The sequence below is a fragment of the Endozoicomonas sp. NE40 genome (assembly GCF_040549045.1).
GTDB lineage: Bacteria > Pseudomonadota > Gammaproteobacteria > Pseudomonadales > Endozoicomonadaceae > Endozoicomonas_A > Endozoicomonas_A lisbonensis.
Window position 1 is genome coordinate 4267641 of record NZ_JBEWTB010000002.1, and the last position, 57209, is coordinate 4324849.

Below are 57209 nucleotides of genomic sequence, written 5' to 3' on the forward strand. Positions count from 1 at the left end.
TAATCCTGCAATGGCTTATCGTGCTCTGTTCAGTGCTGGAGGTTCCTGGCTGAGCCGGGAGGTAACTGCATCCGTTATTCTTAATGGTTGTACAACGCTCTGGATGGTGTCTTATTATGCCGATGGTAAAAAGGGTGTGCAGCAGTTGCTGGGTGGATTCACCAGTGTGCTGGGCCTGATTGCTATTCTGGTTTCAGCCCAGGTTTATTTTCAGGCGGAGTTGCATCCGGAATGGAATACCCTGCTGACGCATCTGACGTTTCTGAGCACCGCGCTGACCCTGGGAATGGCGACAGTTATCGTTTTTATAAGGGCTTATGGTCATGAGGTTCCTTTGACAATACGTTATCTGCAGGGTTTTAGCGTTATCGTAACGCTTGTTGTCATGACACTTTTTGTCCGTCATCTGGACTACTCGGCTACCCATAATCTTCTGACGGCTTATCAGCTGCTTGGCAGTGTGTTGGCGGGGGGGCTGCTGTTTGTGATGGTTCGGAATTCAGGCCGCTACAGACCTGAGTGGATGCTGGTTACTGCACTGGTGATGGTCAGTGGTGAAATTGCCGGGCGCTTGTCGTTTTATAGCTCAATGACAGCCGGGGCTCCGTGGTAGATGCAAGAACAAGGCGAGCCCCGGGCTTGCCTCTTATACCAATTCATGTTTAGAAGGTGGAATTGGTATTATTGCAGGGGTGGTGTTACGGGCCACAACTCATCAAATTCAGGCTCAGCTTTCATAGCGCTTGCCTGAAGGGCGATTGCCATCTCTCCGGGCTGGAACATACCGCTTTGCCAGGTGGCCATATACTTGAGTCCATCAGCGATTGAATGATCTCTGGCAAAGTTCATCATTTCTTTGCTGCCAGAAACGGCCAGTGGGGAATTGCTGGCAATTTGTCGTGCAATCTCCATAACCTGTTGGATCATGCAGGCTTTGTCTTTATAAACAGCATTTATCAGGCCGCTGCGTAATGCCTCTGCTGCCCCGAGCTTACGCCCTGTATAAGCCATTTCTCTTGCCAGCCCTTCGGGCATGACTTTAGGCAGGCGTTGCAGAACCCCAAGGTCTGCTGTCATACCCAGTCGTGTTTCTTTAACTGAGAACCAGGCGTCTTCTGTTGCATAGCGACAGTCTGCTGCGCTGATCAGGTTAATGCCGCCACCAATACAGCCGCCATGCACTGCGGTCAGGACAGGTATCCGGATGGTTTCCAGAATGGTAAAGCAGTCCTGTAGTTGCATCACCATGCGTCTGAAATTTTCTTTGCGTCGACCTTCTTCGCCTGAAACCAGTGAGGCGGGAGGATTCATAAAAACTTCCAGGTCCATGCCTGCGCAGAACATGGGGCCTGTGCCTGAGATCACAATCACCCGGGCACAGGCCTCAGAGTCGATGTTGCGTAACACGTCCGGAAATTCGCGCCAGAAATCAATATTCATCGCATTGCGCCTGTCCGGGCGGTTCAGCTCTATCGATGCGATACCGGCTTCAATGGTGACGAGTAGGCTTTTGTGGGGCATTTCATTTTCCCGCTTCTTCTTGTTTTTCTGCCACCAACAATAAGAAGTCGTGGATACGCTGTCAACGATCTGCGGTTGATAACAGGCTGTTATCAAAATCATTACAACAATTAATTTTAAATTGTCCCTGCTAATCCTTACACTTCGCTTTTTTCTTTATCGGAGATGATGATGGATCTGGAATTAGCAGGTAAGAAGGTGCTGGTAACCGGTTCAACAAGCGGAATTGGCAAGGCCATTGCCGGTGCTTACCTGAAGGAAGGTGCTGTCGTATATATCAATGGTCGTGATGCATCACGCTGTCAGAAAGTTGCAGAGGAACTGGCGGCAGAGTGCGGTGCTGAAGATCGTGTCAGGGTGGCTGCTGCCGATCTGTCGGATGGAGGGCAGACGATGGCACTGATTGAGCGCCTGAAGTCCGATGGCGGCGTTGATATCTTGATCAACAATACCGGGATCTTCGAAGTAAAGGCCTTTGAGGCGATCAGTGATGAAGAGTGGATGCACTACTTCAATGTTAATATTATGAGTGCTGTACGCCTGTCTCGTGCCATTCTGCCAGATATGCTGGAACGCGGTTTTGGTCGTATTGTTAATGTGTCGTCTGAGTGTGCGATCAAACCTCTGGGTCAGATGGTGCATTACTCTGTGACCAAAACAGCGATGCTGTCCCTTTCAAGGGCGTTGTCTGAACTGACAAAAGGCAAGGATGTGACAGTGAATTCTGTTCTGCCGGGACCAACCTGGACTGAAGGAGTTGAAAATTACTTTGACACGCTTGCAGAAAAGGAAGGTAAGTCCACAGAAGAGCTGATCAGCAACTACTTTGCTGACCATGAACCGACCTCTTTGTTGCAACGTTTTGTGTCTGTAGATGAGGTATCTGAAGCGACCGTTTATCTGACCAGTAATCGTGCCATGAACGGTCAGTCGCTCCGTGTAGAAGGCGGTATTGTACGGTCGATTTAATCTCTGTCTGACTTTTTTGCTGTTCAGGGCGTCAAAGGGAGGGGGCTGTGTTTTGATAGCCCGGGGTGTATTCTTCTACAGGTGTTCCATATTCGTGACGGCAGAATATGCAGTGAACCATGGGATAGATTCGACCCGTCCGGGCCAGTACATCAAGCACTTCTTTCAGGGAGGTCTCGGCAGGGGCACACGGTCCTGTCGTATATGCCAGCCCTCCTGCTACATGCCCAAGATCGTAATTGACCACGGTTTCTCCGGGCATAATAGCCTCCAGAGGCGGATATCTCCACTTCATATAAGGTGCAAGCTCTGTGCTGGTAGCTGTTCCATGTGGTGCATAAAAATACAGGGTGGCCCAGGGGGGCATTTTAAAGTGGTGCATCTTCATGACAGACCGGGTGATGCCCATAAAGCTATGCATGCTCCATACCCCACCGTGAGCCGCAATTAAAAGGTTTTGTGCTTTGCCGTCAAAAAGTTCCGAGCTGTATAATTTAAGCTTCCCTTCCAGTACAGCTATGTTCATCATGACCGGCCACTCTTTTTCTGGTGCTGATCATCGTTATAGTAGAACGGATTGGGTTTGGGAAATTGATGGGGTTTACGTATGCAATTGCCAGATGTAGCTTCAGGGCTGTTGACCAGATACGGTAAAGCCAGCTTTAAGTGGGTGTCATGGGTTTGATTTTGAGGTGAAAACGCAGAAGAGGATGTTGCAGGCGCACAAAAAAAAGCCTGAGGCTTTGTCGGCTCTTCAGGCTTTTATGTATGGTACCAGTGGTCGGACTCGAACCGACACGCCCGTAAAGGCAACGGATTTTGAATCCGTCATGTCTACCAATTCCATCACACTGGCAGAACGTTGTGGAGAGCTGTTGGCTGTCCCGTTCAGATGCTGCGTAGTATACAGAAATCCTTTAGGTTATCAAGAGGTTGCCTGTCTGGCTTTTAAGATGAACCCTGGCAGGGCTGATGGATTCAAGTGCGTCGCTATATGATCAGCCCTTATTTTTTTGGCCAGAGAGAAAGGAGTGTTACCGAACTGATCTTTAGCATTAACATCTGCGCCATTTTTACACAGATATTTAACCAGGTCACAGTTTTCCCCGTAGGGCAATAAGAGGAGTGTTATTTTCGTCTTTGCCGTTGATATCGGCTCCCTGTTCAATCAGATATTGAACCACGTCTAAATGCCCCCATCTGGCAGCTAACGATGTAATCAGGGAAAGGTCATGAAGGGATTTAATCTTACCAGTGTCTTTAAGGGCTGGATTCGCAGCCTCCCTTTCAACGAAGTCGCCCCATTGGAGTCTTCTTTCTTCGACCCGGATGTTCATATCCAATGAGTGGCATACTGGTTTTCCTTTTCATAAATATAAAACTGTGCGATGGGCTTGGCTGCGAAATGGGTCAATAGTTCCGAATGTCCAGTCCGGCGAGTTCAGGCTTTATTGACTGTAATCTGGTTATCCCGTCTTTAGTCTAGAATCATGTTCCTTATTCTCAGCTCTCATTTTATCCGGGAGGATCATGAAGAGTACACATCGTTGGTTTTATTGCATTTTCGTACTATTGATATTAATCAATGCCCCGGTACAGGCTGCAAACTGTACGATTTGTAGAGAGCCCATGAGACAGATTAATAACGATCTGGTCTGCATTGTGTGTAATCCGGAAGCTTTTGGTGCAGCAGCCAGTAGTGGCACGCCGCCTGGCTCCAGGGGGCCTTCTGAAAATTATGATGAAACTCAGGGTTGTTGCACAGTCGCAGGGTCTGGTAATCCCGCCATTCCAGCGCTCGGTAATATGGCGTTTGGGCAGTTAATTGGATTGTTTGGTCAGGAGCAGCAGATCTACTTCGCTGAACAGCTGTCCCTTGGAGTATCCGAAGAGGATATCCTGAAAGAAATGTTAATGGAGTTGAATGATGATGGCAGAGCATCTGCAGAGGCTTCGGTTAGTGGAAATCCTTCGGACAGTCCACCAGGGCTTGTCAGAAGTGAAGACAATTTTCCTGGTTTTGACGACTCTATTGATAATGAGCTGTTGGGCGATTTGATCAATCGAATCCAGACTGAATTTTCCGCATCAATAGTGGACCGTGCTGGAGCTGTTTGCAGATATAAAGGGTGGGATCTCATCCAGTCAGTACTTTCTAACAAAGTTGCAAAAGAGAAAGTCTCTAAAAGAGCGGTTAAAAGAGCAGGACAAAAAGCGGGTCGAAATGGCTCAGCCAGACTTTTTCATATGCATTCCCTGGTCGTCGGCGGAGGGGCTATGGATGCTGATATGGAAAATCATTTGTTGAGCACTGTTCGCTATGTAAATCGCGCATTTATTATTAGAGATGAAAAAGGTAACGTGATGATGTTTGGGTCATTGATTTCTGATCCTGAGAGAGAAAGAGTGCTGTTTTCGTTGGGTAACCTTCCCATAGAGATACAAGCCGGGAATGAGATGTCATTCTTGTTAAAAATAATCGCTGATTTAAACCAAAGTCCTTATATTTCAGCTCAGCTTGAGAAAATAGATTTCTACTACCTTTGTAATTCCGCAGATGGTCAGTCATCGTCTTCAAACCGATAAAACAGTGATAGAGGGGCAGAGTTTCGTGATCGAAAGGTATTTATCACGCCTGACACACCGCCTGCTTTGCAGTATCCTTCACGACCTTCCCAGTAACTTGTAGATAGAACACACGTTCATGCGCGTCAGTGATTTTGATTTTGATCTGCCTGATGAGCAGATCGCCCGTTTTCCCGCCGAGGAAAGAACCGGAAGCCGCCTGTTATGCCTCGACGGCAACTCGGGCGAGATTGCTCATCGTCAGTTTGCAGACATAGAAAGTTTTTTGAATCCCGGCGACCTGCTGGTGATGAACAATACCCGGGTAATTCCTGCCCGGCTGTTTGGCCGCAAGGAAACCGGTGGCAAGCTGGAAGTATTGATTGAGCGAGTACTGGAAGAGAAAAAGGTACTGGCCCATGTGCGTTCCAGCAAATCGCCCAAACCCGGCAGTCGCATCTGGCTGGCAGATGACAACATAACGGCAGAGGTGTCGGGACGTCAGGGTACACTCTTCCTGATCGACTTCGATCAGCCGGTTCTGCCGCAGTTGCAGGAGTTCGGGCATATGCCGCTGCCACCTTATATTGACCGTGAAGACGGTAGTGCTGACCGGCTGCGTTATCAGACCGTTTTTGCAGAAAAAGACGGTGCGGTAGCCGCGCCAACGGCAGGTTTGCACTTTGATGAAGCCCTGCTGGAACACCTTGAGCAGAAAGGCGTGAATAAGGCGTTTGTTACCCTGCATGTTGGCTCGGGTACCTTCCAGCCTGTTCGGGTGGATAATATTGCCGATCATGAGATGCACTCGGAGTATATCGAAGTACCTGAAGAGGTCTGTCAGGCCGTTCGTGAAACCCGCGCCCGGGGTAACAAAGTCGTGGCCGTGGGAACAACGTCTGTTCGCAGCCTGGAATCAGCTTCTGTATCCGGTGAAATACAGCCATTTACCGGCGATACCGACATCTTTATCTATCCGGGTTACCAGTTCCGCTCGGTGGATGCCATGATCACCAACTTTCATCTGCCGCAGTCCACACTGCTGATGCTGGTCAGTGCTTTCTCCGGGCAGGAAGCCATTCTTAACGCTTACAACGTAGCCGTAAAGGAAGGGTATCGCTTCTTTAGTTATGGTGATGCTATGTGGTTAACCAGAAAAGGTGGTTAACAAGAAAAGAAGGTTAACTCGTATGACCAGCCCTTGAAGTTCACAGGGTTTGTACCCATTAATCCCCCTATTGCCTGAATACAGCCGCTGCCTGAAGTGCTGCGGCTGAAACGAGAGAATCATGAAAAGAGAAGAATGTTTCATGCAGTTCGAGCGCCTTGCTACTGACGGCAAGGCTCGACGCGGTCGCCTGACGTTCCCGCGCGGAACCGTTGAAACCCCATGCTTTATGCCAGTGGGTACCTACGGCACAGTAAAAGGCATGATGCCGGATGACATCAAAAAGACGGGTGCCGAGATCATTCTGGGTAATACCTTCCACCTGATGTTGCGTCCTGGCACAGAGGTTATAAAAGAACACGGAGACCTGCATGACTTTAACCAGTGGGATGGCCCGATCCTGACCGATTCCGGTGGTTTTCAGGTATTCAGTCTGGGCAAGATGCGCAAAATTACCGAAGAGGGCGTGTCATTCCGTTCTCCGGTGGATGGTTCAAAAGTATTCCTGAGCCCTGAAATTTCCATGCAGGTACAAAAAGACCTGGGTTCTGACATCGTCATGATCTTTGACGAATGCACCGACGGTGAAGCGACCGAGAAGGAAGCGGAAGAATCCATGGAGCTGTCCCTGCGCTGGGCGGCTCGCTCCAGGGCAGCGCATGGTGACAGCCCTTCAGCACTGTTCGGTATTATTCAGGGCGGTATGTTTGAGCATCTGCGTGATCGTTCCATGAACGCGCTGGTGGATATTGGCTTTGACGGCTATGCCATTGGCGGCCTGTCCGTAGGTGAGAGCAAAGAAGACATGATGCGCATTCTGTCTCACACGGCTCACCAGATTCCGGAAGACTATCCACGTTACCTGATGGGCGTGGGTAAACCGGAGGATATTGTGGAAGCCGTACGCCGGGGCGTCGACATGTTTGACTGCGTGATGCCAACCCGTAATGCCCGTAATGGTCACCTGTTCACCGATACCGGTGTGATCAAAATTCGCAATGCCGTCCACAAGCGTGATACCTCTGTGCTGGAAGAAAACTGTGACTGCTACACTTGCCAGAATTTCAGTCGTGCTTACCTGCACCATCTCGATAAATGCGGAGAAATTCTGGGGTCAATGCTGAACACTATTCATAACCTGCGTTATTACCAGCGTGTAATGGCTGGATTGCGGGAGGCGATTGAACAAGGTAAATTGGACGCCTTTGTAAACGAATTTTACCAGAAGCGCGGCCAGCCGGTTCCTCCGCTGGATTGTTCCGCTGGATGAATAGCGCCTGTTGGTAGCTGTTTTTTTACCAAAGTGCTGTTGTTCTTATTGTGGGTTTGTTCCTGTAGAGGAGACAGCACGATTTATAACTTCCAAAAGCAAGGAGTAGTCAATGTTTCAATTTATCAGCCCGGCGTACGCTGACGGCGCGGTACCAGCAGGTCCAGGCATGATGGGGCAACTGATCATGCTGGGTGGCTTTGTGCTGATTTTCTGGTTGCTGATCTGGCGCCCACAGTCCAAGCGTGCCAAAGAACACAAGAACCTGATTGCCGGACTGAACAAGGGTGATGAAGTCGTTACCACCGGCGGTATTCTGGGTAAGGTGACCAACACTACTGAAGAGTTTGTCACTCTGCAGGTGGCAGACAATATGGAACTGAACTTTCAGAAAGCGTCTGTAGCGGCTACCCTGCCTAAGGGTACGATCAAGGCGATCAAATAATAGGCAGGCAGGCTGAAAGTCTGTGTGTTTATTATTACTGTGCCGGGAATGATGAATTCCCGGTTTTTTTGGAGAAATGGATAACGTCAGTAAACGCTGACAATTCATACTTAAAATATCAGGAACCGGTGAGCCATGCTCAATCGTTATCCCCTGTGGAAATACCTGCTCATAGCATTTGTTGTGGCGCTGGGGTTTGTATACTCCCTGCCCAACCTTTACCCCGATGATCCGGCGATTCAGATTTCCGGTGCCAGCTCTTCAACCGTGCTGGAACCTGCTGTGCTGGAGCAGGCTGAAAAGACCCTCAAAGATGCGGGTATTGCTGTTAAAGCCGCCGAAGGCGACGAGCGCACTCAAATGATCCGTCTGCAACAGGCAGACCAGCAGCAGCTGGCGAGAAGTCTGGTCAAGGATGCGCTGGGTGATGACTATGTTGTCGCTCTGAACCTCGCACCCACCACCCCGGACTGGCTGACAGCCATTGGTGCCTACCCGATGAAGCTGGGTCTGGACCTGTCTGGTGGTGTTCACTTCCTGCTGGAGGTCGACACTGACCGTGCAGTGAAGCAGCGACTGGATATTGCCAATAGCGAAATTCGTACCCAGCTGCGTCAGGAGCGTCTGCGTTATCGCACTATGCCTGAGCGTGCCGACGGAGCCCGTCAGCTGGCCTTTCTGGATGCGGATACCCGTAATACCGCCCAGCGTGTGATTGCCCGTGAAAACCCTGACCTTCAGGTCGAGACTGAAGATCAGGGCGAGCGTTATGTGGTGTCCTTTGGTTTCAGTGAACAGCGTGTCCGTGAACTGGAAGACGACGCTGTGCGTCAAAACCTGACTTCTATCCGTAACCGTGTAGACGAACTGGGTGTGTCTGAACCTCTGGTTCAGCGACAGGGTCGAAACAACATCGTGGTACAGCTGCCGGGTGTTCAGGATACGGCTGAAGCCAAGCGTATTCTGGGTCAGACCGCAAACCTGGAGTTCCGTCTGGAAGCCCTGCCCAATGCCGCGCGTACCAGTACGGAAGCGTTTCCGTTCCGCGATGAGCGTCGTCCTGATGCCCTGCTGGAGCGTGACATTATTATCACGGGTGACCGGGTTGCCAGCGCCCAGTCCAATTTCGATTCTGAAAGCGGTCAGCCACAGGTAAATATCAGCCTCGACAGCACTGGCGGCAAACGCATGAACGATGCGACCCGTAGCAATATTGGTCGTTCCATGGCGGTGCTGTTTATTGAGCAGAAGCCGGTTACCCGTATGGAAACCCGTGTGGTAGACGGCGAAACCGTACGTGTTGAAGTGCCTGGTTTCCGTGAAGAAAAGCACATTATCAGCCTGGCGACCATCCAGTCTGCACTGGGTAACCAGTTCCGTATTACCGGCCTGAACTCTGCGGGTGAAGCGTCTGAGCTGGCACTGCTGCTGCGAGCAGGCTCCCTGGCGGCACCTATGTACTTCGTTGAAGAGCGTACCGTAGGTCCTAGCCTGGGTGCAGAAAACATCAAGATGGGTGTTGACTCTACCCTGATGGGTCTGGGTCTGATCGTGATGTTCATGATCGTGGTGTATCGGGTGTTTGGCCTGCTGGCGAATATTGCCCTGACCATCAACCTGATGCTGTTGCTGGCGGTGATGAGCCTGTTTGGTGCCACCCTGACCATGCCGGGTATTGCCGGTATCGTGCTGACCCTGGGTATGGCGGTAGACGCCAACGTGCTGGTGTTCTCCCGTATTCGTGAAGAGATCAAGCTGGGTCGTCCGGTACAGCGAGCGATTCACGACGGTTACGATCGTGCCTTTATCTCAATTTTCGACGGTAACATCACCACGCTGCTGGTGGGTGTGATCCTGTTTGCGGTAGGTACCGGTCCGATTAAAGGTTTTGCCGTGACCCTGTCCATCGGTATCTTAACGTCCATGTTCACTGCGATTATGGTGACCCGTTCCCTGGTTAACCTGGTGTACGGTGGTCGTCGTGACCTGAAGAAACTGAACATCTGAGGTGACAGCGATGACTGATAAGACAGATGAAAAAATCATAAACTTTATGCGCCTGCGCTTTATCGCCACCTTACTCTCGGTGGTGCTGGTAGCAGGTTCTATTGTGTCGCTGGCGACCAAAGGCGTAAGCTGGGGCCTCGACTTTACCGGCGGTACCCTGATTGAGCTGGTGTATGACAAGCCGGTATCAACGGAAGAGATTCGTGAACAGCTGGTCTCTGCCAGTTATACAGATGCTGTCGTGCAGGAGTTTGGTTCCGCACAGGATATTCTGGTGCGTATGCCGGGTGAAGACCCGGGTTTGGCAAGAGTACTGTCTGACCTGCTGAACGAACAATATGAAGGCGACGTTGAGGTCAAACGCGTTGAATTCGTTGGTCCGCAGGTGGGTGAGCAGCTGCGTGAACAGGGTGGTCTGGGTATGTTGATGGCGTTGGGCATGGTGATGCTCTACATCGCCTTCCGCTTCCAGTTCAAGTTCTCTGTGGGCGCGGTTCTGGCACTGGCGCACGACTCCATTATTGCGATGGGTCTGTTCTCTGTGCTGGGTTTGCAGTTCGACCTGACAGTACTGGCGGCTATTCTGGCGCTGGTGGGTTATTCCCTGAACGATACCATCATCGTATACGACCGTGTACGTGAAAATTTCCGCAAGCGCCGTAAAGGCACACCTGAGGAAATTATCAACGTGTCCCTGACTCAGACTCTGGGTCGTACATTGGCGACCTCTGGTACCACCTTGATGGTACTGATGGCTCTGTTCCTGTTTGGTGGTGAAATGATTAATGGTTTTGCCACCATGCTGATTGCCGGTGTTCTGGTGGGTACTTATTCCTCCATCTACATTGCGTCTAACCTTTTGCTGTACATGAACATCAGTCGTGAAGATCTGGTGGTGCCAGTGAAGGAAGACGAGGTTGACGATCGTCCGTAATCAATACTGACTGATTGTTGGAAGCCGGGTTTTTGCCCGGCTTTTTTTCGTCCAGCTTTTTTGCTCAGCGAGGCGGGTAAGCCCGTCATGACAGGGCAGGGACTGTAGATCAGATCAGTGGTTTTGAGGCTTTACCAGGCCTTGTCCACAGGTGTACCGTATCAGGCGTTTCTGGACTTGAATTTCTTTTCAGGGAGGCGCTTAATCAACGTCTGCAGGGCGGGTGGAGTGCAGCGATACCCGACATAGCGAGAATAATAATTACTTGTTGGGTATCGCCACACTCCCCCAACCGATCACAGGAGTCTGCTGTGGACTTTTCATCTGTGCCTGAGTTTCCTTCCTGGCTTGTTCAGGTTGTGCTGGTCGTTTTGATAACAGCGATACTTGCTTCTGTATCCCGAAGAATGCTGAAAAAGCTGGCAGGTAAAGCCCGGTCAGTCCACTCGGTCTGGCCCGGTATATTGCTGGAGGCCGGGCGTAAACCTCTGGTCGCGCTGATCTGGCTCGTCGGGGCAGGCTGGACAGTGGATGTTATCTGGCAGAGTACCGGTATTGCCATGCTGGCAAAGTTTGATGGTATTCGGGATATGCTGGTTATCGGGCTGTTTGGCTGGGTACTGGTGAGGCTGGTTCGCGAAGTGGAGAAACAGTATCTGGCCGGAGTTCTGGGTGGTCACGATAATGATCCGACCTCGGTCATTGCCGTTGGCCGCCTGTTGCGGGTGACAGCCGTTATTATCAGCGGCCTGATGCTGATGCAAACCCTGGGTTACAGTATTTCCGGCATTCTTGCTTTTGGCGGTGTAGGTGGTATAGCCATTGGTTTTGCGGCCAGGGATATGCTGGCCAACCTGTTTGGCGGCATGATGATTTATCTGGATAAACCCTTTGGAGTTGGCGACTGGGTTCGTTCACCGGATAAGAATATAGAAGGTACTGTGCAGTATATTGGCTGGCGTCAAACCCGGATTCTGACCTTTGATAAGCGACCTCTCTATGTGCCAAATGCCACTTTTATGAATATTTCTGTGGAAAACCCTTCCCGAATGGAAAACCGGCGCATAAAGGAAACCATAGGTTTAAGATATCAGGATGCCCGCCTGCTTGCTCCGCTGCTTGCAGAGATTCGCAGCTATCTAAAGGAACATAGCGAGATCGACCAGAGCAAAATTATCATGGTGAATTTCAATCAGTTTGGTGCATCCAGTCTGGATTGTTTCATCTATTGTTTTACCCGCACCACTGACTGGGCTGAGTTCCATATGATTAAGGAGCGGGTATTGCTGGATATTATGGCAATTATCCATCATCAAGGGGGCGATATAGCCTTTCCGACACGTACACTGGATTTACCGGAATCGTTATCTCCTGAGCTAATTGCCCGGACTGAACAGGCGAAAGATGCAAATCCTGCCTGAATAGAATTTTCAGGTTAAAGATCAACAGTAATTCAGTGGGGCAGGAGTGAATCAGTTGTTTTTTATCGTTCACTCCATGCAACCTGTTGGCTTAAATCTATCGGGAAAACTTGTTCAACAAACGTAAAGTTAGGAAACCAAAAAATAATGGCTACTTTATTATGATGTAAATTAATCGGAACAGTACAGTGAACTACAAAGTTAGCACTTTATTACTAATTTTTTCTCTACTGTTCCCTGACTGTTTGTTTGCAACGATAGATGTTACATGGTTGTTCAGCAGAAACGGCAAAACAGAGAAAATAATTATTACTCAATATAGTGGAATCGATAAAACATTCAGGTACTACCTGCCGGGATCCTCCCGGAGCAGGTCAGATCATGTTGCGCCGGAAACACTTGCAGGCTCTGAGAAGGAACCAGACCTGTTAAGGTATATGATGCAGTACTTGCCAAGGGAGAGCTTGTTTATGGCAGGTTCAAACCGCTTTAGTACACCGGTTTTTGATTATGGCTCTGTCAGCTTTCGTCTGCCGTTATTCCCTATAGGTTTGCTGCCCGGATTTTCTTTCAGCTACAGGCCACTAAGGGTTGAGGGAGTTGGAAGTTTGCATAATACAGTGTTGGTTCATTTGAGAGCGGTTAGAGAGCCAACAGTCAAACTTTCAGATAGTGAAAGAAAAGAAATCAGGCTGAAATCCAGTGCATCCGGAGCCACTGAATTGAGATCAGTCGCATCGGATTCAAATGAGCTGGAGTTAATGTCATCAGTGACTGCTCCAAGGGTGGTAAGGGATCAAACTGTACCTGAATCAGATATACCAGAATCAGTCTGTACCGTTGTTATCAGTTATCTGCATGGTAGATATCAGATATTTCTTATCAAGGGTTTTATTAATTCTGCGCAGATACAGGATATTATTCATTTGGCTGTGCGTGGCCGGGCTTCTTTAGAACACACTTACTATCATACGACGCTTGATGAGGATCATTTCCACACATTGTTAGGGCTTGATATTAGCGATTTGTGGGTGGATGAGCCTGATGGAGATATTGAATCAGGGGGCTGTGGGTGTTCGTGCTCTGGTTCTGAAGAGGCTAAGGAGTAGCGTTCTTTTGTTAATCTGCTGATAGTGATCACTGGCTGCAGAGCAGTTCTGCAACCAGTGACAGGCAATTGGATTAGCGTCCCATGCCTTCCGCTACAAACGGACGAATCCGCTTCAGCATCTCTTTGAACAACTTCGGGTTGCCGCAGACAATCTGGTTTTTCTCCAGGAAGTCGTGACCGCCCATGAAATCACTGCACAGGCCGCCTGCTTCCTGAATGATCAGGGAACCTGCTGCCATATCGTAGTTCTTCAGACCAAATTCCCAGAAAGCGTCCAGTTTGCCGGAAGCAACGTAGGCCAGATCCAGAGAGGCGGCACCGCAGCGACGGATGCCGGCAGTGTCACCCAGCATGGCACGCATCATGTTCAGGTAGCCGTCCAGGTAGTTCAGGTTGTTGCCGGAGAATGGAATGCCGGTACCGATCAGGGCGCCTTCCATGGAGCGACGATCACTGACACGGATACGCTTGCTATTCAGCATGGCACCCTGGCCACGACTGGCGCAGTAGGTTTCATCCTTGATCGGATCGATAATAACGGCGTGTTCAATACGACCACGGTACTGACAGGCAATAGAGATGGCGAACTGGGGAATGCCACGGATAAAGTTGGTGGTGCCGTCCAGAGGATCAATAATCCAGAGGTAATCCTTGCCTTCGCCCTTGCCTTCCGTATGACCGGATTCTTCACCGAAGAAACCATGGTCAGGGTAAGCTTTACGCAGGGAGGAGATGATCATCTCTTCAGAGGCGCGATCCACCTGGGTCACAAAGTCATTGCGATCCTTGGCTTCTACCTTGAGGTTCTCAAGATCGCGGTAAGCGTGAACAATAATTTCGGCAGCAGCGCGAGCGGCGCGCAGAGCCATATTTACCATGGGTTGCATAGGCTGGATTACATCTGAAATTTGAAAGATCGAATATGAATATCGGAAGAAGTTGCCATGGGTTAACCCTCGGTGCCTTCGAACCAGTGGTTGACTGACCCTGATTTCATATCACTTGCGCGAACATGCCCGGAAAAAGGGTTTAGAAAATCGTTACGCGAAAAAGTGCGCGGATTATAAAGAAGAATGTACCTGTAATACAAACCTATTGTTCATTATTTGTGGGGTTTTCCGGTAAACTGCACGATTTGGCTGCAAAAGCTGTCTGTAGAATGGACAGTCTGAAGCTATTCCTTCTTCAGTTAACACAGAGATAATTTGTGGTGAACGACTCCGCTGCGAAAGAGCCGGTAATCAATGGCTCGCTGGCTCTCGATAATATTTCCATTGTCCTGATTAATACCACCCATCCCGGCAATATTGGCGCGGCTGCCCGGGCCATGAAGGCGATGGGGCTTAGCCGTCTGGTCCTGGTCGGCCCGGCCGATTTTCCTTCTGGTCATGCTACAGCGCTGGCGTCCGGGGCGGACGATATTCTTGCCAGTGCCAGGGTGGTTGACACGCTGGATGAGGCGCTGGCTGGTTGTCAGTTTGTGGTGGGTACCAGCGCCCGGGTGCGTGGCGTATCGCTGGAGCTGGTTGAGCCAAAGGCTTGTGCCAACCAGATTCTGGATGAAGCCGAGCAGGCTCAGGTGGCGCTGGTCTTTGGGCGGGAAGACCGGGGGATGACCAATGAGGAGTTGAGGCGTTGCCATCTGCAGGTTCATATTCCGACCAATCCTGACTTCAGTTCATTGAACCTTGGTGCGGCGGTTCAGGTGATGGCCTATGAGCTGCGTATGACTCAGCTGGCACGTCTGGGTGGTGTCGAACTGCCTAAAACCAAGCAGATGGAACACGCTTCGCAGGAGGATATGGAGCGTTTTTATCAGCACCTATATGAAACACTCGTACAAATAGGCTTTCTTGAACACAGCAGTCATGAGAAGATTATGGCGAAATTAAGACGTATGTACGGACGGATTCGTCCGGATCGGGTAGAGCTGAGTATTCTGCGTGGCATTCTGTCCGAAACCGGTAAATTTGCGAAGGACTCTTCAGAACCCTCTAAAGAGACTTTATAGAGCCTCTTTAGAGTCACGTGAACAAGACCGACGATTGGATTATGTTTGAGCGACTCAAAGAAGACATCAGAACCGTCATGCAGCGAGACCCTGCCGCCAGGGGAACGTTTGAAGTAGTGACGAATTACCCCGGCCTGCACGCGCTGCTGTTGCATCGCGTTGCCCACAGATTGTGGAATGCCGGTTTCTGTTGGATGGGTCGCAGTCTCTCGACATTCAGCCGCTGGTTGACAGGCATTGAAATTCACCCCGGAGCTACTATTGGTCGACGTTTCTTTATTGACCATGGCATGGGGGTGGTGATTGGTGAAACCGCCATTATTCACGACGATGTGACGCTTTATCACGGAGCGACTCTGGGAGGAACCTCGCCCAATAAGGGCAAGGATCATCCGGCTAACCAGGGTAAACGTCATCCAACGCTGGCTAACAAAGTGGTGGTGGGTGCCGGTGCCAAGATTCTGGGTCCTTTTACCGTGGGGGATGGTGCCAAGATCGGTTCAAATGCGGTTGTTGTAAAAGAGGTGCCGCCCGGAGCGACCGTTGTTGGCGTCCCTGGCCGTATTGTCGAGAAGCGGATGGCTATTGATTCCCGTCGTCAACAGATGGCAGAAAAAATGGGCTTTGATGCCTACGCGGTTACAGAGGATATGCCGGATCCGACGTCTAATGCGATTACTGCCATGCTGGATCACCTGCATGCGGTAGATGACCGGATGCAGGAAATCTGCAAAGTTCTGGAAAGCAGGGGATTGTGTGACGATATGAATCCGATACCTGAACTGAAGGAAGAGGACTTTGCTTCCCTGAAGAGCAGAGAGAAGGAAGAAGCCTAGGAGTCTGCTTGTTCGGGCATCAGGTTGCTTCGGTAGACTGATGCCCGTGTACGTACAGCGGTAATGACGAAGCCTGCCGACTTGTATAAAATAACCCGTCGCTATAAAAATCATCTTAACTAGCACATTTTACCCTTCTTCTATCATCTTTTCCTAGAGTTCTATTAATACTTGACTGTTTTACTCAGGTATTTCATAATTCGCACAAATGCTACAGTCAGGCTGAATTTCAGGTACAGGTCAGCCGACCGGGTTCTGTGAAAAAGCTTTTTCAGACGCATCAGAACTTCGAGCAATGATCGGGCAAAGATAGCGCTGATTACTATAACCAGCTTATTGAGAGTGAGAATCCAGCATGCGATTGACCACTAAAGGACGCTACGCCGTAACTGCCATGTTGGACCTGGCGCTGCATGCGGACCAGGGGCCGGTTGCCCTTGCTGATATTTCCGAACGTCAGGGTATTTCACTCTCCTATCTGGAGCAGCTGTTCTCCCGTCTGCGCAGAAACGAGCTGGTATGCAGCGTGCGCGGGCCGGGTGGGGGATACCGCCTCAGTCGTGACAGTCAGGCTATTTATGTGGCTCAGGTGATTGATGCGGTGAATGAATCAGTTGACGCAACCCGCTGTCATGGCGATGGCGGATGTCAGCAGGGTGCCAAGTGCCTGACGCACCATCTGTGGCATGACCTTAGCAAACAGATTCATGAGTTTCTTGGCAATATCAGTCTGGCTGATCTTGTCGCTAAAAGAGAAGTTCAAAATGTCGCTGTTCGTCAGGACGAGCAGCAGGGCCAGGACAACAAGAGTGTGATTAACAGCCTGCTGTAACGCTGTTGCTCACAGGGATAATACAACAGCCTTGAGCGTTTAAAGTGCCTTGAGCGTTTGAGGCGCCTGGAGCGTGTAAAACGCCTGGAGATGTATGGGATGAAACTACCAATTTACCTTGATTACTCGGCAACGACACCGGTCGATCCTCGTGTCGCCGAAAAAATGAGCCAGTGTCTGGTTGCTGAAGGTAACTTCGGCAATCCTGCGTCTCGTTCGCATGTGTTCGGCTGGAAGGCTGAAGAAGCTGTAGAAGATGCCCGCCGTAATGTGGCAGACCTGCTGGGCGCTGATCCCCGCGAAATTGTCTGGACTTCCGGTGCCACCGAGTCAGACAATCTGGCGATTAAAGGTGTGGCACACTTTTATGCCAAAAAAGGCAAGCACATTATTACCTCCAGAATTGAACACAAGGCGGTACTCGATACCTGTCGTCAGCTGGAGCGTGAAGGTTACGAAGTGACCTATCTTGATCCGGATTCGGATGGCATTATCACGCCGGAAATGGTGGAATCCGCCCTTCGTGATGACACAATTCTGGTTAGCCTGATGCACGTCAATAACGAAATTGGCGTAATCAACGATATTGCGGCTATTGGTGAAATCACCCGGGCCCGTAAGGTTCTGTTTCATGTGGATGCTGCCCAGAGTGTGGGCAAGATTCCTCTGGACATGAACACCATGAAAGTTGATCTGCTTTCCATTTCTGCGCACAAAATGTACGGACCTAAAGGTATTGGTGCTCTGTATGTGCGCCGTAAGCCCCGTGTACGTCTGGAAGCCCAGATTCACGGTGGTGGTCACGAGCGCGGCATGCGTTCCGGTACTCTGCCGACGCATCAGATTGTTGGCCTGGGCGAAGCCTGTCGTATTGCTAAAGATGAAATGGCAACCGACCATGAACATTGCCTGAACCTGCGTCAGCGTTTCCTGAACCACTTTGAAGGTATGGAAGAAGTGCATGTGAACGGCTGCATTGAGCAACGTGTTGCCGGTAACCTGAATGTCAGTTTTGCTTTTGTGGAAGGTGAATCTCTGATCATGGCTCTGAAGGATGTTGCGGTTTCCTCCGGTTCCGCCTGCACCTCTGCCAGTCTGGAACCTTCTTATGTGCTACGTGCGCTGGGGCTGGATGACGAACTGGCTCATAGCTCCCTGCGTTTCAGCTTCGGTCGTTTCTCGACGCCCGAGGAAGTGGATTATGCCGCTACCCAGGTGAAGGATGCAGTGATTAAGCTGCGTGAACTGTCGCCTCTGTGGGACATGTACAAGGATGGCGTTGACCTGAAATCCGTGCAGTGGGTTGCACACTAAGTGAATTTAGGTGCCGGCTCCGGACTCTGAGAACGGCACTATCGCAGAATTGGGTGGGAGGATAGAACCATGGCTTACAGTAAAAAGGTGGAAGACCATTACGAGAATCCTCGTAATGTCGGTAAACTCGACGCCGGTGCGGAAAACGTCGGTACTGGCATGGTCGGCGCACCAGCCTGTGGCGACGTTATGCGTCTGCAGATTCAGGTCAGTGATGAAGGGGTGATTGAAGATGCCCGCTTCAAAACTTACGGCTGTGGTGCTGCTATTGCCTCCAGCTCTCTGGCGACAGAGTGGATGAAAGGCAAAACGCTGGACGAAGCGTCCGAGATCAAGAATACCGATATCGCAGAAGAGCTGGCGTTGCCGCCAGTTAAAATTCACTGCTCTGTTCTGGCTGAAGACGCTATCAAGGCGGCAGTGGATGACTATCGTAGTAAACATGACGGTGAATCCGCAGCCTGATTCACCGCTGTGACAGGGGGAACCTGTCGCGGTTAATTTTAGTTGGAGTATTTCATGGCGATCACCATGACCGCTGCCGCAGCAAGGCATATCAGGGATCAGTTGGAAAAGCGTGGTAAAGGCGTTGGCATCAAGGTGGCCGTTCGTACGTCTGGCTGTTCCGGCATGGCTTATGTGCTGGAATTTGTGGATGTTAAGGCCGATGAAGACAGCGTATTCGTCAGCCACGACCTGGAAATCCATTCTGACCCCAAAAGTCTGGTGTACCTGGACGGTACCGAGCTGGACTTTGTGAAAGAAGGTCTGAACGAAGGTTTCCAGTTTAATAACCCTAATGTCGCCAGTGAGTGCGGCTGTGGTGAAAGCTTCAACGTCTGATTTTATAGTAAGCCCGGCCTCTCTCAGGTCGGGCTTTTTACGTTCTGCCCTTCTGGGAGCCTGACCGGGAATGGACTGCCCTGCTGCGTTCCATTCCCGGTCAGACTCCTGGTGATTACCACTTCCGGATAGTACGTTTGACGCCATTCCCGAAGTCATTTGGAACAAGCATCACCGTGGTTGATATAACGAAAAACTATTTTGAGCTGTTTCAGCTTCCTGTCTCCTGCCGGGTTGATCTGTCACTGCTGGCCGAGCGGTATCGCGAGCTTCAGAAAACCGTGCATCCTGATCGTTTTGCCGGGGCGGATGATCGCCAGCAACGACTTGCCATTCAATACGCTGCCTATGTCAACGAAGGCTATGAAACACTGAAATCGTCCATGGCAAGGTCGTTGTACCTGCTGGAACTGGCTGGTTACAAGGTTGACCTTGAAACGAATACAGTGATGGACCCGGTGTTTCTGATGGAGCAGATGGAGTTGCGTGAAGCCATGTCCGAAGTGCGTGACCATGTCGATCCGGAAGCAGAGCTGGAACGCATGGTTGACGAAGTAGACGAAGGGGTTGAAGCCCTGTTTGGTACCTATGAACAGCTGTGGCTGATTGCCAGCGAAGAAGGCACTGAAGCACCCGCCAGAGAGGATGCGCTGAAAAAAGCCCAGGATACTGTACGAAAGATGCAGTTCATGGTTAAGCTTGCGGCTGAACTGGAACAGCTGGAGTCAGAGCTGTTAGATGGTTAGCTGTTAGATAGTTAGTTGTTAGAAAGTCAGCTGTTAGAAAGTTAAAAGCCAGTTGTAAAGATAAGGCAATATAATGGCATTACTACAGATTTCCGAGCCGGGGCAAACGCCTGAACCGCACCAGCGTAAACGGGCGGTGGGTATTGACCTGGGTACGACCAATTCCCTGGTGGCGTCGGTGCGTTCTGGCAACGCAGACACTCTGCCTGATCATCAGGGTGAGCATATACTGCCTTCTGTCGTTCATTACGGGGAGCAGGGCGTTACTGTTGGTCAACAGGCTGAACAGCATATGGTCAGTGATGCGCTGGACACGATTGTTTCTGTCAAGCGCCTGATGGGGCGGGGCTTAAATGACCTTTCCACTCTAGGGGGGGTTATGCCCTATCGGTTTGTGGACTCTGAAAGTCAGATGCCTCTGATTGAAACCCGCCGGGGTTCGGTCAGCCCGGTAGAGGTGTCCGCTGAAATTCTGCGTTCTCTGGCAGGGCGTGCCACCGAAACGCTGGGGGGGGAGCTGGATGGTGCTGTGATCACCGTGCCAGCGTATTTTGATGAATCCCAGCGTCAGGCCACCAAAGATGCTGCAAAACTGGCAGGTCTTAACGTTTACCGTCTGCTGAATGAGCCAACTGCGGCAGCTGTCGCCTATGGTCTGGATCAGGGTGGTGAAGGATTGATAGCGGTTTACGACCTTGGTGGTGGTACCTTTGATATTTCTATTCTGCGTCTGCAGAAAGGCGTGTTTGAAGTACTAGCCACCGGTGGTGATACAGCCCTTGGCGGTGATGATTTCGACCGGGCGATTGCTGGCTGGGTGCTGGCGCAGGCGGGTGTTGACGAGTCTTCTCTGAATAATGAACAGCATCGTCAAATCATGCTGGAAGGTCGTCGTGCCAAGGAGGCCCTGACGGATCACGACAGTGTTGATGTGTCGTTTGGTGACTGGTTCGGCCAGTTGACCACTGAACAGTTTAATGAGCTGGCAGATAAGCTGATTGACCAGACCCTGCGAGCGTTCAAGCGTGCTTTGCGGGATGCGGGTTATAAGGCAAAAGATATTGAAGCGGTGGTGATGGTCGGCGGCTCAACCCGTATGCCAAGAGTGCGCTCCCGTATTGCTGATTTTGCGAAAAAACAACCTTTGACGTCTATTGATCCGGATCGTGTTGTGGCGATAGGCGCAGCCCTGCAGGCAGACGTGCTGGCAGGTAACAAATCGGGCGACGATATGTTGCTGCTGGACGTGATTCCGTTGTCTCTTGGTCTGGAAACCATGGGCGGGCTGATGGAGAAGGTAGTTCATCGCAATACCACCATTCCGGTAGCCAGAGCGCAGGAGTTTACCACCTATAAAGACGGTCAGACGGCTATGGCCATCAACGTCTTTCAGGGTGAGCGGGAACTGATCAGGGATAATCGTTCCCTGGCACGCTTTGAGCTGCGTGGTATTCCGCCGCTGCCGGCGGGTGGCGCTAAAATCCGTGTGACTTTCCAGGTGGATGCGGACGGATTGCTGGGGGTATCGGCTGAAGAGATGTCTACCGGTGTCAAGAGCAGCATTCAGGTGAAGCCTTCCTACGGACTGACTGACGATGAAATTGCCCGTATGCTCAGGGATTCGTACTCTCATGCTGTCGATGATCGCAACAGTCGTCGTCTGTTGGAACAGCAGGTTGAAGCGGATCGGTTGCTGGAGGCTCTGGTAGTCGCCATGCAGGCGGATGGTGAAGCTTTGCTGAGTCAGGAGGAGTACCGGTCTGTTCTGGCAGATATGGAACAGTTAAAAGCGACCCGTCAGGGGGAGGACGCTGACGCTATCGCCCGTGAGATTGAACGGGTTAGCAAGGCGACGGAAGAATTTGCCGCTCGTCGTATGAATCAGGGTATCCGCAAGGCCCTGTCCGGCCATAGTATTGATGACTTTGAGGAGTCCTGATTATGCCTCAGATAGTATTTTTGCCCCACGAGGAATTGTGTCCCGAAGGGGCAGTGATTGAAGCGGAACCTGGTGTATCGGTGCTGGACGCTGCTCTGCAGAACGACATTGAGATTGAACATGCCTGTGAAAAGTCCTGCGCCTGTACAACCTGTCATGTCATTGTGCGGGAAGGGTTTGACAGCCTGGAGGAGTCCGACGAGCTGGAAGACGACCTGCTGGATAAAGCCTGGGGTCTGGAACCTGAGTCCCGCCTGAGCTGTCAGGCCGTGGTTGCCGACGAAGACCTGGTGGTTGAGATTCCCAAGTACACCATTAACCAGGTTTCAGAGCGTCATTAAACGATGCTCTTTCATAGCTTTTTAGCTTTGGGGGGGAGGTGTTATGAGTCTGAAGTGGACTGATAGTTACGATATTGCCATCGAGTTGTCGGAAGCTTATCCGGAAACCGATCCGAAGTTCGTCAACTTTGTTGACCTGCGAAACTGGGTTCTGGCGCTGGAAGATTTTGATGATGACCCGAGCCATTGTGGTGAGAAGATTCTTGAGGCCATCCAGATGGCATGGATTGAGGAAGCCAGTTGAAGGCAGCTGTCTTTTATAAAGGGTTGTTAAAATCGAAGACCTTGCAGATATTCTCTGTAAGGTCTTTTTTTAGGCGTTGTTCACCGGTTATGCCAGTAGCGATCTCCCGGCCGCCAGTGAATCAGGTCTTTTGGGTGAAATAATGCTCTGTGAGGTTTGAATAGTGGGAGTTGCTGCCATTGTCTGATGCCAGCGGGCATCTGGGCGTCAAACCACTGGCCGGAAAAATGAATAAAAGCGTGGGGAATCAGGCGGCGGACATAAAACAGCTGCGCTGCCGGGCAATATTGAATCGCCAGTCTAGCCCAGTCGTAGCAGTAGCCGCTGTTAATATCTGCCAAAGGTATACGCCATCTCTGACATATTTGCCGGGTCACTCCATGAAAGACCATCCTGGCTGCCTTATTAAAATTGTTTTTGGTATTTGTGTTTTTGATGTGATTATGCCAGTTCAGGTAAGATCTCAACAGCTGTTGCGTAATTATTATTTCTGTGAGTGGGAGTTTCTACATTGAAGGCAGCGCATTGGGTGAGATGTACCACTACGGCTTTCGTCGGCCAGTCTATTTTGCGGTACTACTGGATCGAGTGTTTCAATGATCCAGTTAACAACATAGCTCGCATTAACGCAGTTCCGCATGGTCACTTCATGTAAAGGCTCTTGGATAGAGCCTGCATTTAAGCTTGTTTCCAGCCAGACCATCTGAGCAGCATATTCTGCACGGAGTTTTTTTAAAATCGAGGTGTAAGCTTCGCGTACCAACGCTGAGTCAACATTTGCCAGATAAGCGTCAAGGAATTTAAAAGCTGCTGGTTGCCCGTAATCAAAAATTTCAACAAATGTATCGTTTGAAAAAGAAACTCTGTTTAGAGTACCTGTTTCGGGAGAAAAAGGAAGAATTGGTACGCGGGCAGTTTGTGTTAAGTTTTTATTTCCCTCAGTACGCACAACGATATAGCTTCCACCGTTTAAATCAAAGCGGTATATATTTGCTGATGCAAAAAATGCTGGAAGTAAAAAGCAGAAGCCAATCAGTAATTTGTTATTCAACCAGAGCAACTCGTGAAGATTTGGATGGAAAGGTAGTCTAGTTCACTCTTTCTTTTTTTTACAAGATGAAAGGAAAATCAGGGAGTAGCAGTGCGTGATGCGAAGGGGCAGAGCCCCCCCTCATCGTCAATCAACGTTGCAGTTCCGCTTTTACATCAATGTGGTACGGCAGAGGTGAAACCGTGAAGGTGATGTCATTGTCAGGCAGTTGTACATCACTGGTTTCAGCGGCTTCAACCCGGATAACGGCAAGCAGCTCGGTCTGTTTGGCATCGGTTGGTGTGACAGCATACAGCACTTCACCAATGGTTTTTCCAGCTGCATTAGTCAGTTTGGTGTTAGGGGACAACTCAACGGCTGAATCGGCAGTTAAGTGGTAACAGCGGCTTTTTAATTGCCCCAGGTTCTGCATGCGGGCAACAATTTCCTGCCCTGTATAGCAACCTTTGCGAAAGCTGACCGCATTCAGGGTGGGCAGATTCAGATGTTGTGGAATGTATTGCTCAGTCGCTTCAGGCAACAGTTCAGGGATCACCGCTTCGATATCCAGCAGGCGCCAGTGAGACTGGGAGACTGGCAGGAAATTCTGTTTCATTTTTTCCCACCAGGCAGACAGCTGGTTAGCCGGGAGCCAGAGTTCATAGCGTTCACAGGTGCCGGGAACGGCCAGCAACCAGGCACTTTGTTCAACCTTTATGGCCGAACCGTCCTCTGGTGTATTGCCAAATAGTGTCTCAATGACGTTTTTAATACTGGAGCCTGACAAACCCAGGGCAACCAGGGAGGTATCTATGGTCTGTTCTGACTTGAAAAAGACTGCATACTTGCCAAGTGTCGTTTGAGTGAGGTCCAGAAGTCCTTTGTGCATCGACAGCAGGAAGGCGTTTTCACAGTGGAGCAGGCGGAACGCGCTGTACATCCTGCCTTTTGGAGTGCATGCGGTACTCAGATGGTGTTGGCCGGGTTCCAGTACGTTCAGGTTGTTGCTCAGTTGTCCCTGCAGGAACCGCTGGCTGTCCGGGCCACTGACGCTGAGAAAACCACGATCCGTCAGCAGGCTCATTGCTGGCTGGTGACGATCGGCAAAGCTGGCATGGCGGACTTGTTCAAGGAATGGGGCAAACAGGGAAGCGTGATTATTACTCATAATAGGCTCGGATATGTGCTCAGAAAAATACCAGCGTGATTGATCCCAATGATAGAGGAAAGTACCGTCTCGCAACACTGTGGCGACGGTTGTAATGTGAAAATTTGTTGCCTTGATAGTCGCTTCCTGAGAGGGGTGAACTTATAATACCGCCCTGACTAACAAGGAGTTTGCCGAATGAAATTAAGCGGTGATGATTTTAAACGGGTTCAGTGGCACAGTCGCCGAGGTATGCTGGAGCTGGATGTTTTACTGGAGCCATTCACCAACGAAGTACTGAAGGACCTGTCGGCAGAAGATCAGCAGGTTTATGTGCGCCTGCTGGACTGTCAGGATGCGGATTTGTTTTCCTGGTTTATGAGCGAGCAGCGCCCGGACGATAAGGCTCTGGCTGCCATGATTGATACGGTCATCACCTACGCCCGCCGTAGCTTTAACACTGATGGTGTCTGATGACGATGAATTGATTGAGATTCGTCTGCACCGGTCCCGGCTTATGCTGGTTGTCGGGACCAGTGTTCACTTCCTTGCTTTACTTGCCCCATGGTTTTCAAGTCTTTCCTTTCTCCTGCAGCTACTCATTTCTTCACTGGTGGTGGCTTATGCACGAAGTTTTTATCGGCGATATATTACCCGAACCAGTCCTGACAGCGTGCTTGCCCTGCGCTATTGCAATGATCAGTGGCTACTGTTGACGAAATCAGGCTGGCAGCGGGCCTGGACGACAGGGACTCTGCTGGTGACGCCATGGTTGATGGCTTTCTGTTTCCGTACGGAAGAGAAAAAGAGCGGGTTGTCATGGGTTGGTATGGGAAACTATCAGGTTTGCCTCTGGCCTGATACGGATAAAGCGGCCTCTCTGCATGCGTTGAGGTTACGTTTGCTATTGAAAAAGAACAGGCCTGATGGAAGTGGGTACAAATAATGTGAATATTAATTTCTAAATATTTCAGCTGTTCCGCTGAAGCTCCACTAAACTGTTTCCGAATTTCTTGAACCCATCCTGAAGTTTGCTTTCCCCAAATGGCTACATAGCCTCAGCGGGCGGGTCTCTGGTCAGGGTTGGAGAATAAGCGGTCATAGACGGGCTGCTGAATAATCAGTAGGACAAATGACGGTATTGTGGTGGTAATGATGACGACGTTCGAACCTGCCATATCTCAGGATTTTTTAAATTATATGGAGACCGGTTCTTCCCAGGCCTGGGGGGTTCATGATTGTTACGGACGTGCTTTCTATATGAATACCCATACCAAAAGGGTGTTCGGACTGCCTGACAAATACGATGTATCAGGCAGACATTTCTCGGAGCTTCCCGCGCCTATCTTTTTTGCCTGTTCTGACAAAGTGATTGAGCAGAATAATATCTGCATATCGGAGCGTCGTGAAATCCGGGTGCTTAATGTCCATCCTGGCGGTGATGGCTGGTTTGCCTATGTGTCCAGCAAAGTGCCTCACTATAACCTTAAGGGCGAGGTTGATGGTGTACTGAGCTGTGGCTATTCCGTGACCCGGGGCTGGTTAAGTGCTGCGCAGAATATTCGCAAGCTGATGAAAGTAGATCAGCGTACCTCCCGGGGGCAGTTGTCGCTGCGCGCCGGGCATCTGCCAAACCTGAGCCCCAGAGAGTCGGAAGTACTGTTTTTTCTGATCTGTAATCAGCAGATCAAACAGATTGCAGGTATTCTGTCTTTGTCAGAAAACACGGTTCGTACTCATATTGAACATCTGAAAAAGAAGTTTGAAGTACATTCTATTTCCCAGCTGATAGAAGCCTCCATTGCGGTTGGTTGCCAGGATTTTTTACCGGAAACTTTGCGGCTTCAGCAACTGTCGATGATTGTCAGTTAGATAAGAAGGCAGGGAGGCGTGGCTTGTTATGACAACCCCGGTTGCAGCAAAGAACCGTATTGTCGTGATCACCTCTCTGGGAGGGTTTCTGGAGGCTTACGACTTTACCGTTTATGCGCACATGTCTGCTTATTTGTCACTGGTCTTTTTTCCAGCAGCCAGTGTCGGCACTTCACTCCTGAATACGTTTATTACCTTTTCTGTCGGTTATCTTGCACGGCCTCTGGGCGCCATTGTCTTTAGCCACTGGGGAGACCGTAACGGTCGTAAAGGCAGCTTTATGGTAACGGTGGTTCTGATGGCTGTTGCCACTTTCGGCATAGGCATTTTACCAGGACATGAGCAAATAGGCGTTCTTGCGCCGGTTACACTGGCGCTTTTTCGGCTGCTGCAGGGTTTTTGTTTTGCGGGTGAGTTTTCCGGAGCGGTGACCTATCTCTATGAGACCATTCCAACTCACCGTCAGGGAGTTGGGGTGGCCTGTCTGGGGGCAGGCACTATGGCTGGAATACTGATGGGTGTTCTGATGCACAGTGTTCTGGTGACGTGGTTCGATGAGCGGCAATTGATTGCCTGGGGATGGCGGATACCCTTTCTTCTGGGTGGCTCCCTTGGCGGTGTCAGCTATGTCATACGCCGTCGTTTTGTCGAGTCGTCTGTTTTCACAGCGGTTGTCGAGCGGGGACAGCGGGAGAGAATTCCTTTTATGACGCTGTTAACGCACTATAAAGCCGAACTATTGTTGGGTATTTTGGTGCTGATGCCTGTGCTGGCTTCTGTCTGTATGCTGTTTTTCTTTACCCCGGGCTATCTGACTCGAATGCTGGGCTATTCAGCTGAGGCTGTGGCTTATGCCAATTCCCTGAATATGTTTCTGGGGCTTCCTGTCTGCATTGTTGTTGGCTGGCTGGGAGATCGTTACAACCGTTATTGGATTATGACCGGTGCCGGGCTGCTGGTGGCGATTGCCGCCTGGCCTGTTTTCAGCTGGTACGCCGGTGGCGAAGCTAATCTGCTGGTGGCTGCGGTGGTTGGTGCATTGATGTGGGGCAGTGTGGAAGGTATTGCCATTTTACTGGTGGTCAGCAGTTTTCCGGTGGCATTGCGTTATACGGGGATGGCGTGCAGTTACAATATTTGTGCGACGCTGTTTGCAGGAATGGGGACTATGGTTGGGTTCTGGCTGATCCGCTTAACCGGGAACATGGCGTCTCCGGGTTATTATCTGGTAATCAGTGGCCTGGCTGGAGCAATAGGCGCTTACCTGTTAGGGCAGCGTCAGAGTGTAAAGCCTGCCGTGGGCAGGCTTTCTGGTCAGGAGTAATGGTTTTTTTACTCTATTGCATTTTCCGGGCGGAAATTATCGGGTGTCAGGATGGTATCTTCAACCGTTTCAGCCGTTGTCGGATAGTCCAGTGTATAATGCAAACCCCTCGACTCTTTTCGTGACAGTGCGCTGTCAATAATCAACTCTGAAACCAGAGCCAGGTTGCGCAGTTCAATCAGGTCATTACAGACCTTGAAGTGGCTATAAAAATCATTGATTTCAGACTGCAGCAGCTTGACCCGGTTTCTTGCTCTTACCAGACGTTTGGTGGTGCGAACAATACCAACATAGTCCCACATAAAGCGGCGCAGCTCTTCCCAGTTATGGGAAATTACAACCCCTTCGTCCGTGTCTGTTACCTGACTGTCATCCCAGTCGGGTAAGGCTTCGCTGTTATTGATTTTGTGAATTGAGTCGTTGATGGTGTCTGCGCAGCTTCTGGCTGTTACAAAACATTCCAGAAGAGAGTTGCTGGCCAGGCGGTTGGCACCGTGCAGGCCGGTGAAGGCGCATTCACCAATGGCGTAAACGCCCGGCACATCGGTCTGGCTCTGATGGTTCACAAGTACACCGCCGCAAGTGTAATGGGAGGCGGGAACAATCGGGATAGGCTGCCGGGTGATGTCGATACCGTATTCCAGACAGCGCTCATAAATAGTCGGAAAGTGGGACCGGACGAACTCCGGTGGTTTGTGACTGATATCGAGAAACAGACAGTCAGCTCCCAGGCGCTTCATTTCGTGGTCAATGGCACGGGCAACAATGTCACGGGGGGCCAGTTCGGCTCGTGAGTCGTAGTCCGGCATAAAACGGGTGCCGTCCGGGCGCAGTAATTGTCCACCTTCACCACGAACGGCTTCTGAAATCAGGAAGGATTTGGCATTTGGGTGATACAGGCAGGTCGGGTGGAACTGGTTGAACTCCATGTTGCCAATACGGCAACCAGCGCGCCATGCCATTGCAATGCCATCGCCGCTGGCTCCGTCGCTGTTACTGCTGAACAGGTAGGCTTTGCTGGCACCGCCACTGGCCAGCACCTGAGCTTTGGCTTTAAACAGGTGAACCCGGTCAGACTTCAGGTCGAGAACATAAGCGCCCAAGCCTTTTTGTTGCTGGTCGCCCAGCTTCTGGCTGGTGATCAGGTCAATGGCCAGGTGGTGCTCATAAATATCAATATTGGGTTGCAGTCTGACCCTGGCGATCAGGGTGTCAGAAATAGCCTGTCCCGTTGCATCGGCAGCATGAATAATACGCCGGGCGCTGTGTCCACCTTCGCGGGTCAGGTGAAAGCCGAAGGAGGAGTTGCGTTTTTTATCTTCAGTGAAAGGTACGCCAATGTCGATCAACCACTGGATGCTGTCCCTGCCGTTTTTGACAATGTGTTCCACCGCGTCTTTTCGGCACAGCCCGGCACCTGCAATCAGGGTGTCACGGGTATGCTGTTCAAGGCTGTCACCCGAAGGGTCCAGCACAGCGGCTACCCCGCCCTGGGCGCCGGAGGAGGAACCGGCATTGAGGTTACCTTTGCTGAGTATGGCAACACGCAAATTCGGATCAAGATGCAGTGCCAGAGTCAAACCAGCGGCTCCGCTACCAATAATGATGACGTCGTAATTATAAGACTGATGCATTTGAATTCCCTGAACCCTGGTATCTGACGATACTGCACATCCGGTCCATAATAGTTGAGATCATGGTGATGCCTGCCAGTATGAGCTTGTGAACAGGGTAATGTTCGTAGCTTTCATCTGGCATCAGGTTTCCTGAGTGTCATGGCTCTAAACGGTTTGCAAAGATGTTTAACAGGACGGATATTTTTTGCATACTGCCAGAAAATGACTGAGTGAAATCCTGGTGGTTTTCAGGTTCTGTCTGCAGAACCTAAAGTCTCACGTCTGTGGTGCCGATGGATCAACCGAGATGCACTGTAAAGATGAGACATTCTTTAAATATACATATAAGACCTGTAAACGGCTTGTTAGTATATAGAAATTACGGTCGGCACTATAGTACGCTGTGGTGATCCGAATCATCTTTTCAGTAAAAACTGAAAAAAAATTAACGAGTTCGGGAACTTTCAGGCCGGATTATGGTCTATAGAGAAGCAGAAAGAATCCGCAGCGCAGAGAACACTTTTTCTCAGGATGCTTTTAGCCAGCTGCCAGAGCCGGAAAGGGTTCGCGGCTGGAAAAAGATAGTTAGGGCTATGACGTCTGTAAAGCCCGTTGAGTCAGGAGATGAGTGTCGTTTGCCACATTCAGAGCAGGGCTGCCAGCAGATGGGGATATTTGCATGGTAGAACCTCAGGAAGCGGATCAACAGCTGGTCGAACGGGTGCAGAAAGGCGATAAGGCCGCCTTTGACCTGCTGGTCATTAAATACCAGCATCGTGTTCTGGGACTGGTCAGTAGTTATGTGAATGACTACCAGGAAGTCCAGGATGTAGCACAGGAAGCTTTCATCAAGGCATACAGGGCCATTGATAAGTTTCGGGGAGACAGTTCGTTTTATACCTGGCTGTATCGTATTGCTGTCAATACAGCCAAGAACCATCTGGTGTCCAAGGGCCGGAAGCTGCCAGAATCGGATATCGACGTACACGATGCCGAGTTTCTGGATACCGCAGCCAGCCTCAGAGTGGTGGATACTCCCGAACGGAACCTGTATCGTGATGAGATAGAACGCGTTATCCATGACGCTATTCGTCGTTTGCCGGACGAGCTTCGCACCGCCGTGATGTTGCGTGAGTTTGACGGTTTAAGTTATGACGAGATTGCCCATGTTATGGACTGCCCTGTCGGTACTGTGCGCTCAAGAATTTTCCGGGCCAGGGAAGCCATTGATCGGGAAATAGAGCCGCTGCTCAAACGAGGCTGACTATTTTTAAAAGCAGTAATGAAAGTCGTCAGGACTTACAGTGACAACCCGTTTTCTCCGGTTTCATCAGGGGGAACGGTAAAAGATAGCACCAGGGGTGTATCTATGAGTGAGAAGCCATCTCACAATCATGCCCGGGACCGCCTGAACGAGTCCCTCTCAGCCACACTGGATGGTCAGGCTTCTGAGCTGGAAATGCGCAGAGTTCTGGAAAAGCTGGGCAGTGATGATGACTTGCGTGCAACAGCACGGCGTTACCAGTTGGTTGGTGATGCGGTCAGGCATGAAACCAGCCAGTTTATGAATATTGATCTTTCTGCCAGCATCCGTGACAGGGTTGAGCAGGAAGAAGTAACCCATCAGATGCAGGAACAACCTCAGATTCAGCCAGTGGGCAGGATGACCCATGTTGTCAGCCTGCTGGATAGCTGGTGGTCTTCAATGGGGCGTGTGGCCGTTGCTGCCTCGGTTGCCTTTGCTGTGATTGTTGGTGTGCGTAACTTCAACCAGGTTGAAGAAGTGCATACTGTGGCAGATGTTTCCGACCAGACAACCCTTACCCAGCCATTGCAGATTGCCAGAAATGAATATGGAGCCTCCGGAATCCGCGCAGGTTACAACTCCCGCGAGCATGACACGATTACGCCGGAACAACTGGCTCAGGCGCAAAACGTTGCCAGCCGTGCGACCCGCGAGCGTTTCCGTGCTTACGCTCTGCAGCACGCGGAAATGAGTGCGGTCCAGGGCGGTCAGGGCATGTTGCCCTTTGCGAGGTTGACCAGTTTCGACACACAGTGAGCTTTATGAAAGGAATGCATTTAAACAGGGGGAGTTTGGCGGCATTGCTGGTGTCTGCGCTGATGGTAGCGCCGGTAAAGGCGCAGGAAGCCGTTACGGTGAACCCGACTGAATCAGCGCCTGTATCGAGTGCGGCAGAACCCCCCCGGGTTTCAGAGCCCAGAGACTGGCTGGAAAGCATGGCAGAAGCCACCCGTAAGCTGACTTACCGTGGACATTTTGTTTATCAGCAGGGTTCCAGTCTGGAAACATTGTCTGTATTGCACACCAACCAGAATGGCAATGAGAAAGAGCTGATTCGCTATCTGGATGGCCTGCCCAGGGAAGTATTGCGCCATGGGCGTGAGATAACCTTTCTCAGTGCCGACCGCCCACCAGTCCGTTTTGAGCATGAGTCCCTGATGCCAATGGTAGGGCGTTTTACCGGCAATGATCTGGGTAAGTATTATCAGCTGCGTCCTGCCGCGCTGGACCGGATTGCTGGTCGTGAAGCCGTACAGTTGCTGGTAGTACCGACCGACCGTTTCCGTTATGGTTATCAAATCTGGCTTGACCGGCAGAGCAGCCTGATGCTCAAGTCAGTCATGGTTGACAGCGAAGGTCGTATTATTGAACGCATGCAGTTTACCAACCTTGAATTTACCGATCGTCTCTCAGACCAGGAAACAAAACTACTCAATCGTACGTCGAAAGGCTTGCCTGATGAAACGACGGTGACCATGAGTTCTCTGGAAAAGGACAGTAATGGACACTGGGGTTGGGAAGCGGGCTGGATTCCTGATGGCTTTGAAGTTCGTAACCGTACACGTCGCAAGTCGCCAGTCAGTGAACGGATGGTGGACACCGTGATTTACTCTGATGGCATTGCGAGTTTCTCGATCTTTGTCGAGCCGGATGAAACCAGGGTATTAAGCCAGTCATCTGAGCAGATTGGTTCGATGGCGGCGGTATCCAAAGTGTTCCGCAATAACGATACTTATTTTCATGTCACTGTTGTCGGTGAAGTACCGCTGGGTACTGCTGAGCGGGTGGCGGTATCGGTTCGCCCCGCCAGTGATAAACAGGCTGAGAAGCGATGATTGAAGAACAGGGTCGGGTGGTGACCGTAGAAGAGGGTGCAGTCTGGGTTGAAACCATTCGTAAGACAACCTGCTCCAGCTGTAGCGCCAGAAATGGCTGTGGGCAGCATCTGGCAGAAAAGTACAAAAGCAGTAAAACGCATTCTTACATCCGGGCTGCCAATGAAACCGGATCAACCATCAAAGAGCACGATGAAGTGGTTATTGGCATCCCTGAAGACTCTCTGATGAAAGCATCCATGGTCGTTTACCTGTTGCCACTGTTAAGTATGATGGCAGGCTTGTGGCTTGGCAGTTTTCTGGTTCTGGGCGACCTGGTTACCGTACTGCTGGCGCTGTCAGGTCTGGCAGCGGGTTTTGTGCCTGTGCGAATGCTTGGGCAGAAAGCCAGTGAACTTTGCCGGGTTCAGGTGCTGAAGGTGACACCGAGGCAGCTGGATGAGCCAGAGCTGGTACCAATGCGGCCCTGGGTTGCCTGACTACACAACCTCTGATGTCTGGTGCATCAGAGGTTGTGCTTTGAAAGCAGCTTCTTGACTATCTGCACTAAAACCTGCAATCAACCCGTTGTGATGAGCTTGTATTTTTTAAGCTCTGTACGATCCATCCAGTGAATCCCGTCAAATGGAGCTGCATCGAGGGTATACCAGTAGAAATCCGCTGGAATACCCATTTTACGATAGTAATCAAGGTACTTATCATGCTCAGGGTGGTTTTGTGGAAAATCTTTTGCGGTCCGATACTCTTCATCTTCTCCTGTACCCCAGGAGTGAACTCCAACACGGCCTCCAGGGCTAACCGTTCTTTCTACTCCCGCTAGAAAAAAATCAGTGCCTCCGGAAGCAATTACCCCATCGGAAGGTACAAGGGTATTGAATTTGTTATACCGAACATACCGCGCGGCTTCCAGGTTAGCTGCATCATCGACGGAACCTTCTACATCGACCATAACAATCCGGTTCACTTGAGGATGCTCTTTCATCAGTCGCTTAAGCCGTTCCAAAATGGTGTTATCAATAACACCCCGCATTTCCGCTGATCGTCCCTTAACTGTAAAAGTTACTGGCGGATAATCATCCTTCTGAGATAGAGAGTAACAAGCTGCCAGAACCAGGGTTAGCAACAAGGTAGCCGTCAATTGAAAACGCTTGTTTTTGCTCATTGCATTTACACTCCTGATCAACAGATCAGCCTGACAAACAAGATAATTTATTGATAGTACGGGAAGTGAGAGTAGAAAAACAATTATGCACCTTTAAACTTTTGTAGAAAAAGTTCTGCAATGACACTCCGGGAATTTTGGTAGCATTACTCAGGGGTGCTTAATGTCCGAAAGGCTCTTTAGGAAATGTTTACAGAAGTTTGGCAAGCAGGATACAGATTAACCGGACTTTAAACGCTATTTTATAACCTTGTGCAGAGCTGAAGGCTGTAAGTCGAAGCAGTAAGAATCGCTGGATAGCCGGGCTCAGAATCTACAGGAATATCACCTGAATCAGGAGAAGTCAGCTTCATGAAAGTTGGGAAAACCATTTTGATGAGAGGTGGCATGAAAGGGATTTCCCATCTCTTTAAAAAGCCACTGCAACTTGTCGGCACCTGTCTGTTAACCACACAGCTGGTGGCTGCTGCGCCTGTCCCTACGTCTGCCAATATGCAGCCACCGCCTGCCAACATGCAGATATTGCCGGATTTTGCCACGCTGTTTGAACAGGCATCGCCAGCGGTCGTCAATATCAGCACGTTATCGAGCCCGAAGAATAACCGTAGTCAGTTCTATGGTCCGGGCGCGGAAGATTTGCCTGAAATCTTCCGGCGCTATTTTGGCGTGCCGATACCGGATGAGCCATCCGGGCGCCCACAGCCCATGTCGCTGGGCTCGGGCTTTATCATCTCAGAAGATGGTTACATTCTTACCAATAACCATGTCGTTGATGGAGCTGACACTATTATTGTCCGGCTCAGTGATCGCAGTGAAAAAACAGCAGAGCTGATTGGTGCCGACAAACGTTCTGACCTGGCGCTGCTGAAAATCAAGGTCGACCGGACGTTGCCGGTGGTCAAAATGGGCAATTCCGATGAAGTTCGCCCTGGTGAATGGGTGGCTGCCATTGGTTCTCCCTTTAACTTTGAGTACTCCATTACCAAAGGTATCGTCAGTGCCAAGAATCGCAGTCTGCCCAGCGATTCCTATGTGCCGTTCATTCAGACTGATGTTCCAATCAATCCCGGTAACTCGGGTGGCCCATTGTTCAACATGAACGGCGAGGTGATTGGTATCAACTCGCAGATATTTACCCGCTCCGGTGGTTTTATGGGGCTGTCTTTTGCCATTCCGGCTGATCATGTGAGCTGGGCCGTGGCTCAGCTGAAAGATAAAGGTTATGTCACTCGTGGCTGGCTGGGTGTTGCGATTCAGGAAGTTGATCGTGATCTGGCAGAATCCTTTGGGCTGGACAAACCGATGGGCGCCCTGATCAGTCAGGTTGTTCCCGGAGGTCCGGCTGACAAGGCCAGGCTGCAGCCGGGTGATGTGATTGTCAAACTGAATGGCAGAGACATATTGCGTTCCGGCAGCCTGCCGATGGCGGTAGGGGTGATCTCGCCGGGCGATAAGGCAGAAGTCGAGTTGATTCGTAACGGCAAACGCAAAACGCTCAAGGTTGAAGTCGGTGAGCTGCCTGAAGAACACGCGAGTCGAACTGAGAAGAAAGCCAAAGTTGACACCAGTAACCGCCTGGGCATTCAGGTAGAAACCCTGGATGATGACTATCGCAATAAGCTGCGTCTTGAAGACGATACCAGAGGCGTTGTAGTGACCAGTCTGGCTTCCGGCATTGGTCGTAGTATCGGTCTGCGTCAGGGGGATGTGATTACTCATCTGAACAATCAGCCGGTAGAGACCTTGAAAGAGTTTGACGAGACTGTACGCGAATTGCCGAAAAATCGCTCAATTTCCATGCGGGTTGTGCGTCAGGGGCGTCCTGCCTATATTTCATTCCGTCTGACGGATTAAAGGTTTATCAGCCTGTTCGGGTCGCAGTTGTGGAGTGGCGGCCCGACATGCTGTAGAATCTACTTTAATTACAGCAGCTTCAACTATCCCACCCTGTCGGTTTTTTTCAGCCGATGATGAAATATGTGGCGGTGATGGTGAAGACCCTGCAAGCTGAACAACTGTCCCCGCCGGAGTGGTAACACGTCCGGCGGGGACATCTTTTTTGTAGTGATGCAATCGTGAGCGATCTTAGCCATATTCGGAATTTCAGTATTATTGCCCATATCGACCATGGCAAGTCGACATTGGCAGACCGTTTTATCCAAACCTGTGGCGGCCTTTCCGACCGTGAAATGCAGGAACAGGTACTGGACTCCATGGAGCTTGAGCGTGAGCGCGGGATCACCATCAAGGCGCAAAGCGTAACCCTGGATTACACCGCCAAAGACGGTAAAACCTATCAGCTCAACTTTATCGACACCCCGGGACACGTTGACTTCTCTTATGAAGTGTCCCGCTCCCTGTCTGCCTGTGAAGGGGCGCTGCTGGTAGTAGACGCCGCTCAGGGCGTAGAGGCCCAGTCGGTAGCTAACTGTTATACCGCCATTGAGCAGGGACTGGAAGTGATGCCGGTCCTGAACAAGATGGACCTGCCACAGGCTGAACCTGAGCGGGTTGCCCAGGAAATCGAAGAGATTATCGGTATCGACGCCCTTGAGGCGGTTCGCTGCTCTGCCAAGAGCGGTCTGGGCATTGAGGACGTTCTGGAAGAACTGGTAAAAACGATTCCAGCTCCGGAAGGCAATCTCGACGATGAGCTGCAGGCATTGATTATCGACTCCTGGTTCGATAACTACCTTGGTATTGTTTCCCTGGTACGGGTGAAGCATGGTGTGCTGCGCAAGGGCGACAAGATTCTGGTGAAATCCACCGGTCAGGCTTTTGGTGTCGACAACGTTGGTATCTTTACCCCGAAAATGGAGGCTACCGGTGAGCTGAAAGCTGGTGAAGTCGGCTATGTTATTGCGGGTATCAAGGACATCCACGGTGCGCCGGTCGGTGATACCCTGACCCACGCTAAAACTCCGGATGTAGAGGCACTGCCAGGCTTTCAGAAAGTGAAGCCGCAGGTATACGCCGGTCTGTTCCCGGTCAGCTCTGATGACTTCGAGAATTTCCGTGAAGCCCTGGAAAAACTGAGCCTGAACGACGCTTCCCTGTTCTATGAACCGGAAAGCTCTGATGCGCTTGGTTTTGGCTTCCGTTGTGGTTTCCTGGGCATGCTGCACATGGAGATCATCCAGGAACGTCTGGAGCGTGAATACAATCTGGATCTGATCACCACGGCACCCACCGTAATCTACGAAGTAGAAATGAAAAACGGCGATGTGGTCGAGGTCGATAACCCGTCCCGCCTGCCCGACCCTGCTTCTATTGAAGAAATCCGCGAACCTATTGTTCAGGCCAGTATTCTGGTACCTCAGGACTATCTGGGCAACGTGATCAGCCTGTGCGTCGAACGTCGTGGTGTGCAGAAAGATATGCAGTTTACTGGCGGTCAGGTGTCTATCACCTATGATTTGCCGATGAACGAAGTAGTACTGGACTTCTTTGACCGTATCAAATCGGTCAGCCGTGGCTTTGCGTCGCTGGATTACAGCTTCGACCGCTTTGAGGCGGCCAGAATGGTGAAACTGGATATCCTGATTAACGGCGAGAAAGTCGACGCTCTGGCGCTGATTGCTCACAAGGATCACGCGATTCCCCGAGGCCGCTCACTGACTGAGAAAATGAAAGAGATCATTCCCCGTCAGATGTTCGATGTGGCGATTCAGGCTGCTGTGGGTGGTCAGATTGTTGCCCGTACCACGGTTAAGGCATTGCGTAAGAACGTAACGGCTAAGTGTTATGGCGGTGACGCCTCCCGTAAGCGCAAGCTGCTTGAGAAGCAGAAAGCGGGTAAAAAACGTATGAAACAGGTGGGTCGCGTAGAAATACCACAGGAAGCTTTCCTGGCGGTCCTGAAAGTGGATAAGTAAGGGGGCTTTTGCTCCCCTTATGTGAACGGTACAAAAATCAGATCAGGTGACTGAGAACAAATAACCATGGATATTAATTTTCCGTTATTACTGGTCATTGCAGTGGCTGTTACCGGGGTCATTGCACTGGCTGACAAGCTGGTGTTTATGCCTCGTCGTCGCGCGGCTGTTGCCAGTTACAAGGCAGGTTTAACCGGTGACCCTGACCCTAAGGTCGTTGACTCCCTGGAACAGCCGCCTTCTCTTATTGAGACGTCGGTTTCTATTTTTCCGGTACTGGCGCTGGTGCTGGTTTTGCGCTCGTTTCTGTTCGAGCCTTTCCAGATTCCATCGGGCTCGATGATTCCAACACTGGAAGTGGGGGATTTTATCCTGGTCAACAAGTTTGACTATGGTCTGCGCCTGCCGGTGACCGGTACCAAAATCTGGTCTAACAACGAGCCACAGCGTGGTGAAGTGATGGTGTTCAAGGAACCTCAGAACCCGAACATCAACTTTATCAAACGTGTGATCGGTGTACCGGGCGACGAAGTTCGCTATGTGAACAAAGAGCTGTTTATTAATGGTCAGAAGGTAAAAGAGCAGTTGGTGGCGAACCTTAACGATGGTCACCCACACAGCCTTTACAACGAAACCATTGGTGACAGCAGCCACCAGATCCGCAAGGATAAAAATCTGCGTAGCCTGATGGCTGAAGGTATCTGGCAGGTGCCTGAAGGCATGTACTTTGTTATGGGTGATAACCGTGACCGCAGTAACGACAGTCGCTACTGGGGATTTGTACCGGAGCAGAACATTGTCGGTAAGGCCGTTTACATCTGGATGCACTGGCCAAGCTGGACAAAGTTGCCTAATTTCAAGAACAATGGAAGTATTCACTAATTATTGAATAGCAGTCCTTACTATCTGAAGCCTTGCTGTATGAAGTGTTGCTACGCGGGCAACCACCTGTACAGCCTGCACCGGGTTTTCCCGTGTGCAGGCTGGTGTTTTATTCTTAATCAGGAAGTCTAAGCAATTGCGAAGCCGCCGGGGGTAAGCCCACAGCGGTTTTTTAACAAGGAGAGGGCAATGACTGGAATGAGAAATAGACAAAAAGGTTTGGGCATATTCAGCATGCTGACGACTATAATGGTCGGTGGTCTGGTGATCATGGCAGCCGTAAAGCTGGGTCCCCTGTATATGGGCGACTTTGCTGTTTCCCGGGTACTGACATCTCTGGATGAAAAGCCCGGCATCGCCAAGGCAGACGCTTCAGAAGTGAAGGGCTGGCTTGACAAAGGTCTGCAGACCAACCTGATTGAACTGCACCCGGAAGAAATTCAGATAGTGCAGGGCAGGTACGACGGGGTCAGTATCGCGATTGACTATGAACGTCGTATTAAATTTATCAGGAATGTAGACCTGATCGTATCTTTTGAACATGACTGGAAAGTAAAACCTCAGTGAAGTCTGATGAACTTGCCCGGCTGGAACGCAGGCTGGGCTATACATTTTCTGACCGCAGTCGTCTGGAGCTGGCTCTCACGCACCGCAGCTGCGGCAGCCGCAATAATGAGAGACTGGAGTTTCTGGGTGACTCCATCGTTAACTTTGTTATTGCTGAAGCGTTGTACGAGCTGTTCCCAGATGCCCGTGAAGGCCAGTTGAGCCGGCTTCGTGCCCGTATGGTGCGTGGTGTGACACTGGCAGAAATTGGTCGGGAATTTGAGCTTGGAGACTGTCTGCGACTGGGCTCCGGTGAGTTGAAAAGCGGCGGCTACCGTCGTGAATCCATACTGGCAGATGCGGTGGAGGCCATTATTGGCGCAATCTATCTGGATGCCGGTATGGAGACCTGCCATGAGCGCATTCGCAGCTGGTTTAAAGACCGTCTTGCCGGACTCTCTATCACGGACCAGCAAAACAAAGACCCGAAAACCCGTTTGCAGGAATTTCTGCAGGCACGACAGAAAGCTCTGCCCAAGTACCGTGTGACGGGTATCGAAGGCGATGCCCATAATCAGGAGTTTACCGTTCTCTGTGAACTGGAAGCCATGAGCATCAGCAGTCAGGGGAAAGGATCAAGTCGACGCGGTGCAGAGCAACAGGCCGCCCGCAAGGCACTGGAATTATTGGGAGCCAAAAGCTCATGAACACTGAAGTAAACGAGCTGAACCTGTCTGTGCAGAGTGATGAGAATACCCGTTGTGGTTATGTTGCGATTGTCGGTCGCCCGAATGTGGGTAAGTCGACGTTGCTGAACCATATTCTGGGACAGAAGTTGTCTATCACATCCCGACGTCCACAGACTACCCGCCATCAGGTGCTGGGCATCAAGACCGAAGAGAGTGTGCAAACAATTTATGTTGACACACCCGGGATGCATAAAGAGCAGAAAAAAGCGATTAACCGCTACATGAACCGTGCGGCTACCAGCGCCCTGACCGGTGTTGACGTCATTGTGTTTGTTGTGGATCGTTTGAAGTGGACCCATGAAGACCAGCTGGTTCTGGATAAACTCAAACATGCACCCTGCCCGGTTATTCTGGCGATTAACAAGGTTGACCGCATTGAAGACAAGGCTGAGATGATGCCGCATCTGCAGGAACTGGCTGAAAAGTATGACTTTAAAGCCATTATGCCGATCTCAGCGCAGCAAGGTCATAACCTGAAAGAGCTGGAAACCATGATCGAAGGCATGATGCCTGACAGCATGCATTTCTACCCGGAAGATCAGGTGACTGATCGCAGCTCCCGATTCCTGGCGGCAGAGCTGGTGCGTGAAAAGATCATGCGTCAGCTGGGTGATGAGCTGCCCTATGAAATGACAGTAGAAATTGAAGAGTTCAAGCATGAAATGCGCCCCAAAGGCCCGCTGCTGACCATCAGCGCCCTGATTCTGGTGGAGCGTCCGGGACAGAAGGCCATCGTGATTGGTGATAAGGGCGCCCGCCTGAAAACCATCGGTCAGGAGGCTCGCAAGGACATGGAACGTATGTTCGATGCCAAGGTAATGCTGAACCTGTGGGTGAAGGTGAAAGGTGGCTGGTCTGATGATGACCGTGCCCTGAAGAGCCTTGGCTACGACTATTCCAAATAAGCCTGTGAATGATCTGAGCGCAGCTTGGCTGCTGCATAGCAGACCCTATAAAGAGCGCTCAGTCATTGCTGAATTCCTTGTGGAAGACTATGGTCGTCTGGCAATGGTAGTACGAGGGGTTCGGCAGGCGAAATCACGAACAGCCCCTCTGCTGCAACCCTTTACCCGGGTCTGGTTAAGCTGGCGCGGGCGCAGCGAACTGAAAACTCTGACCAGCGTCGAACTGTCCCGGTCTATCCGGCTTTCCGGGCAATCTCTCTATTGCGGCTTTTATGTGAACGAGCTGATCATGCGTGCGGTTCTCCCCGGGCAGCCGATGGACGGTTTGCCTGAGCTGTATGAAAAGGTGATCGAAACGCTACAGGGTAAAGAAGAGGTTGAACCGGTTTTACGCTGGTTTGAGCTGGAGCTGTTGGAGCTGACTGGTTATTTACCTGACCTTGAACATGATATAACAACAGGGCAGGCGGTCCAGTCCGATGCTGATTATCGCCTGCTGTCTGAACAGGGACTGGTTCGGCTGAACGATGACATGCCGGTCAAGGCTGACTGTTTTGCCGGCGCTGCTTTGCAGGCTATGGCGGCGAGAGATTTTACCCGGGATCGATGGTTGCCTTCATTCAAGCGCTTTACCCGACTGGCCCTGCTGCCACTGATTGGTGAAAAACCCCTGCAAAGCAGAGAGCTTTTCACCAGAATGGACAGACGTGATACAGTTTTGTCCGAGTGAAATAACCAGACTTAACCTCATCAGGTTTGATCCACCAGGTTTGGCTCTCTAGGTTTAGCTCTCTAGTTTAACAAGGAGTATCTGCATGATTCCCCATCAGCGTATTTTGCTGGGTGTGAATATTGACCACATTGCCACCATTCGTCAGGCTCGTGGTATCAATTATCCCGATCCGGTTCAGGCTGCGATTGAAGCAGAACAGGCAGGAGCTGACGGCATAACCCTGCACCTGCGGGAAGATCGCCGACATATTCTGGATCGGGATGTTCGACTGATTCGTCAGGTACTGCAGACCCGTATGAATCTGGAAATGGCGGTAACAGAAGAGATGTTGTCGATTGCTGAAGAAGTTCAGCCTCAGTGTGTCTGTCTGGTGCCAGAAAAGCGGCAGGAGCTGACCACTGAAGGAGGACTGGATGTTATAGGTAATCAGGCCGCTATTGCTGCAGCCTGTCAGCGTATGGCGGCGCAGGAGTCTGAAGTATCATTATTTATTGATCCGGATGTTGACCAGATTCAGGCTTCTGTTGATGCGGGTGCTCCAGTCATTGAGTTGCATACCGGTGCTTATGCCGAAGCAACCAGTCATGAGTGTATCCGTGCGGAGCTGAAGCGTCTGGAACATGCGACGGAATACGCTCTGAGCAAAGGTTTGATTGTTAATGCAGGCCACGGCCTGAATTATCAGAATGTTGAACCTGTGGCTGCAATTGCCGGTATCAATGAGCTGAATATTGGACATGCCATTATCGGACGTGCGTTGTTTGTCGGTCTGAAAGAGGCGGTTCGGGAAATGAAAACACTGATGCTGAGGGCATCCCTGCACCGATGATTGCTGGAATTGGAACGGACATTATACGCATAGAGCGTATTCAGAAAGCTCTGGATAAACCTTCCGGTGAAGCCTTTGCCCGTCGTATATTGACCAGTGCTGAAATGGCTGTATTTTCTCGGCAGGCACACCCGGCAGCTTATCTGGCAAAGCGTTTTTCCGCCAAGGAAGCGGCATCGAAGGCGTTGGGTACAGGTATTGGCAAAGTGTCGTTTCAGCATATGGAAGTCAGCAATGATGAACTGGGCGCACCGCAACTCACGTTCACTGGTTATGCCGGGGAGTTGCAGCAACAGAGAGGCATTCACTCAATCCACCTGAGCCTGTCAGATGAGGTGGATGCAGCTGTGGCATTTGTTGTGTTGGAATCCTGAGCATCCCAAGGCTGAATATTCTGTTCTTTACACTTTTTTGTTTATTTGATGGACTGCAAGGTATGGATTGGAATAAATCTTTACCTTGCAGTTTGTTTTCTGAAACAGAGTCACGGCTAAACACAGGAACAAAAGCGAAGGTTTTTCTATATCCTATAGGGCCAACTATGGCGCAATAGGAATATAACCTACTTTGTTTTGATTGCGCCAGATAGCTCCTAAGGTCAAAACAGTTGTTACGGCAAAAAAAATCATACCAACAGAAGTCCATTTGGTTAATTTCTTTTGCTGTTCATATTCACTCTTCCAGTCGATTTCTGCTTTGTCTGGCGATGGCGTTTGAGTCGGTGCTTTTCTTGGAAGGTAGTTTGAAAGTTTTTCGACGTTGCACTTATCAAGTTCTACAGGGCAAAACTCCTGAAGTTGGAACGTTTCTTTTATAATCCCGCCATTGCCTTCCTGAGTAAAATAAGTTCCGATTGGTGAATCTCTCTCGGTGATTGCAAATCCTCCCTGGAAGCTGTCGGTATTTTTTGTAACTAGGGCTTGCTCTAATGGTACTTCGTGTTCATTGAAATCCTGATCAAAATACTTCAGGCGGTTACAGGGGCTGTTTGTGAACCTGACTCTTTCTTTTTGTTTGATATCAATATAAATCATAGAACTGGTTAATGGTTGATTGTATGCACTGGCAGTAGTGTTTGCTGTGGTGTTTAATCCAAAAGAGGGAGTGAATGGTTCTATATGGGATGATGTCTCATTTAGAGGTTCGTTTAAGGCAAACGTTGAGAACGCTATCTGGGCATTATAGTTAAAGCCCGCTATGTCACAGTAGAAACCAATCGCATGAGCATTGGCTGAGGGTATTTTAATGGTGGAATTGATAAGGCGGAAATTAATAGTCATAGGGTTCCCGACCAAGGGACACCTGAAATAAATGGCATTTTTGTGGTAGCTTATGTCGATTTCCACACCATCAAGGACGGCTTGTCCGGCGTTTGCTACTTCAATCAGCCGATCATATACCGGCTTACTTTCTTCGATAACAGCAGGTGTTGGGTCAGCTACGTGGGGGTTAACATCAGTGAGTTTAATGTCCTTAATAAACAACTGGTTATTAAGGAGTACAAAACTCATGACAGTATCATGTTTGTCCTCAGCATGTTTGGTTTCCAGGACAATGACAGGTTTGTCACCCTTATTATTCTTAACTCCGACAAGCCCTATTGCTACCCCTACAGGTTGAACTGTATCTTCTAAAACGTAATAAGGATCGGTGAAGAAAATTACAAGTCGTTGATAAAAGAAATTCCTGAGTATTTTGTTTATATCCTGTGCCAGATGATCAGACTTATTTATGACGAAAACCGTATAGCCAGAATGCCCGGGCTCACTGAAAAAGTCGATGCATGCCGTTTTAAGGGCGTGATAATGTTGCTCCGATTCATCAGCCAACCCCAGACACTGTTTGGGAACTTTTATAGCATAAGAATGCATTGAAACCGATAATAAAAAAAATATCAAAAACCGAGAGGTTATCGTTGAAAAAAGCATATTGAATTACCTTCATAAGGTTAGCCGAACGAGCAGCCAAGTAACAGTTGTCGCATCCATCTTGTTTGAATAGAAGGGTGATAACATCCTTCAAAGTTAAAACAAACTTTTAACTGGATGTATTTATTCAGAACTTCCAGCATAGCAGGGGTTTTGTTTTTTACATTCTTAATTAAAAAAATAAATCTGTCATAAGATGTTGTTTTTTTGAACTGTTTAAACTGTTTAAACGTCTATGACGCATTAATAAAAAAAGCATTCGACAGAGTCCCTTTAATAATTCATGGTAATTCACAGCCATGAATTATAAGGGCTAACTGTCGACTGTCTGTAAAGGTAAACGGGACTCCATACTTTTATTTTCTGAATATGAATTTTTGTGATACCAGTGCTGTAAGCGCTGAATGGCAGAAAACGGGTGTTTGAGTTGTCCTTGAATATCTGAAGTATCTATTTGGTCATTCTTTTTTAGCAGACTTTCCAGCTGATAACAGCTCTCCTCCAGTTCTGGCACACCACAGTAACGGCATGAACCGTGCAACCGGTGAACCCGTTCCAGCAAACCTTTGTGATAGTCGTGACGGGCGTGTCGCTGCAGTGTTTCGAGATCGTTGTCCAGTCCTTTAACCAGCATGTCGAGCATTTCATCGGCCAGAGCCTCATTTCCACCTGCGGTGGCCTGACTGCGTTTTTCTACGTGCGCCGAGTATGGCGCGTAGCGCCAACTGGCGTTGTTCCAGTACACATGGTGGTGGCTGGATGACTTGGTGGTGAAAGTCCACTATCGACCCGGCACCAACAGTAGGCGCTTTAGGCGAGGGGAACGATTAGCCAAACGGCAAGGGTGTCCATCGTGAGGTGGAATCTGAAGAAAGCTGAAGGCAAAACACTGACCTGACGAACAGAAATCGCATAGGAGGCGGTCGCAGTGGGTGAGAAGGCGTATATCTTCAAAGCCCAATACTTGCACGGAAACTGCGGACGTAGATGCGGCGGGTATAAGTGGGAAGGTCGCGCGCATTACCTCGGGAGGTCTGTCACCTTGCCACAGGCTACCAGTGTCGTGAGGCATTGGGATGGGGCGGCAGAAATCAGCAGAAGTCATAATAGGTTTGTTACCGCAAACTGAAGGGCGGAACAGGTTAAATGGATTGGGAGCCGGACTCTCGATGACGACAGGAGTAGCAGTAAAGTCTGTTGAGACACAGGCACTCTGTGCAAAGGGGTACGGACAGTAACGACATGCTGATGGCGCGGGTTGCACGACAAGTTAAAGATAAGCGAATACTGAAACTGATTCGCTTTTATCTTGAGGCAGGAATGATGACCGGCGGTTTGACGGTGGCAAGGAAAACCGGGACTCCGCAGGGAGGACCACTATCCCCACTGCTTTCAAATATCCTGCTGACCGATTTGGACAACGAGCTGGAGAGGCGTGGACACAAGTTCAGCCGCTATAGGGATGACTGTAACATCTACGTCAGAAGCAAAGAGGCAGGACAGCGGGTGCTGGACTCAATAACGGTATACCTTGAAAGCGAACTCAAGCTGAAAGTGAACCGTGAAAAGAGCGACGTTGGACGACCCTGGGAAAGAGTGTTTTTGGGCTACACCTTATGTAGTCGAAAACGAAATGTCCGTTTGAGAGTCTCGGGTAAAGCAGTTAACCGCTTCAAGGGTGATCTGAAAAGGTTATTCCGGAAGGGGCGAGGGCGATCTATCCGCGTAACGATCAAAGAGCTGTAAGCGGTAATTCCACCACACCTTGATTCAAACTGGCTTCTGATTCCAGGGCAGCAACTGCTCGATATCGGCAATTGACTCTGCCCTTGGCAAGTCGTTGAAGACGGTCTTCAGATAATGGCAGGGTTCCAACCCGCAGGCTTTCGCTGTTTCTACCAGGCTATAAAGATTGGCGCTGGCTTTAGCTCCGTCAGTACTGTTGCTGAACAGCCACGCCTTGCGACCCACCACGAACGGACGAATCGCATTTTCGGCCAGATTATTGTCCATACGCAGGTAACCCTCGTCGCAATAACGGATGAGCTTTTCCCACTGGTTATTCAGGTAATAAAGGGCCTTGCCCAACAAGGTTTTTGGCGGCACCTGGGGCAACGATTTATCCAGCCATTGTCGTAATTTCTGCAGAACCGGCAGACTTTGTTCCTGCCGTACCCTTTTTCGTTCATCCGGAGGGCTCTCTTTTATCCCATGTTCTATTTGATAGAGCTTACGGATATAAGACAGCCCCATATGGCTTTTGCCGGTTTTGTTTTTATCTTTCTGCCCCTTGATGGCTTCATCGAACTTTCGACGAGCGTGAGCCCAACAGCCTTGACTGATTACCCCGCTTTTGCGACCTATGGCAGCATAGCCTTCGTAACCATCGGTTTGCAGATAGCCCCGGAAGCCATCCAGCAGCTTCATGGGTACTGAACCGCTGCGGCTGGGCGCGTAATCGAACAGAATGATCTTTTGATTTTTCACCGGTTCAGCCACCTGAACCCACATGTACGAATGACTTCGGGCAGCCTTGCCTTCCTCGTTGAGCACCTGGGTGACCGTTTCGTCACAGTGAATCAGTGGCGCTTCCAGCAGCTTGTCCCGCATCAGGTTGATTAACGGTTGCACCAGATCACCACAGCGCACCATCCACAGTGAGGTGGTGGCACGGGCAATATCAACACCCAGACGAGCCAGGATAAATTTCTCCTGACGGTATAAAGGCAATCCGTCAACGTATTTACTGGTGGCAATGAAGGCTAACAGCCCCGGAGTAGCTATGCTGCCCGGTATCGGTTGGGCGGGCAGTTTGGCTGTTTTAATGCCTTCTTCACAGCATCTGCAGCCGTACTTGAACCGCACATTCTGGATAACCCGGATTTTGGCCGGAATGATATCCAGCTGTTCGGTCACTTCTTCGCCTATACGATGAAGTTGATTACCGCAGCCGCTGCAGTTTTTTTCATCGTCACGGATGTCGTGCTCTTCCCGGACTCTTGGCAGATCTTTGGGTAGCGGTTTTCGACCTTTCTTCTGGCGAGTATGTTCTGCAACCGTGACGCTTTCTTCGGGGTCTGGCTCAGGCTGTTCCGGTTGATCTTGCTCGGCTTCGTTGAACAGTTCCTGCTGATCCGGTGATGTCTTTTCGCTGGAGGCACCAAACTGTTTATGCAGAAGAAGGCGAAGGCGTTCTTCCAGCAATGCATTTTTCGCAAGGATGGACTGAACCCAGGCAATCAGCTCGGGGTTATTATCGGGTAAAGGGACAGGGCAGGCTTCCATGCCGATTCAGAATAGACGGTGGCGCAGTCATTGCCACCTTGTTAGAGTAAAGTCGTATATTCCAGTGTTGGGTGAGGTGCTTTGGGGCGAATGTCATAACCATCCAGAAGCTGGTTGAGCAGGCCTCCATCGATCGCTTCGGGTGCTTCATTCCCCGGCCATTTAAAGCGGAATTTCTCCAGTCGCTTATACCAGAGCACAAAGCCATTACGCTCCCAGCACAACAGCTTGATCTTGTCCCGCTTGCGATTACAGAAGACGTAGACCGTCTGATTAAATGGTGATTGTCCGGCTTGTTGTTCGACTAAAGCCGCCAGCCCGTCGATGGATTTGCGCATATCAACGTGCTCAGCGTAGAGATAGACAGCCACCTCATCTTCCGGGCGGATCACGAGGCAGCCTGCAATGCTTTGATCAGGGCTGCTGCCTGTTCAGGAGCCGCTTCGATTCGTATGGAATCCATATAGAGGATCACCAGGGAAGGCGCAGAAGGTTCTGGCTGAACAACGCCCAGAGGGATCAATTTATTATCCGGTCTGGTGAGCAGTTTGTGCTTCCAGTAAAAAAACAGGTGCTGCTTGATGTCGTGCTTTTTACACCAGCCTGAGGCCGAGAGTCCGGACTGCTGCCAGTCGTTCATCCGCTCTTGCCAGAGTGCCTGGTTTTGTTTGCGCTCTTCAGGTTTCATGAGTTTCTCCGTTTTAAAACCTGAAGTATTAAGGGGCGTGGCTTTCTTTGGAATGTGGGGTTAATTTACCGCTTACAAAGAGCTTGCCCCAAAACTAAGGGGTTGGATGAACTACTTTCGGCACATAGGCGTCAAAGGCATTTTGCAAGAGTTAGACGGCTGGATAAGACGTCACCTGCGCAAGATACTCTGGCGGCAATGGAAGCGCACTTACACGCGGGTCAAAAGACTGATGCGACTGGGAATCCGAGAGGAAAGGGCATGGAAAAGTGCCACAAATGGTTGGGGTGCATGGTGGAATGCCGGAGCTCCGCACATGAATCAGGCGCTGCCCAAGAAATTGTTTGATCGAATAGGTTTGATATCGCTGGTTGAATATAATCAGCGGCTCAAGTGTTTAACATGAACCGCCGTGATACGGAACCGTTTGTCCGGTGGTGTGAGAGGATGGTGAGAGCAATCTCACCTCCTACTCGATTCACGTTAGGCTGGGGTTAATCAGTAACTAGTGGTTCATGAGAATTGGGATTTGCCAAATTTCTGTAGCGGTAGACAAGGTACCCTAAAATCATATTTCCCACAAAAGAAACTACTGTAGTCCCAATGGTTGCCCCAGTATAAGTTTTTTGCTGTTCGTATTTGCTCTTCCAGTCGGTTTCATCTGTGTTAGCTGGACTAAGCGCTGGTCCACCCAGCCGACTTTGAATTAGCGCTTTGCTGGGAAGGAAGTTTGAAAGTTTTTTGGCGTTGTGCTGGTCAAGCAGTATAGGGCATTGCTCCTGTAGATAGAATGTATCATCCAAGATCCTTGTATGATTTTCATGGGTAAAGTAGGTGCCATAGTTTGAATTTCTTTCTGTAATTGCGAACAGACCTTCGAAACTCTTAACATCTGTTACAAACAAAGTTTGTTCAAATGGCACTTGGTGTTCAATGAAAAACTTATCAGTATATGTCAGGCGGTTACAGGGACTGTTCGTGAATTTGACGCTTCCTTCAACATTAATATAAATCATAGTGTCGTTGAATGGCAGGCTGAAAGGGTTGCTTGTAGTACTCATAGTGTGGTTTGCCCAGCCAGTAGGAACGGGTGTCATTATCTTGGATGGGCGCTCTTTTGGAACCGTGTGGAAACCAAAGCCTGAGAACGCAAGCTGGACATTATAGTTATAACCTTTTCTCTTGCAGTGGAAGTCAATAGCATGAGAGCTTTCTGCCGGTATTTTAATGGAGGAATTCGTAAGGCTGAAATCAGTAAGCAGCCCACTGTCACCGCACCCCAGATTAATGCCATCTTTATGGTAATGGGATTCAATTTCGGTGTGATCAATGATCACACGACGAGCTGATGTGATGTTAATCAACCCAGTATCTACCGTTGGCTTGGTGCTATCTGGAGGAGAGACATTCATATGGGTGTTGACGTCGCTCAGTGTGACGTTTTTAAACATCAGCTGTTTGCCGGGTGAGTTAAACCTTATAAAAGCACCGGGTTTTTGGTCAGGTGTTATGGTGTCTGCAGTGGGAGAGGGTGGCTTGCTCAAAACAATATGAGACTTGTTGCTCTGGCTGTTCTTGACTCCGACAAATGCAATGTCAAGGTCTTCAATATTGATAACTCCCTCTGACATATAAGCTGCTTCGGCGAGAAAAATCACAATACGCTTGCTTTTACTCTTTTTGAGTATTTCTTTCACGTCATAGTTTAAATCACCAGATTCATGTACTGCGTGAGGTTCATAGTCTGAATAGCCACTCTGAAGGAGAAAATCGATGCAGGCACTTCTGAGATAAAGTTGTTCTGTATAGTCGTCTAACGCATTACATATTTTGTTCGAATCGGTATCTGCGTAAGATTTTATAGCCAGTAAGAATAACAAAAACACAAGAAGTGGGGTGGTCAATGTTCGAAATGACATATTGAATACCATTCATAAGGTTAATCAAGCGAGCAACCAGATGACAGTTGGCGTATCCTCATTCCCTGAATTGAACAAAATATCCAAGTCTAAAAGCCAGGCTTGTAACTGGTTGCCAATGATCAGCACATCCAGCATAGCAGGGGTTTTTGTTTTTATATTCTTATTTAAAAAAACAAATCTTTCATAAGATATTGTTTGTTAGGCTATTTAAACGTCTGATGACGCATTGAATAAAAGAGCATTAGACAGAATGCTTATGGTAACTCACAGCCATGAATTACAAGGGCTAACTATCGACTGCCTGTAAAGGTAAACTGGAATATATATTGTTATTTTCTAAATCTGAATTTTTGTGATACCAGTGCTGTAAGCGCTGAATGGCAGAAAACAGGCGTTTGAGTTGTCCTTGAATATCTGAAGTATCTATTTGCTCATTCTTTTTTAGCAGACTTTCCAGCTGATAACAGCTCTCCTCCAGTTCTGGCACACCACAGTAACGGCATGAACCATGCAGCCGGTGAACCCGCTCAAGCAAACCTTTGTGATAGTCGTGACGGGCGTGTCGCTGTAGTGTTTCGAGATCGTTGTCCAGTCCTTTAACCAGCATGTCGAGCATTTCATCGGCCAGTGCCTCATTTCCACCTGCCAGCTGAATGCTTCGTTCCCGGTCTACCGGATCGTTTCTGCTGGCTGAGCCGTTGGCCTGACTGCCTGCAGGCCGGCTTTCTCCGGAGATGGGATTATTCTGAACCGGCTGACTGGTCCAGTGGCTGACCATATTAGCTAATTGTCGTGCATTAACCGGCTTGGTCATATAGTCATTCAGACCACTTTGCAGAATCAGCTTCTTTTCATCGGGCAGGGCATGAGCAGTGACCGCAATAATAGGCAGAGAACTGCCGGTATGCTCCATCGCCCGTATCTGCCGTGTTGTTTCAATACCGTCCATACCGGGCATCTGTACATCCATCAAAACCAGGTCAAACAGGGCAGACTGGCACAGTTCAATGGCCTCAAAGCCACTGTTGGCGGTTTTGACGGATTGACCCATATTGGTCAGCATGGTTTTCAGTAGCTTTACATTAACCGGATTATCGTCCACCACAAGAATTGACTGCTTCGTCTGTGGAGTGTTCTGCCTGTTCAGGTTGTGCCTGAACTCTTTGCCTGAATCAATATTCGCCAGGGCATCCAACAGTCGCTGCTGACCAACCGGTTTGGATAACGTGCTGACTTTGTCAGGCAATACGTTCGGGTGTTCGTCGGTTGAACTGGTGGTGGTCAGTACCATGACCGGTGTATTTTGAGACAGTTCGGCGGCTTCTGTCAGAACGGTTGTCAGTGACCGGTCTTCCTGACTGAGGATGATCAGGTCAAACCGGTTCGACTTCAGGTGTCTGGCAACATCCTGCCTGTGTCCCAGAGGGACAACAACGCAGTTCAGGCGCTCAAGCTGATGGGTGAGTCTGGACAGCTCCAGGGGTTCATACAGCAGGACCGAACGTTTTGACGCGGAGGGAGTAGGTTTCACTGTTTTATTGTCGGTGGCATGGCTGCGGATGGTAAACCAGAAACTGGAGCCTCTGCCCAGATCGGAATCCAGCCCGATTTCTCCGTGCATCTGTTCCACCAGACTTTTACTGATTGCAAGACCCAATCCGGTTCCACCGGCTTTTCTGCTGCGGCTGGAGTCTGCCTGGGAAAACGCCTTGAACAGTTTTGAATGCTGCCCTGGAGTCATACCTGTACCGGTATCTGTCACTGTGAACTTCAGGGTCATAACACCATTGTCGTCCTTATGCTCCAGCATCACCCGAACCGCAACACTGCCATGATTGGTAAACTTAATGGCATTGCTGACCAGATTGATCAGGATTTGCGACAGTCGCTGTCGGTCGCCCATGATGTCAGCGGGGGTATCGTTATAAATAAAACTGACCAGCTCCAGTGATTTATGACAGGCGGCAGGAGCCATAATGGATAGTACGTCGTCAATAACGGAATGCAGGTTTAAACGACTGTTGTCGAGTTCCAGTTTGCCAGCTTCCAGACGTGAGAAGTCCAGAATGTCGTTCAGCATCGACATCAGTCCCTGTGCCGACTTCTCTATGGTGGTCAGATATTCCCGCTGCTGGGGTTTCAGCTCACCTTCCAGCATCAGGCTGGTATAACCAATAATGCCGTTCAGTGGTGTTCTGATTTCGTGGCTCATATTAGCCAGAAATTCACTTTTGCTGCGACTGGCCTCCAGGGCTTCTTTCCGGGCAAGGTCCAGCTCTACGTTCTGGATTTCAATGGTCTCCAGCGTTTCCTGTAACTCTTCAGTTGTCTGTTCCACGCTTTTACGCATGGCGTCGCTGGCCTGTTCAACGCTGTCCAGCATAGTATTGATGGTGGACTCCAGTTCATACAGCAGGCTGGTGGGGGTGGTGTCCAGTCGTTGATGAATGTTGCCACTGCTGATAGCTGCCAGGCGGTTCATCATCTGTTCCAGAGGATGCAGTATGGAGTGTCCCAATTTGAGGCAGAACAGGGTGCCTGCTCCTAACCCAAGCAATACCAGCAGGGCGCTGAAAACCAGAGACCGGTATTTTTTCAGGCTGGTCGGTGCGTAGGAATATTCGACCCGAAGCCAGCCGATAATACGGGAGTTATTGCTTTCGAGACGATACAGAGGTGATGTTATCAGTAACGATTCATCACCAGACACCAGTGTTTGCACCGTGGGGAATTTTTGCAGGTCTTCAGCAACACTTAGCTTAGGTCCAGCATGAATGATTTCACGTCCATGTTCGTCCAGCAGACTGATGGCTCTGACATCCCGGTCTTCCAGTGCCAGAGAGGATAGCTCCTGTACCTGCTGCAAGTCGCTTTCGGTCAGGGCAAAATCAATAAACGTCGATAAACGTGCGCTGTTGCTCTGCGCTTTTTCCAGCAGCTGGTGTTCCAGTTCAGAAAAACGTGTCCAGAGGTATAGGCTACCCATAATCAGGGAGATGATTATGCCCGGAAGCAGCGCCATCAGAAGAATTCTCTGTTTGACTGCCAGTGTCGTGTTGTTTTTTGGATGGGTAGTCATACAGTGGCGATAGCCTGCTTATTAAGTATTATTCTTCTGGCGAATAATAAAGTTAATACTGGCGCTTGAAAAGCTGTTGGGGCTATTTTGGCATGGTCGGGTATTGCTGGCAGTGCATCATTACCAGCCCGGGAAGATACTCGTAAGTGAGTGACAATCATTCAGAGCTGCACTTGATCATGGATAACCCGGAGAGGCTTGGCAAAGTCAGGGTTGAAAATCTGATTATTGATTGCAGGACTGGAGTGGCAGCGACGAAAGGGAGAGGTGGGGTGGCAGAAATGTTTAGTGTGCCAATGGGACTCCGTCTCAGAGGCATTTTCCCATCAGTCCCTTCAGAGCAATGACAGACAGTAGTCGCCCCGGTCGCAGATGATGTCAATGTTATCTAACCGGACAGTTCGTGTATTTTGGCCAGCGCATCGTTTTTTTGACCAAGTTCACGGGTTAACTCAGCAACCCTGTTGTTGAGGTTTGTAATTTTTTGCTTCTGTTGCTCTGTTTTGGCATTCAAATCTTTCAACTGCTGTTTCACTTTGCTGGCATCCAATGCCATGACATCAAACTTTTTATGCCATTCTTTTTCTTTAGCTTCTGATTGTGTTTGAAGCTGGCTTATCTGTTTTTCCTGGTTACTCAGCGCCTCTTTTTTTTCTGTGATATTCCGGGCAGCCATTTTCAGGAGTTTATCCTGAGGGATTTCCGGACCGACAGCTAAAGTATCACGAAGATGTTGTATAGAGTCTTTAAAAGGATTGGGCTTTTGTTTTTTGGTTTTCCTGCCGGTGTTCATGGGCTCCGCCTTTCTTTTAATGATTTCCGGACAGGCTTGCTTCCGTGGTAAATATTTCCACTTGAAAATATTTTGATATCGCGATCCCAGGGCAAACAGATTGACATTTGATGTTTTACCAGGGTTATCTTCGTCTGGTACAGAGACGATGTGCTTCAGGTAATGTTGTCGAAGGGTTTGACCAGTCTCTTTGTCAATTTCGGTATCCAGCTGAGTGTCATTGAGCTTTTGCACTTTTTTCACTTCTTGCACTTCTTGCACTTTGCGCAGTTCAACTTCTGGCTTATTATCCGCAGGCGATTCGGGTACTCCCAAACTGTCAGGAAGTAACGCTTTGTTCTGATTACTTTTTAGTAACTGAACATCCATCTTGTCAGCTGGAATATAAAACCTGTCGTCTTTAATCAGTGATGCAGGGTCTGATTTTTCTCCACGCTTTTTCTTAATCTTGGGAACCAGTGCATTGGCATCCTTTGCTGTTTTAATTATCCACTCGTCCAGACCTGGCGTTTCGTGAAAGGCTATTATTGATTCAAGGGCAAACTGGGAGCAGCCACTGGAGTCTTTTTGTAACGGAAAACCGGGCTTCAGTAAATAAAGATTGTAGCTGCTATAAATATCAGCAATAGCATTCATAACATCATCACTAATGTTGAGAGCGACCAGGTTGTCAGGATCCAGCGTTTCATGCATGTAGATAAAAATGTTATTGCTGTCATCACGAATTAACCTCAGATGGATAATATGTTCGCAACTGCTCGACTGCACAAGAAGGTTAGCTGTAACTACCTTTGTATCGTTATCCAGCGTTTTTTCATTTTTGCTGGTTAGTAACTTCTTAAATGGGTCGTCTGTCGTTTTGTTTTTTTTGTAGAAACCGGGTTTTGGCAGACCTGTTGCATCTGCTGCCAGATCCTCAATCATGGGTGTAGTAAGAAACGGCTCACCTTTGTATGTCTGCCTGATGCTTTTACCTGCAAGTTTAAGTCTTTTCTTCTCAAGTTTCTCTTCTTTGGTTGGAATCTCAATAAGGATAGGATTGACAGGACAGTTTCTGCTTTCCGAGTCATAACTCGACAGCGTTTCCCACTTGAGTGAATTCCCTTTTTTTATGACTTGGGTAATCGTGCCATGGTTGGGTTTAAGAGGCAGAGACAGTGAGCCGGAACTTTGCTTGTCAGTCAGTACAAAGGTTTTTGTATTACTTTTGTTGTAAATTGCAAATGGCGTGTTTACAGGTATTTTGTCAATGTCAGGCAGGATGACATTTTTGTCTCCACAACGTATAGACTCTGACACACCTTTTTTTGGGCAGCTAATGGCAATACTGCTGTCAGACTCATCGTATACAGCAAGTTTCATCAGCTCCCTTAGCTCCAGAGCAGGGTCATCAGGGTCATCTGGCTTATTAAGCTCAGGTCCATCGGGCTCAAAATCGCTCCAGACGGCTTGTCGGTTGACGATCAGATGATGCCAGACAGGCTCCAGAAGCCGGTCTCTCAGGCTGGCTTCCAGAACATAGCCAGACTCTGGTAGCTTGGTCAAATGAGAGATAAGCGTTTTCTTCGAAACCATCCTGTACAGGCACCTGGGGTTTCTTATCACTTCATCCCAGGTGATTTTAGTGCTGTTGATTGCACGAGTTATGGCGACAGGGCCTGATGCAGCGTCCATACTGGCTTTAATTTCCTTGTTAAAACGTTACTGGAAGTTGCCTTCCACGGAGTTATTCCCCCTTAGAGTCATTGAGGAGGTTTCAGTTCCTCACAATATTGTTTTTTTGTTCAGAAAGCTGAGCGATTAGACTGGTTTGCCAACGTCTTCAGAGCAATGACAGATACCGGTCACCCCGGTCGCAGATGATGCAGACAATGGTGGCGTCCTCAACTTCTTCTGCTATGCGAAGTGTACCCGCTACAACACCTCCCGATGAGATGCCACAAAAGATACCTTCTTTTTTGGCCAGATCCCGCATGGTCTGTTCTGCTTCCTGCTGGGAGATGTCCATAATCCGGTCAACACGGCTGGCATCGAAAATATCCGGTAAATACTCTGGCGACCAGCGACGGATTCCGGGAATACTGGCTCCCGTGGCAGGTTGCAGCCCGACAATTTCAATCCCGGGATTTTGTTCTTTGAGATAGCGGGACGTTCCCATAATGGTTCCGGTGGTTCCCATTGCGCTAACGAAATGAGTGATGGTGCCTTGAGTTTGCTGCCATATTTCAGGGCCGGTGCCATGGTAATGAGCGAGAGGATTATCCTGATTGGCAAACTGGTTCAGTACTTTGCCCTCTCCCTTCTGCCCCATTTCCAGAGCCAGATCCCTGGCGCCTTCCATACCTTTCGCCTGAGGCACCAGTATCAGCTCGGCTCCATAGGCTGACATGGACTTACGACGTTCTTCGGTCATATTGTCAGGCATGATCAGCACCATGCGATAGCCACGAATGGCTGCTGCCATCGCCAGTGCTATACCCGTGTTGCCACTGGTGGCTTCAATCAATGTATCACCCGGCTTAATGTCACCTCTGGACTCGGCTTCAGTGATCATGGACAGGGCTGGACGATCCTTAACCGACCCGGCTGGGTTCTGGCCTTCCATTTTCAGAAGAATGGTATTGGATGATGGTTCAGCGATTCGCTGCAGGCGAATCAGCGGTGTATTGCCCACCAGGGCTTCAATCGTCGGGTATGCCATAAAGGTCTACTCCACAGATGGTCGTCTTAATTTTTTGGGGGAGGATAACCCATAAGTCATCGACTGTCGCATAGTCTGATGGTTTTTTAGTACTGGAAAAAGTAGCGGAAAATGTCATACAGCAAGGCAAACGGGTACCTACAATAATGGCAGGGTTCACTTAACCCTGTGAGGTGTTGTATGAAAATTCTGGCTATCTTGTACGATGACCCTTCTGGCGGAATGCCACAACATTACCCAGTTGAGCAACTGCCTGTTCTTCATTGCTATCCGGACGGGTCGCGTCTGCCGACACCTGAAACGATAGACTTTACCCCCGGAGAGTTGCTCGGATCCGTTTCAGGAGAGTTGGGGTTGAGGCGGTTTCTTGAAACGAGTGGTCATACGCTGGTGGTTACATCCAATAAGGACGGTCTGGACTCCGTTGCGGAAAAAGAGCTGGTTGATGCAGATGTTGTGATTTCACAGCCTTTCTGGCCATTCTA

Annotated in this window: 58 protein-coding genes, 1 tRNA gene and 1 pseudogene (2 of these 60 cut by a window edge); 40 read left to right on the top strand and 20 right to left on the bottom strand. The window is 49.8% G+C overall.

Annotated elements, in window-relative coordinates; all coding sequences use genetic code 11:
• Positions 1-613, top strand: the 3' portion of a protein-coding gene (locus V5J35_RS20380) for a dimethyl sulfoxide reductase anchor subunit family protein (protein WP_354008898.1). It extends 191 nt beyond the left edge of the window; only the last 613 of its 804 coding nucleotides appear in the window; its start codon lies off the left edge, out of view; the stop codon is at positions 611-613.
• A 68-nt stretch (positions 614-681) separates the two neighbouring features.
• On the opposite strand, the gene V5J35_RS20385 is transcribed toward V5J35_RS20380, so the two are convergent.
• Complete coding sequence (locus V5J35_RS20385; RefSeq protein ID WP_354008899.1) at positions 682-1521, bottom strand: crotonase/enoyl-CoA hydratase family protein; 840 nt, start codon at positions 1519-1521, stop codon at positions 682-684.
• Between the two features lie 171 nt (positions 1522-1692).
• Between V5J35_RS20385 and V5J35_RS20390 the strand changes: the two genes are divergently transcribed.
• A complete protein-coding gene (locus V5J35_RS20390) occupies positions 1693-2490 on the top strand; it encodes an SDR family NAD(P)-dependent oxidoreductase (RefSeq protein ID WP_354008900.1) in 798 nt (265 codons plus the stop codon).
• 31 nt (positions 2491-2521) lie between these two features.
• Here the strand turns inward: V5J35_RS20390 and V5J35_RS20395 are convergent, their stop codons facing one another.
• The 4 genes from V5J35_RS20395 to V5J35_RS20410 form a co-directional block, all read right to left on the bottom strand.
• Positions 2522-3019, bottom strand: a complete 498-nt coding sequence (locus V5J35_RS20395; protein WP_354008901.1) for a putative adhesin — start codon at positions 3017-3019, stop codon at positions 2522-2524.
• Between the two features lie 240 nt (positions 3020-3259).
• Positions 3260-3346, bottom strand: a tRNA-Leu gene (locus V5J35_RS20400).
• 69 nt (positions 3347-3415) lie between these two features.
• Positions 3416-3658 carry a hypothetical protein gene (locus tag V5J35_RS20405; RefSeq protein WP_354008902.1) on the bottom strand — a complete coding sequence of 81 codons (243 nt, stop codon included), beginning with the start codon at positions 3656-3658 and terminating at the stop codon, positions 3416-3418.
• Positions 3585-3827 carry an ankyrin repeat domain-containing protein gene (locus V5J35_RS20410; RefSeq protein WP_354011329.1) on the bottom strand — a complete coding sequence of 81 codons (243 nt, stop codon included), beginning with the start codon at positions 3825-3827 and terminating at the stop codon, positions 3585-3587. Before V5J35_RS20410 ends, V5J35_RS20405 begins: the two co-directional genes overlap by 74 nt.
• Before the next feature lie 292 nt (positions 3828-4119).
• Between V5J35_RS20410 and V5J35_RS20415 the strand changes: the two genes are divergently transcribed.
• The 8 genes from V5J35_RS20415 to V5J35_RS20450 all read left to right on the top strand — a co-directional run bounded on the left by V5J35_RS20415 (position 4120) and on the right by V5J35_RS20450 (position 13409).
• A complete protein-coding gene (locus V5J35_RS20415; protein WP_354008903.1) occupies positions 4120-5076 on the top strand; it encodes a hypothetical protein in 957 nt (318 codons plus the stop codon).
• Positions 5077-5194: 118 nt separating this feature from the next.
• Entirely contained in the window at positions 5195-6223 is a 1029-nt protein-coding gene (queA, locus tag V5J35_RS20420; RefSeq protein ID WP_354008904.1) for a tRNA preQ1(34) S-adenosylmethionine ribosyltransferase-isomerase QueA, read from the top strand.
• 142 nt (positions 6224-6365) lie between these two features.
• Entirely contained in the window at positions 6366-7493 is a 1128-nt protein-coding gene (gene tgt / locus V5J35_RS20425) for a tRNA guanosine(34) transglycosylase Tgt (protein WP_354011330.1), read from the top strand.
• A gap of 112 nt (positions 7494-7605) precedes the next feature.
• Entirely contained in the window at positions 7606-7938 is a 333-nt protein-coding gene (gene yajC / locus V5J35_RS20430) for a preprotein translocase subunit YajC (protein WP_354008905.1), read from the top strand.
• Between the two features lie 135 nt (positions 7939-8073).
• Entirely contained in the window at positions 8074-9945 is a 1872-nt protein-coding gene (secD, locus tag V5J35_RS20435) for a protein translocase subunit SecD (RefSeq protein ID WP_354008906.1), read from the top strand.
• A 10-nt stretch (positions 9946-9955) separates the two neighbouring features.
• Positions 9956-10879, top strand: coding sequence for a protein translocase subunit SecF (gene secF / locus V5J35_RS20440; protein ID WP_354008907.1), 924 nt, complete (start codon positions 9956-9958; stop codon positions 10877-10879).
• A 311-nt stretch (positions 10880-11190) separates the two neighbouring features.
• Positions 11191-12300, top strand: a complete 1110-nt coding sequence (locus tag V5J35_RS20445; protein WP_354008908.1) for a mechanosensitive ion channel family protein — start codon at positions 11191-11193, stop codon at positions 12298-12300.
• 188 nt (positions 12301-12488) lie between these two features.
• Positions 12489-13409, top strand: a complete 921-nt coding sequence (locus tag V5J35_RS20450) for a hypothetical protein (RefSeq protein WP_354008909.1) — start codon at positions 12489-12491, stop codon at positions 13407-13409.
• Positions 13410-13482: 73 nt separating this feature from the next.
• On the opposite strand, the gene V5J35_RS20455 is transcribed toward V5J35_RS20450, so the two are convergent.
• Positions 13483-14298 carry an inositol monophosphatase family protein gene (locus tag V5J35_RS20455; protein ID WP_354008910.1) on the bottom strand — a complete coding sequence of 272 codons (816 nt, stop codon included), beginning with the start codon at positions 14296-14298 and terminating at the stop codon, positions 13483-13485.
• A 323-nt stretch (positions 14299-14621) separates the two neighbouring features.
• On the opposite strand from V5J35_RS20455, the gene trmJ reads away from it, so the two are divergent.
• The 10 genes from trmJ to iscX all read left to right on the top strand — a co-directional run bounded on the left by trmJ (position 14622) and on the right by iscX (position 22517).
• Positions 14622-15422: a tRNA (cytosine(32)/uridine(32)-2'-O)-methyltransferase TrmJ gene (gene trmJ, locus V5J35_RS20460; RefSeq protein ID WP_354008911.1), complete on the top strand. Its 801-nt coding sequence runs from the start codon at positions 14622-14624 to the stop codon at positions 15420-15422.
• A gap of 41 nt (positions 15423-15463) precedes the next feature.
• Positions 15464-16258 carry a serine O-acetyltransferase gene (gene cysE / locus V5J35_RS20465; RefSeq protein ID WP_354008912.1) on the top strand — a complete coding sequence of 265 codons (795 nt, stop codon included), beginning with the start codon at positions 15464-15466 and terminating at the stop codon, positions 16256-16258.
• Positions 16259-16613: 355 nt separating this feature from the next.
• Positions 16614-17090 (top strand): Fe-S cluster assembly transcriptional regulator IscR, encoded by a 477-nt coding sequence (iscR, locus tag V5J35_RS20470; protein WP_354008913.1) that lies wholly within the window; start codon positions 16614-16616, stop codon positions 17088-17090.
• 99 nt (positions 17091-17189) lie between these two features.
• Positions 17190-18404 carry an IscS subfamily cysteine desulfurase gene (locus V5J35_RS20475; protein ID WP_354016485.1) on the top strand — a complete coding sequence of 405 codons (1215 nt, stop codon included), beginning with the start codon at positions 17190-17192 and terminating at the stop codon, positions 18402-18404.
• Positions 18405-18473: 69 nt separating this feature from the next.
• Positions 18474-18869: a Fe-S cluster assembly scaffold IscU gene (gene iscU / locus V5J35_RS20480; protein ID WP_262566982.1), complete on the top strand. Its 396-nt coding sequence runs from the start codon at positions 18474-18476 to the stop codon at positions 18867-18869.
• A 54-nt stretch (positions 18870-18923) separates the two neighbouring features.
• Complete coding sequence (iscA, locus tag V5J35_RS20485) at positions 18924-19247, top strand: iron-sulfur cluster assembly protein IscA (protein ID WP_354008914.1); 324 nt, start codon at positions 18924-18926, stop codon at positions 19245-19247.
• A gap of 137 nt (positions 19248-19384) precedes the next feature.
• Positions 19385-19993 carry a Fe-S protein assembly co-chaperone HscB gene (gene hscB, locus V5J35_RS20490; RefSeq protein WP_354016486.1) on the top strand — a complete coding sequence of 203 codons (609 nt, stop codon included), beginning with the start codon at positions 19385-19387 and terminating at the stop codon, positions 19991-19993.
• Positions 19994-20066: 73 nt separating this feature from the next.
• Entirely contained in the window at positions 20067-21932 is a 1866-nt protein-coding gene (gene hscA / locus V5J35_RS20495) for a Fe-S protein assembly chaperone HscA (protein ID WP_354008916.1), read from the top strand.
• Between the two features lie 2 nt (positions 21933-21934).
• Positions 21935-22273 carry an ISC system 2Fe-2S type ferredoxin gene (gene fdx / locus V5J35_RS20500; protein ID WP_354008917.1) on the top strand — a complete coding sequence of 113 codons (339 nt, stop codon included), beginning with the start codon at positions 21935-21937 and terminating at the stop codon, positions 22271-22273.
• A 43-nt stretch (positions 22274-22316) separates the two neighbouring features.
• Positions 22317-22517 carry a Fe-S cluster assembly protein IscX gene (gene iscX / locus V5J35_RS20505; protein WP_354008918.1) on the top strand — a complete coding sequence of 67 codons (201 nt, stop codon included), beginning with the start codon at positions 22317-22319 and terminating at the stop codon, positions 22515-22517.
• Between the two features lie 80 nt (positions 22518-22597).
• Here the strand turns inward: iscX and V5J35_RS20510 are convergent, their stop codons facing one another.
• The 3 genes from V5J35_RS20510 to ygfZ all read right to left on the bottom strand — a co-directional run bounded on the left by V5J35_RS20510 (position 22598) and on the right by ygfZ (position 24715).
• On the bottom strand, positions 22598-22858 hold the full coding sequence (locus tag V5J35_RS20510) for a hypothetical protein (RefSeq protein WP_354008919.1): 261 nt from the start codon (positions 22856-22858) through the stop codon (positions 22598-22600).
• Between the two features lie 143 nt (positions 22859-23001).
• Positions 23002-23568 (bottom strand): hypothetical protein, encoded by a 567-nt coding sequence (locus tag V5J35_RS20515; protein WP_354008920.1) that lies wholly within the window; start codon positions 23566-23568, stop codon positions 23002-23004.
• A gap of 130 nt (positions 23569-23698) precedes the next feature.
• A complete protein-coding gene (gene ygfZ, locus V5J35_RS20520; RefSeq protein ID WP_354008921.1) occupies positions 23699-24715 on the bottom strand; it encodes a CAF17-like 4Fe-4S cluster assembly/insertion protein YgfZ in 1017 nt (338 codons plus the stop codon).
• Positions 24716-24892: 177 nt separating this feature from the next.
• Between ygfZ and V5J35_RS20525 the strand changes: the two genes are divergently transcribed.
• From V5J35_RS20525 to V5J35_RS20540, 4 genes are all read left to right on the top strand, one after another.
• Entirely contained in the window at positions 24893-25168 is a 276-nt protein-coding gene (locus V5J35_RS20525; RefSeq protein WP_354008922.1) for an FAD assembly factor SdhE, read from the top strand.
• The gene (locus V5J35_RS20530; RefSeq protein ID WP_354008923.1) at positions 25158-25640 is read left to right on the top strand and encodes a protein YgfX; all 483 of its coding nucleotides are present in this window, start codon (positions 25158-25160) and stop codon (positions 25638-25640) included. Before V5J35_RS20525 ends, V5J35_RS20530 begins: the two co-directional genes overlap by 11 nt.
• 254 nt (positions 25641-25894) lie before the next feature.
• Complete coding sequence (locus V5J35_RS20535) at positions 25895-26566, top strand: LuxR C-terminal-related transcriptional regulator (RefSeq protein ID WP_354008924.1); 672 nt, start codon at positions 25895-25897, stop codon at positions 26564-26566.
• Positions 26567-26594: 28 nt separating this feature from the next.
• A complete protein-coding gene (locus tag V5J35_RS20540) occupies positions 26595-27890 on the top strand; it encodes an MFS transporter (RefSeq protein WP_354008925.1) in 1296 nt (431 codons plus the stop codon).
• A gap of 8 nt (positions 27891-27898) precedes the next feature.
• Here V5J35_RS20540 and nadB read toward each other — a convergent pair whose 3' ends face one another.
• On the bottom strand, positions 27899-29524 hold the full coding sequence (gene nadB / locus V5J35_RS20545; protein WP_354008926.1) for an L-aspartate oxidase: 1626 nt from the start codon (positions 29522-29524) through the stop codon (positions 27899-27901).
• 661 nt (positions 29525-30185) lie between these two features.
• Between nadB and rpoE the strand changes: the two genes are divergently transcribed.
• From rpoE to V5J35_RS20565, 4 genes are all read left to right on the top strand, one after another.
• Positions 30186-30770 carry an RNA polymerase sigma factor RpoE gene (gene rpoE, locus V5J35_RS20550; RefSeq protein ID WP_354011331.1) on the top strand — a complete coding sequence of 195 codons (585 nt, stop codon included), beginning with the start codon at positions 30186-30188 and terminating at the stop codon, positions 30768-30770.
• A gap of 105 nt (positions 30771-30875) precedes the next feature.
• Positions 30876-31568, top strand: a complete 693-nt coding sequence (locus V5J35_RS20555) for a sigma-E factor negative regulatory protein (protein ID WP_354008927.1) — start codon at positions 30876-30878, stop codon at positions 31566-31568.
• A gap of 5 nt (positions 31569-31573) precedes the next feature.
• A complete protein-coding gene (locus tag V5J35_RS20560; protein ID WP_354008928.1) occupies positions 31574-32647 on the top strand; it encodes a MucB/RseB C-terminal domain-containing protein in 1074 nt (357 codons plus the stop codon).
• Positions 32644-33126: a SoxR reducing system RseC family protein gene (locus V5J35_RS20565; RefSeq protein ID WP_354008929.1), complete on the top strand. Its 483-nt coding sequence runs from the start codon at positions 32644-32646 to the stop codon at positions 33124-33126. The genes V5J35_RS20560 and V5J35_RS20565 overlap by 4 nt, the downstream gene beginning before the upstream one ends.
• An 80-nt stretch (positions 33127-33206) precedes the next feature.
• On the opposite strand, the gene V5J35_RS20570 is transcribed toward V5J35_RS20565, so the two are convergent.
• Positions 33207-33809 (bottom strand): COG3904 family protein, encoded by a 603-nt coding sequence (locus V5J35_RS20570; protein WP_354008930.1) that lies wholly within the window; start codon positions 33807-33809, stop codon positions 33207-33209.
• 351 nt (positions 33810-34160) lie between these two features.
• Between V5J35_RS20570 and V5J35_RS20575 the strand changes: the two genes are divergently transcribed.
• From V5J35_RS20575 to acpS, 9 genes are all read left to right on the top strand, one after another.
• Entirely contained in the window at positions 34161-35663 is a 1503-nt protein-coding gene (locus V5J35_RS20575; protein WP_354008931.1) for a DegQ family serine endoprotease, read from the top strand.
• Between the two features lie 221 nt (positions 35664-35884).
• Positions 35885-37684, top strand: coding sequence for a translation elongation factor 4 (gene lepA / locus V5J35_RS20580; RefSeq protein WP_354008932.1), 1800 nt, complete (start codon positions 35885-35887; stop codon positions 37682-37684).
• 66 nt (positions 37685-37750) lie between these two features.
• Positions 37751-38566, top strand: coding sequence for a signal peptidase I (gene lepB, locus V5J35_RS20585; RefSeq protein ID WP_354008933.1), 816 nt, complete (start codon positions 37751-37753; stop codon positions 38564-38566).
• Between the two features lie 189 nt (positions 38567-38755).
• A complete protein-coding gene (locus V5J35_RS20590; protein ID WP_354008934.1) occupies positions 38756-39133 on the top strand; it encodes a DUF4845 domain-containing protein in 378 nt (125 codons plus the stop codon).
• A complete protein-coding gene (rnc, locus tag V5J35_RS20595; protein ID WP_354008935.1) occupies positions 39130-39819 on the top strand; it encodes a ribonuclease III in 690 nt (229 codons plus the stop codon). The genes V5J35_RS20590 and rnc overlap by 4 nt, the downstream gene beginning before the upstream one ends.
• Entirely contained in the window at positions 39816-40766 is a 951-nt protein-coding gene (gene era, locus V5J35_RS20600; RefSeq protein WP_354008936.1) for a GTPase Era, read from the top strand. The genes rnc and era overlap by 4 nt, the downstream gene beginning before the upstream one ends.
• Positions 40744-41496: a DNA repair protein RecO gene (recO, locus tag V5J35_RS20605; protein ID WP_354008937.1), complete on the top strand. Its 753-nt coding sequence runs from the start codon at positions 40744-40746 to the stop codon at positions 41494-41496. The genes era and recO overlap by 23 nt, the downstream gene beginning before the upstream one ends.
• An 85-nt stretch (positions 41497-41581) precedes the next feature.
• Entirely contained in the window at positions 41582-42328 is a 747-nt protein-coding gene (gene pdxJ / locus V5J35_RS20610) for a pyridoxine 5'-phosphate synthase (RefSeq protein ID WP_354008938.1), read from the top strand.
• Complete coding sequence (gene acpS / locus V5J35_RS20615) at positions 42325-42702, top strand: holo-ACP synthase (RefSeq protein WP_354008939.1); 378 nt, start codon at positions 42325-42327, stop codon at positions 42700-42702. Before pdxJ ends, acpS begins: the two co-directional genes overlap by 4 nt.
• A 165-nt stretch (positions 42703-42867) precedes the next feature.
• On the opposite strand, the gene V5J35_RS20620 is transcribed toward acpS, so the two are convergent.
• Both V5J35_RS20620 and V5J35_RS20625 read right to left on the bottom strand, forming a co-directional pair.
• Entirely contained in the window at positions 42868-44256 is a 1389-nt protein-coding gene (locus V5J35_RS20620; RefSeq protein WP_354008940.1) for a hypothetical protein, read from the bottom strand.
• 313 nt (positions 44257-44569) lie between these two features.
• A complete protein-coding gene (locus V5J35_RS20625; RefSeq protein ID WP_354008941.1) occupies positions 44570-45001 on the bottom strand; it encodes an Hpt domain-containing protein in 432 nt (143 codons plus the stop codon).
• A 470-nt stretch (positions 45002-45471) separates the two neighbouring features.
• On the opposite strand from V5J35_RS20625, the gene V5J35_RS20630 reads away from it, so the two are divergent.
• Positions 45472-46002, top strand: a complete 531-nt coding sequence (locus V5J35_RS20630; RefSeq protein WP_354008942.1) for a reverse transcriptase domain-containing protein — start codon at positions 45472-45474, stop codon at positions 46000-46002.
• A gap of 24 nt (positions 46003-46026) precedes the next feature.
• On the opposite strand, the gene tnpC is transcribed toward V5J35_RS20630, so the two are convergent.
• From tnpC to tnpA, 3 genes are read right to left on the bottom strand one after another with little or no spacing between them, the layout of a single operon-like run.
• Positions 46027-47541 (bottom strand): IS66 family transposase, encoded by a 1515-nt coding sequence (gene tnpC / locus V5J35_RS20635; RefSeq protein WP_354008744.1) that lies wholly within the window; start codon positions 47539-47541, stop codon positions 46027-46029.
• Positions 47542-47582: 41 nt separating this feature from the next.
• On the bottom strand, positions 47583-47933 hold the full coding sequence (gene tnpB, locus V5J35_RS20640) for an IS66 family insertion sequence element accessory protein TnpB (protein ID WP_354008743.1): 351 nt from the start codon (positions 47931-47933) through the stop codon (positions 47583-47585).
• Positions 47930-48229 carry an IS66 family insertion sequence element accessory protein TnpA gene (gene tnpA, locus V5J35_RS20645; RefSeq protein ID WP_354007878.1) on the bottom strand — a complete coding sequence of 100 codons (300 nt, stop codon included), beginning with the start codon at positions 48227-48229 and terminating at the stop codon, positions 47930-47932. Before tnpA ends, tnpB begins: the two co-directional genes overlap by 4 nt.
• A gap of 88 nt (positions 48230-48317) precedes the next feature.
• On the opposite strand from tnpA, the pseudogene V5J35_RS20650 reads away from it, so the two are divergent.
• Positions 48318-48635, top strand: a pseudogene (locus V5J35_RS20650) (group II intron maturase-specific domain-containing protein); the annotation flags it as partial.
• A gap of 88 nt (positions 48636-48723) precedes the next feature.
• Here V5J35_RS20650 and V5J35_RS20655 read toward each other — a convergent pair.
• The 4 genes from V5J35_RS20655 to cysM all read right to left on the bottom strand — a co-directional run bounded on the left by V5J35_RS20655 (position 48724) and on the right by cysM (position 56724).
• Positions 48724-50148 carry a hypothetical protein gene (locus tag V5J35_RS20655; RefSeq protein ID WP_354008943.1) on the bottom strand — a complete coding sequence of 475 codons (1425 nt, stop codon included), beginning with the start codon at positions 50146-50148 and terminating at the stop codon, positions 48724-48726.
• A 289-nt stretch (positions 50149-50437) separates the two neighbouring features.
• On the bottom strand, positions 50438-53230 hold the full coding sequence (locus V5J35_RS20660; protein ID WP_354016487.1) for a response regulator: 2793 nt from the start codon (positions 53228-53230) through the stop codon (positions 50438-50440).
• 388 nt (positions 53231-53618) lie between these two features.
• On the bottom strand, positions 53619-55598 hold the full coding sequence (locus tag V5J35_RS20665; RefSeq protein WP_354008945.1) for a hypothetical protein: 1980 nt from the start codon (positions 55596-55598) through the stop codon (positions 53619-53621).
• A 247-nt stretch (positions 55599-55845) separates the two neighbouring features.
• Positions 55846-56724, bottom strand: coding sequence for a cysteine synthase CysM (gene cysM, locus V5J35_RS20670; RefSeq protein WP_354008946.1), 879 nt, complete (start codon positions 56722-56724; stop codon positions 55846-55848).
• 180 nt (positions 56725-56904) lie between these two features.
• On the opposite strand from cysM, the gene V5J35_RS20675 reads away from it, so the two are divergent.
• On the top strand, positions 56905-57209 hold the beginning of the coding sequence (locus V5J35_RS20675) for an NAD-dependent formate dehydrogenase (RefSeq protein ID WP_354008947.1). It continues 886 nt past the right edge of the window; the window shows 305 of its 1191 coding nt (coding positions 1-305); it begins with the start codon at positions 56905-56907; its stop codon lies beyond the right edge, outside the window.

Excerpts from the sequence above, each read along its gene's own strand:
- iscX (WP_354008918.1), top strand. The coding sequence starts at position 22,317 with ATGAGTCTGAAGTGGACTGATAGTTACGATATTGCCATCGAGTTGTCG.
- V5J35_RS20660 (WP_354016487.1), bottom strand. The coding sequence starts at position 53,230 with ATGACTACCCATCCAAAAAACAACACGACACTGGCAGTCAAACAGAGA.
- yajC (WP_354008905.1), top strand. The coding sequence starts at position 7,606 with ATGTTTCAATTTATCAGCCCGGCGTACGCTGACGGCGCGGTACCAGCA.
- iscU (WP_262566982.1), top strand. The coding sequence starts at position 18,474 with ATGGCTTACAGTAAAAAGGTGGAAGACCATTACGAGAATCCTCGTAAT.
- V5J35_RS20655 (WP_354008943.1), bottom strand. The coding sequence starts at position 50,148 with ATGTCATTTCGAACATTGACCACCCCACTTCTTGTGTTTTTGTTATTC.
- V5J35_RS20530 (WP_354008923.1), top strand. The coding sequence starts at position 25,158 with ATGGTGTCTGATGACGATGAATTGATTGAGATTCGTCTGCACCGGTCC.
- V5J35_RS20415 (WP_354008903.1), top strand. The coding sequence starts at position 4,120 with ATGAGACAGATTAATAACGATCTGGTCTGCATTGTGTGTAATCCGGAA.
- V5J35_RS20560 (WP_354008928.1), top strand. The coding sequence starts at position 31,574 with ATGAAAGGAATGCATTTAAACAGGGGGAGTTTGGCGGCATTGCTGGTG.
- V5J35_RS20590 (WP_354008934.1), top strand. The coding sequence starts at position 38,756 with ATGACTGGAATGAGAAATAGACAAAAAGGTTTGGGCATATTCAGCATG.
- pdxJ (WP_354008938.1), top strand. The coding sequence starts at position 41,582 with ATGATTCCCCATCAGCGTATTTTGCTGGGTGTGAATATTGACCACATT.
- V5J35_RS20455 (WP_354008910.1), bottom strand. The coding sequence starts at position 14,298 with ATGCAACCCATGGTAAATATGGCTCTGCGCGCCGCTCGCGCTGCTGCC.
- tnpC (WP_354008744.1), bottom strand. The coding sequence starts at position 47,541 with ATGGAAGCCTGCCCTGTCCCTTTACCCGATAATAACCCCGAGCTGATT.
- hscA (WP_354008916.1), top strand. The coding sequence starts at position 20,067 with ATGGCATTACTACAGATTTCCGAGCCGGGGCAAACGCCTGAACCGCAC.
- V5J35_RS20570 (WP_354008930.1), bottom strand. The coding sequence starts at position 33,809 with ATGAGCAAAAACAAGCGTTTTCAATTGACGGCTACCTTGTTGCTAACC.
- era (WP_354008936.1), top strand. The coding sequence starts at position 39,816 with ATGAACACTGAAGTAAACGAGCTGAACCTGTCTGTGCAGAGTGATGAG.
- secF (WP_354008907.1), top strand. The coding sequence starts at position 9,956 with ATGACTGATAAGACAGATGAAAAAATCATAAACTTTATGCGCCTGCGC.
- iscA (WP_354008914.1), top strand. The coding sequence starts at position 18,924 with ATGGCGATCACCATGACCGCTGCCGCAGCAAGGCATATCAGGGATCAG.
- V5J35_RS20395 (WP_354008901.1), bottom strand. The coding sequence starts at position 3,019 with ATGATGAACATAGCTGTACTGGAAGGGAAGCTTAAATTATACAGCTCG.
- queA (WP_354008904.1), top strand. The coding sequence starts at position 5,195 with ATGCGCGTCAGTGATTTTGATTTTGATCTGCCTGATGAGCAGATCGCC.
- V5J35_RS20475 (WP_354016485.1), top strand. The coding sequence starts at position 17,190 with ATGAAACTACCAATTTACCTTGATTACTCGGCAACGACACCGGTCGAT.
- V5J35_RS20565 (WP_354008929.1), top strand. The coding sequence starts at position 32,644 with ATGATTGAAGAACAGGGTCGGGTGGTGACCGTAGAAGAGGGTGCAGTC.
- lepB (WP_354008933.1), top strand. The coding sequence starts at position 37,751 with ATGGATATTAATTTTCCGTTATTACTGGTCATTGCAGTGGCTGTTACC.
- cysE (WP_354008912.1), top strand. The coding sequence starts at position 15,464 with ATGTTTGAGCGACTCAAAGAAGACATCAGAACCGTCATGCAGCGAGAC.
- V5J35_RS20385 (WP_354008899.1), bottom strand. The coding sequence starts at position 1,521 with ATGCCCCACAAAAGCCTACTCGTCACCATTGAAGCCGGTATCGCATCG.
- V5J35_RS20390 (WP_354008900.1), top strand. The coding sequence starts at position 1,693 with ATGGATCTGGAATTAGCAGGTAAGAAGGTGCTGGTAACCGGTTCAACA.
- V5J35_RS20535 (WP_354008924.1), top strand. The coding sequence starts at position 25,895 with ATGGAGACCGGTTCTTCCCAGGCCTGGGGGGTTCATGATTGTTACGGA.
- secD (WP_354008906.1), top strand. The coding sequence starts at position 8,074 with ATGCTCAATCGTTATCCCCTGTGGAAATACCTGCTCATAGCATTTGTT.
- iscR (WP_354008913.1), top strand. The coding sequence starts at position 16,614 with ATGCGATTGACCACTAAAGGACGCTACGCCGTAACTGCCATGTTGGAC.
- V5J35_RS20540 (WP_354008925.1), top strand. The coding sequence starts at position 26,595 with ATGACAACCCCGGTTGCAGCAAAGAACCGTATTGTCGTGATCACCTCT.
- V5J35_RS20410 (WP_354011329.1), bottom strand. The coding sequence starts at position 3,827 with ATGAACATCCGGGTCGAAGAAAGAAGACTCCAATGGGGCGACTTCGTT.
- nadB (WP_354008926.1), bottom strand. The coding sequence starts at position 29,524 with ATGCATCAGTCTTATAATTACGACGTCATCATTATTGGTAGCGGAGCC.
- tgt (WP_354011330.1), top strand. The coding sequence starts at position 6,366 with ATGCAGTTCGAGCGCCTTGCTACTGACGGCAAGGCTCGACGCGGTCGC.
- ygfZ (WP_354008921.1), bottom strand. The coding sequence starts at position 24,715 with ATGAGTAATAATCACGCTTCCCTGTTTGCCCCATTCCTTGAACAAGTC.
- V5J35_RS20555 (WP_354008927.1), top strand. The coding sequence starts at position 30,876 with ATGAGTGAGAAGCCATCTCACAATCATGCCCGGGACCGCCTGAACGAG.
- tnpA (WP_354007878.1), bottom strand. The coding sequence starts at position 48,229 with ATGAAACCTGAAGAGCGCAAACAAAACCAGGCACTCTGGCAAGAGCGG.
- V5J35_RS20525 (WP_354008922.1), top strand. The coding sequence starts at position 24,893 with ATGAAATTAAGCGGTGATGATTTTAAACGGGTTCAGTGGCACAGTCGC.
- V5J35_RS20620 (WP_354008940.1), bottom strand. The coding sequence starts at position 44,256 with ATGCTTTTTTCAACGATAACCTCTCGGTTTTTGATATTTTTTTTATTA.
- fdx (WP_354008917.1), top strand. The coding sequence starts at position 21,935 with ATGCCTCAGATAGTATTTTTGCCCCACGAGGAATTGTGTCCCGAAGGG.
- V5J35_RS20665 (WP_354008945.1), bottom strand. The coding sequence starts at position 55,598 with ATGGTTTCGAAGAAAACGCTTATCTCTCATTTGACCAAGCTACCAGAG.
- rpoE (WP_354011331.1), top strand. The coding sequence starts at position 30,186 with ATGGTAGAACCTCAGGAAGCGGATCAACAGCTGGTCGAACGGGTGCAG.
- acpS (WP_354008939.1), top strand. The coding sequence starts at position 42,325 with ATGATTGCTGGAATTGGAACGGACATTATACGCATAGAGCGTATTCAG.
- V5J35_RS20575 (WP_354008931.1), top strand. The coding sequence starts at position 34,161 with ATGAAAGTTGGGAAAACCATTTTGATGAGAGGTGGCATGAAAGGGATT.
- cysM (WP_354008946.1), bottom strand. The coding sequence starts at position 56,724 with ATGGCATACCCGACGATTGAAGCCCTGGTGGGCAATACACCGCTGATT.